The sequence below is a fragment of the Streptomyces sp. NPDC079020 genome, from assembly GCF_044542225.1.
In the GTDB taxonomy this organism is placed as follows: Bacteria; Actinomycetota; Actinomycetes; order Streptomycetales; family Streptomycetaceae; genus Streptomyces.
In genome coordinates, this window is record NZ_JBITUB010000013.1 from 168,336 (window position 1) to 224,484 (window position 56,149).

Annotated in this window: 51 protein-coding genes (2 of these 51 only partly in view); 29 read left to right on the top strand and 22 right to left on the bottom strand. The window is 71.6% G+C overall.

Annotation, left to right across the window (positions count from 1 at the left end; all coding sequences use genetic code 11):
* From dacB to folE, 6 genes are all read left to right on the top strand, one after another.
* On the top strand, positions 1-432 hold the end of the coding sequence (dacB, locus tag ACIGJO_RS26150; protein WP_399961964.1) for a D-alanyl-D-alanine carboxypeptidase/D-alanyl-D-alanine-endopeptidase. Its footprint begins 1,077 nt before the window's first position; the window shows 432 of its 1,509 coding nt (coding positions 1,078-1,509); its start codon lies beyond the left edge, outside the window; it ends in the stop codon at positions 430-432.
* Positions 433-481: 49 nt separating this feature from the next.
* Positions 482-1,618, top strand: a complete 1,137-nt coding sequence (locus ACIGJO_RS26155) for a zinc-dependent metalloprotease (RefSeq protein ID WP_399961966.1) — start codon at positions 482-484, stop codon at positions 1,616-1,618.
* A gap of 184 nt (positions 1,619-1,802) precedes the next feature.
* Complete coding sequence (gene tilS, locus ACIGJO_RS26160) at positions 1,803-2,912, top strand: tRNA lysidine(34) synthetase TilS (protein WP_399961969.1); 1,110 nt, start codon at positions 1,803-1,805, stop codon at positions 2,910-2,912.
* A gap of 99 nt (positions 2,913-3,011) precedes the next feature.
* On the top strand, positions 3,012-3,551 hold the full coding sequence (gene hpt / locus ACIGJO_RS26165) for a hypoxanthine phosphoribosyltransferase (protein WP_399962104.1): 540 nt from the start codon (positions 3,012-3,014) through the stop codon (positions 3,549-3,551).
* Positions 3,552-3,772: 221 nt separating this feature from the next.
* Positions 3,773-5,830 carry an ATP-dependent zinc metalloprotease FtsH gene (ftsH, locus tag ACIGJO_RS26170; RefSeq protein WP_399961971.1) on the top strand — a complete coding sequence of 686 codons (2,058 nt, stop codon included), beginning with the start codon at positions 3,773-3,775 and terminating at the stop codon, positions 5,828-5,830.
* Between the two features lie 161 nt (positions 5,831-5,991).
* Positions 5,992-6,597 carry a GTP cyclohydrolase I FolE gene (gene folE / locus ACIGJO_RS26175; RefSeq protein WP_399961973.1) on the top strand — a complete coding sequence of 202 codons (606 nt, stop codon included), beginning with the start codon at positions 5,992-5,994 and terminating at the stop codon, positions 6,595-6,597.
* Positions 6,598-6,665: 68 nt separating this feature from the next.
* On the opposite strand, the gene ACIGJO_RS26180 is transcribed toward folE, so the two are convergent.
* The 6 genes from ACIGJO_RS26180 to ACIGJO_RS26205 all read right to left on the bottom strand — a co-directional run bounded on the left by ACIGJO_RS26180 (position 6,666) and on the right by ACIGJO_RS26205 (position 11,575).
* A complete protein-coding gene (locus ACIGJO_RS26180; RefSeq protein WP_399961975.1) occupies positions 6,666-7,148 on the bottom strand; it encodes a DUF3180 domain-containing protein in 483 nt (160 codons plus the stop codon).
* A gap of 74 nt (positions 7,149-7,222) precedes the next feature.
* A complete protein-coding gene (gene folK / locus ACIGJO_RS26185; protein ID WP_399961977.1) occupies positions 7,223-7,834 on the bottom strand; it encodes a 2-amino-4-hydroxy-6-hydroxymethyldihydropteridine diphosphokinase in 612 nt (203 codons plus the stop codon).
* Positions 7,831-8,190 (bottom strand): dihydroneopterin aldolase, encoded by a 360-nt coding sequence (folB, locus tag ACIGJO_RS26190; protein ID WP_399961979.1) that lies wholly within the window; start codon positions 8,188-8,190, stop codon positions 7,831-7,833. The genes folK and folB overlap by 4 nt, the downstream gene beginning before the upstream one ends.
* 191 nt (positions 8,191-8,381) lie before the next feature.
* The gene (locus ACIGJO_RS26195) at positions 8,382-8,855 is read right to left on the bottom strand and encodes a nuclear transport factor 2 family protein (protein WP_399961981.1); all 474 of its coding nucleotides are present in this window, start codon (positions 8,853-8,855) and stop codon (positions 8,382-8,384) included.
* Positions 8,852-9,649, bottom strand: coding sequence for a dihydropteroate synthase (folP, locus tag ACIGJO_RS26200; RefSeq protein WP_399962106.1), 798 nt, complete (start codon positions 9,647-9,649; stop codon positions 8,852-8,854). The genes ACIGJO_RS26195 and folP overlap by 4 nt, the downstream gene beginning before the upstream one ends.
* Before the next feature lie 93 nt (positions 9,650-9,742).
* Entirely contained in the window at positions 9,743-11,575 is a 1,833-nt protein-coding gene (locus ACIGJO_RS26205) for a phosphatidylglycerol lysyltransferase domain-containing protein (protein WP_399961983.1), read from the bottom strand.
* Positions 11,576-11,718: 143 nt separating this feature from the next.
* Between ACIGJO_RS26205 and ACIGJO_RS26210 the strand changes: the two genes are divergently transcribed.
* Positions 11,719-12,840 carry an alpha/beta hydrolase gene (locus ACIGJO_RS26210; protein ID WP_399961985.1) on the top strand — a complete coding sequence of 374 codons (1,122 nt, stop codon included), beginning with the start codon at positions 11,719-11,721 and terminating at the stop codon, positions 12,838-12,840.
* A gap of 28 nt (positions 12,841-12,868) precedes the next feature.
* Here ACIGJO_RS26210 and ACIGJO_RS26215 read toward each other — a convergent pair whose 3' ends face one another.
* Positions 12,869-14,071 carry an ABC transporter ATP-binding protein gene (locus tag ACIGJO_RS26215; RefSeq protein ID WP_399961987.1) on the bottom strand — a complete coding sequence of 401 codons (1,203 nt, stop codon included), beginning with the start codon at positions 14,069-14,071 and terminating at the stop codon, positions 12,869-12,871.
* Positions 14,072-14,212: 141 nt separating this feature from the next.
* Between ACIGJO_RS26215 and ACIGJO_RS26220 the strand changes: the two genes are divergently transcribed.
* From ACIGJO_RS26220 to ACIGJO_RS26235, 4 genes are all read left to right on the top strand, one after another.
* On the top strand, positions 14,213-15,001 hold the full coding sequence (locus tag ACIGJO_RS26220; RefSeq protein ID WP_399961989.1) for an ABC transporter permease: 789 nt from the start codon (positions 14,213-14,215) through the stop codon (positions 14,999-15,001).
* A gap of 3 nt (positions 15,002-15,004) precedes the next feature.
* Positions 15,005-15,679: an ABC transporter permease gene (locus ACIGJO_RS26225; RefSeq protein ID WP_399961991.1), complete on the top strand. Its 675-nt coding sequence runs from the start codon at positions 15,005-15,007 to the stop codon at positions 15,677-15,679.
* 117 nt (positions 15,680-15,796) lie between these two features.
* Positions 15,797-16,771 carry an ABC transporter substrate-binding protein gene (locus ACIGJO_RS26230; RefSeq protein WP_399961993.1) on the top strand — a complete coding sequence of 325 codons (975 nt, stop codon included), beginning with the start codon at positions 15,797-15,799 and terminating at the stop codon, positions 16,769-16,771.
* A 265-nt stretch (positions 16,772-17,036) separates the two neighbouring features.
* Positions 17,037-18,101 carry a hypothetical protein gene (locus ACIGJO_RS26235; RefSeq protein WP_399961996.1) on the top strand — a complete coding sequence of 355 codons (1,065 nt, stop codon included), beginning with the start codon at positions 17,037-17,039 and terminating at the stop codon, positions 18,099-18,101.
* Positions 18,102-18,255: 154 nt separating this feature from the next.
* On the opposite strand, the gene ACIGJO_RS26240 is transcribed toward ACIGJO_RS26235, so the two are convergent.
* Positions 18,256-19,398 carry an NADH-quinone oxidoreductase subunit D gene (locus ACIGJO_RS26240; RefSeq protein ID WP_399961998.1) on the bottom strand — a complete coding sequence of 381 codons (1,143 nt, stop codon included), beginning with the start codon at positions 19,396-19,398 and terminating at the stop codon, positions 18,256-18,258.
* A gap of 189 nt (positions 19,399-19,587) precedes the next feature.
* A complete protein-coding gene (locus ACIGJO_RS26245; protein WP_399962000.1) occupies positions 19,588-20,610 on the bottom strand; it encodes an SAM-dependent methyltransferase in 1,023 nt (340 codons plus the stop codon).
* 95 nt (positions 20,611-20,705) lie between these two features.
* Between ACIGJO_RS26245 and ACIGJO_RS26250 the strand changes: the two genes are divergently transcribed.
* Positions 20,706-21,908 carry a sensor histidine kinase gene (locus ACIGJO_RS26250; RefSeq protein WP_399962002.1) on the top strand — a complete coding sequence of 401 codons (1,203 nt, stop codon included), beginning with the start codon at positions 20,706-20,708 and terminating at the stop codon, positions 21,906-21,908.
* 214 nt (positions 21,909-22,122) lie between these two features.
* Complete coding sequence (locus ACIGJO_RS26255; protein ID WP_399962004.1) at positions 22,123-22,797, top strand: response regulator; 675 nt, start codon at positions 22,123-22,125, stop codon at positions 22,795-22,797.
* 98 nt (positions 22,798-22,895) lie between these two features.
* Here ACIGJO_RS26255 and ACIGJO_RS26260 read toward each other — a convergent pair whose 3' ends face one another.
* A complete protein-coding gene (locus tag ACIGJO_RS26260; RefSeq protein WP_399962006.1) occupies positions 22,896-24,008 on the bottom strand; it encodes a DUF5937 family protein in 1,113 nt (370 codons plus the stop codon).
* Between the two features lie 103 nt (positions 24,009-24,111).
* Between ACIGJO_RS26260 and ACIGJO_RS26265 the strand changes: the two genes are divergently transcribed.
* Positions 24,112-24,279, top strand: coding sequence for a hypothetical protein (locus ACIGJO_RS26265; protein WP_399962008.1), 168 nt, complete (start codon positions 24,112-24,114; stop codon positions 24,277-24,279).
* Between the two features lie 206 nt (positions 24,280-24,485).
* On the opposite strand, the gene ACIGJO_RS26270 is transcribed toward ACIGJO_RS26265, so the two are convergent.
* A complete protein-coding gene (locus ACIGJO_RS26270; RefSeq protein WP_399962010.1) occupies positions 24,486-25,652 on the bottom strand; it encodes a threonine aldolase family protein in 1,167 nt (388 codons plus the stop codon).
* Positions 25,653-25,886: 234 nt separating this feature from the next.
* Between ACIGJO_RS26270 and ACIGJO_RS26275 the strand changes: the two genes are divergently transcribed.
* From ACIGJO_RS26275 to ACIGJO_RS26320, 10 genes are all read left to right on the top strand, one after another.
* Entirely contained in the window at positions 25,887-26,825 is a 939-nt protein-coding gene (locus ACIGJO_RS26275) for a Rossmann-like and DUF2520 domain-containing protein (RefSeq protein WP_399962012.1), read from the top strand.
* Positions 26,822-27,958, top strand: a complete 1,137-nt coding sequence (gene panC, locus ACIGJO_RS26280; protein ID WP_399962014.1) for a pantoate--beta-alanine ligase — start codon at positions 26,822-26,824, stop codon at positions 27,956-27,958. Before ACIGJO_RS26275 ends, panC begins: the two co-directional genes overlap by 4 nt.
* Positions 27,955-29,664, top strand: coding sequence for an L-aspartate oxidase (locus tag ACIGJO_RS26285; protein WP_399962016.1), 1,710 nt, complete (start codon positions 27,955-27,957; stop codon positions 29,662-29,664). The genes panC and ACIGJO_RS26285 overlap by 4 nt, the downstream gene beginning before the upstream one ends.
* Before the next feature lie 119 nt (positions 29,665-29,783).
* Positions 29,784-30,833, top strand: a complete 1,050-nt coding sequence (nadC, locus tag ACIGJO_RS26290; RefSeq protein WP_399962019.1) for a carboxylating nicotinate-nucleotide diphosphorylase — start codon at positions 29,784-29,786, stop codon at positions 30,831-30,833.
* The gene (locus ACIGJO_RS26295; RefSeq protein WP_399962021.1) at positions 30,833-31,630 is read left to right on the top strand and encodes a type III pantothenate kinase; all 798 of its coding nucleotides are present in this window, start codon (positions 30,833-30,835) and stop codon (positions 31,628-31,630) included. Before nadC ends, ACIGJO_RS26295 begins: the two co-directional genes overlap by 1 nt.
* 298 nt (positions 31,631-31,928) lie before the next feature.
* Complete coding sequence (locus ACIGJO_RS26300; RefSeq protein ID WP_399962109.1) at positions 31,929-32,510, top strand: hypothetical protein; 582 nt, start codon at positions 31,929-31,931, stop codon at positions 32,508-32,510.
* 80 nt (positions 32,511-32,590) lie between these two features.
* Positions 32,591-32,770: a hypothetical protein gene (locus tag ACIGJO_RS26305; RefSeq protein WP_399962023.1), complete on the top strand. Its 180-nt coding sequence runs from the start codon at positions 32,591-32,593 to the stop codon at positions 32,768-32,770.
* Positions 32,771-32,940: 170 nt separating this feature from the next.
* Positions 32,941-33,396: a BlaI/MecI/CopY family transcriptional regulator gene (locus ACIGJO_RS26310; RefSeq protein ID WP_399962025.1), complete on the top strand. Its 456-nt coding sequence runs from the start codon at positions 32,941-32,943 to the stop codon at positions 33,394-33,396.
* A gap of 9 nt (positions 33,397-33,405) precedes the next feature.
* Positions 33,406-34,011, top strand: coding sequence for an amino-acid N-acetyltransferase (locus ACIGJO_RS26315; protein WP_399962027.1), 606 nt, complete (start codon positions 33,406-33,408; stop codon positions 34,009-34,011).
* Between the two features lie 144 nt (positions 34,012-34,155).
* A complete protein-coding gene (locus ACIGJO_RS26320; RefSeq protein ID WP_399962029.1) occupies positions 34,156-34,491 on the top strand; it encodes an Lsr2 family protein in 336 nt (111 codons plus the stop codon).
* On the opposite strand, the gene ACIGJO_RS26325 is transcribed toward ACIGJO_RS26320, so the two are convergent.
* Complete coding sequence (locus ACIGJO_RS26325; RefSeq protein WP_399962031.1) at positions 34,470-35,135, bottom strand: SCO3374 family protein; 666 nt, start codon at positions 35,133-35,135, stop codon at positions 34,470-34,472. The two genes, ACIGJO_RS26320 and ACIGJO_RS26325, sit on opposite strands and share 22 nt — an antisense overlap.
* Positions 35,136-35,585: 450 nt before the next feature.
* Here ACIGJO_RS26325 and ACIGJO_RS26330 point away from each other — a divergent pair, with 450 nt between their 5' ends.
* Positions 35,586-38,114 (top strand): ATP-dependent Clp protease ATP-binding subunit, encoded by a 2,529-nt coding sequence (locus ACIGJO_RS26330; RefSeq protein WP_266922646.1) that lies wholly within the window; start codon positions 35,586-35,588, stop codon positions 38,112-38,114.
* Between the two features lie 89 nt (positions 38,115-38,203).
* On the opposite strand, the gene ACIGJO_RS26335 is transcribed toward ACIGJO_RS26330, so the two are convergent.
* Entirely contained in the window at positions 38,204-41,503 is a 3,300-nt protein-coding gene (locus ACIGJO_RS26335) for an NACHT domain-containing protein (RefSeq protein ID WP_399962034.1), read from the bottom strand.
* A complete protein-coding gene (locus ACIGJO_RS26340; protein WP_399962036.1) occupies positions 41,500-41,856 on the bottom strand; it encodes a trypco2 family protein in 357 nt (118 codons plus the stop codon). Before ACIGJO_RS26340 ends, ACIGJO_RS26335 begins: the two co-directional genes overlap by 4 nt.
* A 461-nt stretch (positions 41,857-42,317) precedes the next feature.
* Between ACIGJO_RS26340 and ACIGJO_RS26345 the strand changes: the two genes are divergently transcribed.
* The gene (locus ACIGJO_RS26345) at positions 42,318-43,073 is read left to right on the top strand and encodes a M23 family metallopeptidase (protein WP_399962038.1); all 756 of its coding nucleotides are present in this window, start codon (positions 42,318-42,320) and stop codon (positions 43,071-43,073) included.
* 183 nt (positions 43,074-43,256) lie between these two features.
* Here ACIGJO_RS26345 and ACIGJO_RS26350 read toward each other — a convergent pair whose 3' ends face one another.
* Complete coding sequence (locus ACIGJO_RS26350; protein ID WP_399962111.1) at positions 43,257-43,847, bottom strand: TetR/AcrR family transcriptional regulator; 591 nt, start codon at positions 43,845-43,847, stop codon at positions 43,257-43,259.
* 128 nt (positions 43,848-43,975) lie between these two features.
* On the opposite strand from ACIGJO_RS26350, the gene ACIGJO_RS26355 reads away from it, so the two are divergent.
* Positions 43,976-45,598, top strand: coding sequence for an MDR family MFS transporter (locus ACIGJO_RS26355; RefSeq protein WP_399962040.1), 1,623 nt, complete (start codon positions 43,976-43,978; stop codon positions 45,596-45,598).
* A gap of 159 nt (positions 45,599-45,757) precedes the next feature.
* Here ACIGJO_RS26355 and cseC read toward each other — a convergent pair whose 3' ends face one another.
* The 5 genes from cseC to ACIGJO_RS26380 form a co-directional block, all read right to left on the bottom strand.
* Positions 45,758-47,095, bottom strand: a complete 1,338-nt coding sequence (cseC, locus tag ACIGJO_RS26360; RefSeq protein ID WP_399962042.1) for a two-component system sensor histidine kinase CseC — start codon at positions 47,093-47,095, stop codon at positions 45,758-45,760.
* Complete coding sequence (gene cseB / locus ACIGJO_RS26365; RefSeq protein ID WP_399962044.1) at positions 47,092-47,802, bottom strand: two-component system response regulator CseB; 711 nt, start codon at positions 47,800-47,802, stop codon at positions 47,092-47,094. The genes cseC and cseB overlap by 4 nt, the downstream gene beginning before the upstream one ends.
* Positions 47,803-47,868: 66 nt before the next feature.
* The gene (locus tag ACIGJO_RS26370; RefSeq protein ID WP_399962046.1) at positions 47,869-48,606 is read right to left on the bottom strand and encodes a hypothetical protein; all 738 of its coding nucleotides are present in this window, start codon (positions 48,604-48,606) and stop codon (positions 47,869-47,871) included.
* Complete coding sequence (locus ACIGJO_RS26375; RefSeq protein WP_399962048.1) at positions 48,594-49,241, bottom strand: SigE family RNA polymerase sigma factor; 648 nt, start codon at positions 49,239-49,241, stop codon at positions 48,594-48,596. Before ACIGJO_RS26375 ends, ACIGJO_RS26370 begins: the two co-directional genes overlap by 13 nt.
* 203 nt (positions 49,242-49,444) lie before the next feature.
* A complete protein-coding gene (locus ACIGJO_RS26380) occupies positions 49,445-50,347 on the bottom strand; it encodes an A/G-specific adenine glycosylase (RefSeq protein WP_399962050.1) in 903 nt (300 codons plus the stop codon).
* Positions 50,348-50,660: 313 nt separating this feature from the next.
* Here ACIGJO_RS26380 and ACIGJO_RS26385 point away from each other — a divergent pair, with 313 nt between their 5' ends.
* Positions 50,661-51,374 carry a hypothetical protein gene (locus tag ACIGJO_RS26385; RefSeq protein ID WP_399962052.1) on the top strand — a complete coding sequence of 238 codons (714 nt, stop codon included), beginning with the start codon at positions 50,661-50,663 and terminating at the stop codon, positions 51,372-51,374.
* A gap of 199 nt (positions 51,375-51,573) precedes the next feature.
* On the opposite strand, the gene disA is transcribed toward ACIGJO_RS26385, so the two are convergent.
* Together disA and radA are read right to left on the bottom strand one after the other, a co-directional pair.
* Entirely contained in the window at positions 51,574-52,698 is a 1,125-nt protein-coding gene (gene disA / locus ACIGJO_RS26390; protein WP_399962055.1) for a DNA integrity scanning diadenylate cyclase DisA, read from the bottom strand.
* Between the two features lie 80 nt (positions 52,699-52,778).
* The gene (radA, locus tag ACIGJO_RS26395; RefSeq protein ID WP_399962057.1) at positions 52,779-54,191 is read right to left on the bottom strand and encodes a DNA repair protein RadA; all 1,413 of its coding nucleotides are present in this window, start codon (positions 54,189-54,191) and stop codon (positions 52,779-52,781) included.
* A 240-nt stretch (positions 54,192-54,431) separates the two neighbouring features.
* Here radA and ACIGJO_RS26400 point away from each other — a divergent pair, with 240 nt between their 5' ends.
* A protein-coding gene (locus tag ACIGJO_RS26400) for a hypothetical protein (protein WP_399962059.1) crosses the window boundary here: on the top strand, positions 54,432-56,149 show its 5' portion. 445 nt of this gene lie beyond the right edge of the window; 1,718 of the gene's 2,163 nt are visible here — the first part of the coding sequence; its start codon is at positions 54,432-54,434; its stop codon lies beyond the right edge, outside the window.

A 56,149-nucleotide genomic window follows, 5' to 3' on the forward strand; every position in this document is an offset into this window, starting at 1 on the left:
GACTTCGAGGGCTCCCGGCGTGCCGTCACCGCGCAGCTCAAGAAGCTGAAGGTGCCGATCGCCGGCGCCCGCCTCGCCGACGGCAGCGGCCTCGACCGCGACGACCGGGTCTCCGCGGCGACGCTCGCCGCGCTGCTGGCCCGCGCCGCCGACCCGGACCACCCCGAACTCCGCCCGGTCCTCACCGGCCTCCCGGTGGCGGGCTTCAGCGGCACCCTCGGCAACCGCTACACCGGGACCTCCGACGGCACCGGCCTGGTCCGCGCCAAGACCGGCACCCTCACGGGCGTCAACGCCCTCGCCGGAACGGTCGTCGACCATCGGGGCCGGCTGCTCGCCTTCGCCTTCCTCGCGTCCGGCACCCCGTCGGCGGCCGAGGCCGAATCCGCCCTCGACGCCCTGGCCACCGCCCTCACGGGGAACACCCGATGAGCGGCGCAACACCCCACCACCGGGCGACACCCTCACGTACGGTTGACGCATGACGAGCATCGGTGGTGCCGAGATGGTCGACTGGAAGCTCGCGGTTGCGACCGCGACCCGACTGGTCCGGCCGGGCCCCGACATCAGCCGCGAGGAGGCCCGCGCCGTCGTCGCGGAGCTCCGCAGGCATGCCAAGGCCTCGGAGGAGCACGTCCGTCACTTCACCCGGATGATCCCGGAGGGGACCGAACCGGAGGACACCCCGGTCCTGGTCGTCGACCGGGCGGGCTGGATCCGCGCCAACGTCGCGGGCTTCCGGGAACTGCTCCGTCCGCTCCTGGAGAAGATGCAGGACCGTCGCGCGGGCGGCACGGGCGGCGCCGTCCTGGGCGCGGTCGGCGGCAAGGTCACCGGCGTCGAACTGGGCATGCTGCTGTCGTTCCTGGCCTCCCGGATCCTCGGCCAGTACGAGACGTTCGCCCCCGCCACCCGTGAGCTGCCCGGCTCCGCCGACGGCGGCGGCCGGCTGCTGCTCGTGGCCCCCAACATCGTCCACGTCGAGCGCGAACTCGACGTCGACCCGCACGACTTCAGGCTCTGGGTGGCCCTCCACGAGGAGACCCACCGCACCCAGTTCACCGGGGTGCCCTGGCTCCGCGACCACCTCCAGGGCGAGATCCAGTCCTTCCTCGACGAGACCGACGTCGACCCGGTCACCGTCCTGGAGCGGCTGCGCGAGGCCGCGCAGTCCCTCTCCGGCGGCAGCCGCCCCGAGGGCGAGCGGGGCGAGGACGGCGGGCGCAGCCTGGTCGAGGTCGTCCAGACGCCCGGTCAGCGCGAGATCCTCGGCCGTCTGACCGCCGTGATGTCGCTGCTCGAAGGGCACGCGGACTTCGTGATGGACGGGGTGGGCCCCGACGTGGTCGCCTCCGTCGGCGAGATCCGGGAGAAGTTCCAGCAGCGCAGGGCGCGCGGGGCGAGCCGTCTCGACCTGGCGCTGCGCAAGCTCCTGGGCCTGGACGCCAAGCTGCGGCAGTACCGCGACGGCGAGAAGTTCGTCCGGACCGTGGTCGGCGAGGTCGGCATGGACGGCTTCAACCGGGTCTGGACCTCGCCGAACACCCTGCCGACCAAGGCGGAGATCGCCAGCCCGGCGGACTGGGTCGCGAGGGTGCACCGTAAGGCAGAGTCATGACCCGGCCCGGCCCGACGGCCGGAGAATGCCCCTCCAATCACCCATCCGAGGGACCATAAGGGCATGGGTAGGCGTGCAATGCTCGATGAGCAGCTTGGCTCTGTCACCATCGACGCACTCTGAGTGACGGGACGCACCTGTTCCGGCACCCGACGCACCCCGAACTTCATGAAGGGCACCGGACATGGGTCCCCATCCTGCGGTCGCGGCGATACGCCTGGCGGTCCGCCGCGTACTCCACGACGTACTCACCGACTACAGCCGGCACTTCGACCACGACCGGCATCCGGAACAGGCGCAGCACTCTCCGCGCGCCGAACACGTCCGGTTCGCCCGCGCCGGTGCGGCCGCCGGCCGCACCGCGCTCCCCGAACGGCCCGCCACCCCCCTCGTGCTCGTCGCGTGCTCCGGCGGCGCCGATTCCATGGCGCTCGCCTCAGCCCTCGCCTTCGAGTCCCGCAAACTCGCCGTCCGGGCCGGTGGCATCACCGTCGACCACAACCTCCAGGCGGGATCCGGCCTGCGCGCCGCCGAGGTCGTCGCCCGGCTCACCGCCATGGATCTCGACCCCGTCGAGTCCGTCGCCGTGGATGTCGGGCGGGACGGCGGCCCCGAGGCGGCCGCCCGCGATGCCCGCTACGCCGCGCTGGACGCCGCCGCCGAGCGCCACGGCGCCGCCGCCGTCCTCCTCGGCCACACCCGCGACGACCAGGCGGAGACGGTTCTGCTCGGCCTCGCCCGCGGCTCCGGCATCCGCTCGCTCTCCGGCATGGCCGCCGCGTCCGGACCGGCCGGCCGCTACCGCCGCCCCTTCCTCCAGCTCGACCGGCAGACCGCCCGCAAGGCCTGTCTGGTCCAGTCGCTCCCCGTCTGGGACGACCCGCACAACATCGACCCCGCCTACACCCGCTCCCGGCTCCGCCACGAGGGCCTGCCGGCCCTGGAGAAGGCGCTCGGCAAAGGAGTCGTCGAGGCCCTCGCCCGTACGGCCCAGCTCTCCCGCGACGATGCCGACGCCCTCGACACCTGGGCCGCCGAGGCCGAGGCCTCCGTACGCGACGACGACGGCCGGCTGGAGTGCGCCAAGCTCTACGTCCTGCCGCCCGCGGTACGCCGCCGGGTGCTGCGCCGGGCCGTGATCGACGCCGGTGCGCCGGCCGGATCGCTCTTCGCCCGGCACATCGAGGAAGTCGACCGTCTGATCACCGGCTGGCGCGGCCAGCGGGCCCTCAACCTGCCGGGCCGCGTCGAAGCCCGGCGGCAGGGTGGCAGACTGGTGATTCGGCAGAGCTGAAGCGCAAGCGGCTGAAATGCAGGCGAAACAGCCGGCCGGGCCCGGGGTCAGCCCCGGGTCCGACGGGCGAAGAAAGAGACGCGGGTGAACGAGAAGGACATGGGCACCGACCTTCAGTCGGTGCTCCTCACCAAGGAAGAGATCGACGCGAAGCTCGTCGAGCTGGCCGCGAAGATCGACGCGGAGTACGCGGGCAGGGACCTGCTCATCGTCGGAGTCCTCAAGGGCGCGGTGATGGTCATGGCGGACCTGGCGCGCGCGCTGTCCACCCCCGTCACGATGGACTGGATGGCCGTCTCCTCGTACGGCGCGGGCACCCAGTCCTCCGGCGTCGTCCGGATCCTCAAGGACCTGGACACCGACATCAAGGGCAAGCACGTCCTGATCGTCGAGGACATCATCGACTCCGGTCTGACCCTGTCCTGGCTGCTGTCCAACCTGGGCTCCCGGGAGCCGGCCACGCTCGAGGTCTGCACCCTGCTGCGCAAGCCGGACGCCGCGAAGGTCGCGATCGACGTGAAGTGGATCGGCTTCGACATCCCCAACGAGTTCGTCGTGGGCTACGGGCTGGACTACGCGGAGAAGTACCGCAACCTTCCCTTCGTCGGCACACTCGCCCCGCACGTCTACGGCGGCTGACGCCCCGAAGGGTCCGAACCACCCCGAACCGGCCCCGAAGCCGGGCGAACTCTGGGGAACCCTCACTGTTTTCCCGCCGTTGAAGGCTTCGAAAGCGGGATTCCCGGACGTTCCCGGCCGTCGCAGGCGACAATGCTGGGGTACCGTCCGAAGAACAGTCTTTATCTCACAGCAGCATTTACCTACGGGCAGGAGGGACGGGGCGACTTCGCTCCGTATGGATGGACGTGAAGCGATACTTCCGTGGGCCGGTCATGTGGATCGTGCTGGCCGTCCTCGCCGTGGTCGTGTTGATGCAGGTCGTCGGCTCGTCTGGCGGCTATAAGACGGTGGACACCGGCAAGGTGATCCAGGCGATCAGCAAGGACCAGGTGGAGCAGGCCAAGCTGACCACCGGTGACGAACAGAATCTCAAGATTGAGCTGAAGGACGGCCAGAAGCTCGACGGCGAGTCCGGCAGCAAGTTCCAGGCGAGCTACATCGGCAACCAGGGTGTCGAGCTCGCCGACACACTGCAGAAGAAGTTCGAGAGCGGTGACATCGAGAAGGGTTACACCGTCTCGCCGTCGAAGCAGTCCCCGTTCGTCTCGATCCTCCTCTCGCTGCTGCCCTTCGTCCTGATCGTGGTCGTCTTCCTGTTTCTGATGAATCAGATGCAGGGCGGCGGATCCAAGGTCATGCAGTTCGGCAAGTCCAAGGCCAAGCTGATCACCAAGGACACCCCCAAGACGACGTTCGCCGATGTGGCGGGGTCCGACGAGGCTGTCGAGGAGCTCCACGAGATCAAGGAGTTCCTCCAGGAGCCGGCGAAGTTCCAGGCCGTCGGTGCCAAGATCCCCAAGGGCGTCCTGCTGTACGGGCCGCCCGGTACGGGCAAGACGCTGCTCGCCCGCGCTGTCGCGGGTGAGGCGGGCGTGCCGTTCTACTCGATCTCCGGTTCCGACTTCGTCGAGATGTTCGTCGGTGTCGGTGCCTCCCGGGTCCGTGACCTCTTCGAGCAGGCCAAGGCGAACGCCCCGGCGATCGTCTTCGTCGACGAGATCGACGCTGTCGGCCGGCACCGCGGTGCCGGTATGGGCGGCGGTCACGACGAGCGCGAGCAGACCCTCAACCAGCTGCTCGTCGAGATGGACGGCTTCGACGTGAAGGGCGGCGTCATCCTGATCGCCGCCACGAACCGGCCGGACATCCTCGACCCGGCACTGCTGCGCCCGGGACGTTTCGACCGGCAGATCGCGGTCGACCGCCCGGACATGCTGGGCCGGCTCGAAATCCTCAAGGTGCACCAGAAGGGCAAGCCGGTCGCGAAGGACGTCGATCTCGGCGCCGTCGCCCGCCGTACGCCCGGCTTCACCGGTGCCGACCTGTCGAACGTGCTCAACGAGGCCGCGCTCCTCACGGCGCGCAGCAACAAGACGCTGATCGACAACAGCATGCTCGACGAGGCCATCGACCGCGTCGTGGCGGGCCCGCAGAAGCGGACCCGGATCATGTCCGAGAAGGAAAAGAAGATCACCGCGTACCACGAGGGCGGCCACGCCCTGGTCGCGGCGGCTTCTCCCCAGTCGGACCCGGTCCACAAGATCACGATTCTCTCCCGCGGCCGCGCCCTCGGTTACACGATGGTGCTCCCGGAGGAGGACAAGTACTCCACGACGCGCAACGAGATGCTCGACCAGCTGGCTTACATGCTGGGCGGGCGCGCGGCCGAGGAGCTGGTCTTCCACGACCCGACCACCGGCGCCGCGAACGACATCGAGAAGGCCAGTGCCACGGCCCGCGCGATGGTCACGCAGTACGGCATGACGGAGCGGCTCGGCGCGATCAAGTTCGGCGGCGACAACACCGAGCCCTTCCTGGGCCGGGAGCTGGGTCACCAGCGCGACTACTCGGAAGAGGTCGCGGCGCTCGTCGACGAAGAGGTCAAGAAGCTCATCGAGACCGCGCACAACGAGGCCTGGGAGATCCTCGTCGAGAACCGCGACATCCTCGACGCCCTCGTCCTCGAACTCCTTGAGAAGGAGACGCTCGGCAAGGAGCAGATCGCCGAGATCTTCGCCCCGATCGTGAAGCGTCCGGCCCGCCCGGCGTGGACCGGCTCCGCCCGGCGCACCCCGTCGACGCGGCCGCCGGTGCTCTCGCCCAAGGAGCTGGCCCTCACCAATGGCGCCTCCACCGCCAATGGTTCGGCGGCTCCGGCGGAGATCGCCCCGAAGGACCTGACGAAGGACATCGCCCCGTCCACCGAGGCGATTCCGGAGGACCGTCCGGAGAGTTAGCCCCGTACCGACTCCGGTGTGACCCCTGTCATGGGGGTCCCGCCGGGCCCGGAATGGATGCCGCGCCCCCCAGGTTTTAGCCTGTGGGGGCGCGGCTTTTCCGTATGCCTGCGGGGTTTGCGCGGCCCGCGCTTGTGACAGCACAGAGGAACGAGGCACAGATGACCGACCCGGTGACGCTGGACGGCGAGGGTTCGATCGGCGAGTTCGACGAGAAGCGGGCCGAGGCGGCGGTGCGCGAGCTGCTCATCGCGGTCGGAGAGGACCCGGACCGTGAGGGCCTGCGGGAGACGCCGGGGCGGGTGGCACGGGCGTACAAGGAGATATTCGCGGGCCTGTACCAGGAGCCCGAGGACGTGCTGACGACCACGTTCGACCTGGGCCACGACGAGATGGTGCTGGTGAAGGACATCGAGGTGTTCAGCACATGTGAACACCACCTGGTGCCGTTCCGGGGCGTCGCGCACGTCGGCTACATCCCGGCGACCACCGGGAAGATCACCGGCCTGTCGAAGCTGGCCCGGCTGGTCGACGTCTACGCCCGCCGCCCGCAGGTCCAGGAGCGCCTCACCACGCAGATCGCCGAGTCGCTGATGCAGATACTGGAGCCGCGCGGTGTGATCGTCGTCGTCGAGTGCGAGCACATGTGCATGTCGATGCGGGGCATCCGCAAGCCCGGCGCGAAGACGATCACCTCGGCCGTACGGGGTCAGCTCCGCGATGCCGCGACGCGCGCCGAGGCCATGAGCCTCATCATGGCGCACTGACGCGGTACGGCTCCGGGCCGCGGCCGGGGCGGTTCAGCCGGGAAGGGGACAGGGGCACGGCGCGCCGCTCACGCGGCGGCCGTGCTCTTGTCGTCGTCGTGGTCCTCCGGGAGCCGGCAGACCCGCTCCAGGAACATCGCGGCCGCGATCACGGCGATGCCCGCCACCACCGCGAGGCCCGCGTAGATGGCCTGGTCGCGACGGGGAGGGATGTCGAGGGAGCCGAGCAGATGGACGCCCACGCCGCCGTACAACCCGGCGACCAGGGCGGCGACCAGGGCGCTCGCCTGGCCGAAGACGACCGCGCGGGCGGCCATCAGCGGCTCGACGCCCTTCGCTCCCGGCCGGCGCTCGCGCTGGGCGCGCAGCCGGGCGCGGAGGGAGATGGCCGTGGCGAGCAGGACCACCGCGATCACCGCGAGCACGACCGGGGCGGCCAGCGGCACGCTCGGCAGGCTGTCCAGCGAGTCCCAGAGCCTGGCCACGCCCCAGGACAGCACCCCGGCGCCGGCGAAAAGGCCCGCCAGCACCCTGAGCCGTAGCTGCTTCACCGCGTGAGCCACCCTTCGCCGCCGTTTGCCGGTCCGGCCGCCTCGGGGCGGCCCGTGTCCTCGAAGCCTAACGACTACTCGGGCAGCCGGAGTTCCAGATCGGCACGGGGCAGTACGCCCTCGCGCCCCACCCCGGCCAGCAGGTCGGCGACCGCTCCGGTGCCGGGCAGCCGGGCCTCGGGGTCCACGTCGTGCCACGGGGCGAGCACGAAGGCCCGCTCGTGGGCGCGGGGGTGGGGAAGCGTGAGCGTCGGATCGTCGGAGACCACATCGGCGTACGACACGATGTCGACGTCGATCGTGCGCGGTGCCCAGCGCTCGTCGCGGACCCGGTCGAAGGCCTCCTCGATGGCCTGACCGCGCTCCAGCAGGGAGGACGGGGGCAGGGTCGTCTTCACGACGACCACCGCGTTGAAGTACGAGGGCTGGGAGCCGGGCTCGACGCCCCAGGGCTCCGTCTCGTAGACCGGGGAGACCGCTTTGACCCGCAGGCCGGGGGTGTCCTCCAGCGCGTCGATGGCACCCTGGAGAGTTTCCATGCGGTTGCCCAGATTCGAGCCGAGCGAGAGCACCGCCCGCTTGGGGTTGGAGAGGGTGATGTCCGCGGCGTCCACCTGCTCGACCACGGCGGCGGGGACCGGCTGTACGGTCGGGTCGCTCTGCCCCTCGGTGGAAAACGCGGTCATGCTCGGCTCCGGGTGATGGTGATGGTCACGTCGTCGAAGGGGACGGTGATCGGGGCGTCCGGCTTGTGCACGATCACCTCCACTTCCTGGACTCCTTCGTGCGTGAGGCACTGCTGGGCGATGCGCTCGGCGAGCGTCTCGATCAGATCGACCGGTTCGCCCTGGACGACGCCGACGACCTCCTCCGCGACCACGCCGTAGTGCACGGTGCGCGACAGGTCGTCGGCCGCCGCGGCGGGGCGGGTGTCGAGGCCGAGCACCAGATCCACGATGAAGGTCTGGCCCTCTTCCCGTTCCCGGGGAAAGACGCCATGGTGCCCACGGGCCTTGAGGCCGCGCAGCGCGACACGATCCACGCGAATCACTCCTGCTGTCGTTGGTCGTCGAGGCACATGGCCGCGTGCGGGCGGCGGTGTGCCTTCCTTCGAATCTACCTGCGAGCACCGACAGTGCTCGCCCGTGGGGGCTGTGGTCAGGACCTCACGGGACTGGTAGCCGCCCCTACCCCGTGGCTCCGGAGCCCAACCCCCACCGGGCGGGTACCCGCTCAGGAGGGGTTCTCCCCGTCCTCGTCCTCACCGTTTTCGGTCAGTACGGGAGAGCCGTGGTGCGACCAGAGCTTCCAGCCGTCGGATGTGCGGCGGAACACATTGGTGGCGACGACGAGCTGTCCGACGAGGGGGCCCAGGGAGTTGCCCTCCTCGGCCGGGCCGCCGCTCAGGATGTTCTCCGTGCAGGTGACCAGCGCGGTGTCGCCGGTCATGGCGACGGAGACATCGGTGAGGAAGAACTGGATGTACTCGGTGTTCGCCATGATCAGCGCGTAACTGCGCAGTACCTCCCCGCGGCCCGCGAGTACCGGCCAGCCGGGGTGCACACAGGAGACGGTGAGGTCCTCGCCCGGCAGCCAGAGGCCGGAGAGCTCCTCGAAGTCCCCGCGCTCCATCGCCTCGTAGAAGGCCCTGTTGGCCTGCTCGACCTCCGCGATGTCCTCGGCGGCCTGTGCCCGGTCGTCGTTCACGCGGCTCCTTCCACGGCACGGGCGACCCGCACGGCGTCGGCGGTGGCCCGGACCTCGTGGACCCGGACGGCCCAGGCGCCCGCCCGGGCGGAGAGGGCGGAGACCGCGGCCGTCGCGGCGTCGCGCTCCCGGGCCGGCGGCGGGGCGGAGCCCGGCCCGGCCAGGACATGGCCGAGGAACCGCTTGCGGGAGGCGGCGACGAGCAGCGGGCGGCCCAGGGTGCGCAGCTCGCCCAGGTGCGCGACGAGCGAGAGGTCGTGGGTGGCGTCCTTGGCGAAGCCGAGGCCCGGGTCGATCACCAGGCGTTCGGGGGCCACCCCGCCGGCGATCACGGCGTCCATCCGCTCCCGCAGCTCCGCGACGACCTCGGCGACGACGTCCTCGTACACCGCCCGGCTGTTCATGGACTCGCTGAAGCCGCGCCAGTGCATGACGACGAACGGCACACCGGCGGCGGCGACGACCGGGACCATGTCCGGGTCGGCGAGGCCGCCGCTGACGTCGTTGACCAGGGCCGCACCTGCGGCGACGGCCTGTTCGGCGACGCGGGCCCGCATGGTGTCCACGGAGACGGTGACGCCCTCGGCGGCCAGCTCCCGCACGACGGGGACCACCCGCCGCAGCTCCTCCGACTCGTCGACCCGGCTGGCGCCCGGCCGGGTCGACTCACCGCCGACGTCGACCAGGTCCGCGCCCTCGGCCACCAGGTCGAGGCCGTGCTTGACCGCGGCCCTGGTGTCGAACCAGCGGCCCCCGTCGGAGAAGGAATCGGGGGTCACGTTGACGACCCCCATGACCGCACAGCGGTCCCACTCCGGCAGGCCTCGCACCGTGCCCCGTCCGCGCAACGTACTCATACGACCAGCGTAGGCCCGTACGGCGGCCGGTCACGCAGCGCGTACCCCGGGCTCCTGGCCGCGCTGGGCCTGATGGGGGCACGGGCGGGGGCGGCGGGCCCGGAACGGGCGGGGCAGCGAGAGGTTCACGAAGCCCTCGGCCTGCATCGCCGCGAAGCCGATGCGGGGCAGGTCACGGCCGGTGCGGAAGACGACGAAGCGGGGTTCCCAGCGCGGCCGGAACTTGGCGTTGAACTTGTACAGCGACTCGATCTGGAACCAGCGCGAGAGGAAGATCAGCAGCCCGCGCCAGCAGCGCAGCACCGGTCCCGCTCCCAGCCGCTCGCCCCGGGCCAGTGCCGAGCGGAACATCGCGAAGTTCAGCGACACCCGGGTGACGCCCAGCTTGGGGGCGGCCTGGAGGGAGGCGACGATCAGCAGCTCGTTCATGCCGGGGTCGGCGGAGCGGTCGCGGCGCATCAGTTCGAGGGACATTCCGTCGCGCCCCCAGGGCACGAAGTGGAGCACGGCCTTCAGGTCCCCGTACGGGGACTCCTCCCCGGGGCCGGAGCCGGCGAGGTGGGCGGTGGCGATGACGCAGTCGCCGTCGCCGGGGTCGCCGATCCGGCCGAGCGCCATGGAGAAGCCGCGCTCGGTGTCGGTGCCGCGCCAGTCGGCGGCGGCCGCCCGGATGCGTTCCAGTTCGGTGTCACCGATGTCCCGTACGCGCCGGACCCGGGTCTCGTAACCGTTACGTTCGATGCGCTTGACCATCTGGCGCACGTTCCGCATAGCCCGCCCGGCGAGGGAGAAATCCGCGACGTCCACCACCGCCTCGTCGCCCAGTTCCAGGGCGGAGAGCCCGGTCTCGCGGGTCCAGACCTCGCCGCCGGTCTCACTGCACCCCATCACGGCGGGGGTCCAGGAGTGGGCCTTCGCCTCGTCCATGAAGCGCTCGATGGCGCCGGGCCAGGCCTCCACGTCGCCGATCGGGTCGCCGCTGGCGAGCATCACCCCGGACACCACCCGGTAGCAGACGGCGGCCTTGCCGCTGGGGGAGAAGACGACGCCCTTGTCGCGGCGGAGCGCGAAGTGGCCGAGCGAGTCGCGGCCGCCGTGCCGCTCCAGCAGCGCCCGCAGCCGGGCCTCGTCGTCCTCGGTGAGGCGGGCGGCCGGGTGCTCGGGGCGGAAGGCGAGGTACACGGTGGTGACGGCGGTCAGCAGGCCGAGGGCGCCGAGCGAGTACGCCACGGTCCAGGAGGTCCGCCCGGCGTAGTAGACGGGGCCCTCGAAGCCGAACAGTCCGTACATCACGTGCTGGAGGCGGTCGGCGATGGACGGGGTCCCGACGACCCGGCCGGGGTGGACGCTGACGATGACCAGACCGAGCACGAGCGAACCCGCACCGAGCAGTACGAAGTTGGCCAGTGCCCTCCAACGGCTCCGTGGGTCGGGAAGCGCGCGGAATTCACTCCGGTGGCGCACCAGCAGGTAACACAGCGTCAGGGAGACGAGGACGCCGACGACCGAGTGACGGTACGCGAACTGCGCGGCGGCCCCGGCCGGGAGCAGCACGACGGCGGCCCGCCAGGCCCTCCGCTTGTGCCGCTTCAGCCCGTGCGCCAGCAGGAGCAGCAGCAGCCCCGCGCTCAGCGAGAGCGCTGCGGCGAACGGGCCGAGGGCGCCGGGGAGCACCTCGGCGACGGTGTGCATCCGGCTGTGCCGGAATCGGGGGAAGATACCTGCGGCGACATCGATCAGACCGACGACGGCGCAGGCGCTGCCGACCAGGGCAGGTATGGATTCGGGTCGCGGCCCGCGTACGAACTTGCGTACGCGTTGCGGAACCGACCCTGATTTATCCCCATCTAGCGTGACAGACATCGCTTCCCGTGGCTCCGCGAGAGATTGTTAGGTCCGTCGGCCGAAGCCCCTACGGACGATGTGCGCCCTCTAGGACGAGGCTTCCGGGGAGTGGGTTCCTCCGCATTCCGGAAAATTCCTGCACAGAAAGCTCGACTTCACTCATGGGTCTCACCAGCAACGCTGTTCTGGCGCTGGCGGCATCACTGGCCGTCCTGCTGTTCGCCGCCACGATCTGGCTCTGGCCGCGGCTGGCACGCCACGGTGTCCGCGCGGTCGCGGGCCGGATCGGGCTGCTGCTGGCGACCCAGGTGGCGGTGTTCGTCTCGGTCGGCCTGCTGGCGAACAACTCGTTCCTCTTCTACGGCTCCTGGGCCGACCTCTTCGGGCAGCAGCAGGACCTGGGCGTGGTCACCGATCACGCGGGCGGTTCGCCCGCCTCCGGGAACATGGTCCGGGTGGGCACCCAGACGCCGGACGTGCCGGGCGGCAGCCGGCCCACGAAGGGCGGGCGGATCGACAAGGTCGTCGTCTCCGGGCGGGCCTCGGACATCGAGAGCCCGGCGTACGTCTATCTGCCGCCGGAGTACTTCCAGCCGGCCTACGCCGGGCGGAAGTTCCCGGCCGTCGTCGTGCTCACGGGCTACCCGGGCACGGCCGAGAACCTGCTCAAGGGGCTCCGCTACCCGCAGACGGCACTGGAGCGGGTGAAGGCGGGCAAGGCGCAGCCGATGATCCTGGTGATGCTGCGGCCCACGGTGGCGCCCCCCAGGGACACCGAGTGCGTGGACATCGCCGACGGGCCGCAGACGGAGACGTTCTTCGCGAAGGATCTGCCCCGGGCGATCTCGGAGTCGTACCGGGTCGGGAAGAAGGCCCGTAACTGGGGCATCATCGGCAACTCGACCGGCGGCTACTGCGCGCTCAAGATCGGGCTGCACCACCCGGACCGGTTCTCGGTGAGCGTCGGGCTGTCCGCGTACTACAAGGCGGCCGAGGACCCGACGACGGGCGATCTGTTCCACGGCGACGAGGCGGCGCGCAACCGGGCCGACCTGCTGTGGACCCTGGAGAACCGGCCCCCGGCCGGCGGGTCCTTCCTGGTCACGACGTCACGTCAGGGCGAGGGGAACCTCAGGGGGACCAAGGACTTCATCAAGCGGGTGAAGGCTCCCGCGCGGGTGTCCTCGATCGTGCTCGACAGCGGCGGGCACAACTTCAACACCTGGCGGCGGGAGATCCCTTCGGCCCTGGACTGGATGAGCGGCAGGCTGAGCGAGAACTGAGCGCGGCGGCGGGAGGGCGGCCGCCCCGTCAGGAGGCGCTGACCCTCGCCACGGTCTCCACGGCGACCTCGGCGCGCGGCAGGTGCTGGGCGTCCGCGTCGATCGAGCGGCGCAGGGCCTCGTGCAGCCGGGCCGGGGTGAGGACACCGAGGAAGCGGCCGGTGCTCTCCTCGTCGATGACCGCGATCCAGCCCGCGTCGTGCTGGAGCATGGTGGCGAAGGCCTGTTTGAGCGGGGCGCCGAGCGGGAGCCACGCCTCCATGCGGCGGGCGTGTTCGCGGACCGTGCCCCCGTCGCCGGAGGCGGTGCCGGTGGCGGTGGCGGTGCCGGTGCCGGTGGCGGAGATCCAGCCGTGCAGATTGTCCTGTCCGTCCAGGACGACCGCCCAGCGCGCGCCCTCGGCCCGGAGCCGTTCGGTGGCCGTGGTGAGCGGGTCGTCGAGGTGGACGACGGGCGGCTGGTCGAGGTCGCTCTCCTCGATCGGTGTCACCGACAGCCGCTTCAGGCCGCGGTCGGCGCCGACGAAGTCCGCGACGTACGGCGTGGCGGGCGCGCCGAGCACGGTGGCGGGGGAGTCGAACTGCTCGATGCGGCCCTGTCCGTAGACGGCGATGCGGTCCCCGAGCCGGACGGCCTCCTCGATGTCGTGGGTGACGAACAGCACGGTTTTCCTGACCTGCGCCTGGAGTTTCAGGAATTCGTTCTGGAGCCGTTCACGGACGACGGGGTCGACCGCCCCGAAAGGTTCATCCATCAGCAGTACGGGCGGGTCGGCGGCCAATGCGCGGGCCACACCGACACGTTGGCGCTGTCCGCCGGAGAGCTGTTCCGGATAACGGCCGCCATAAACGGAAGGATCGAGTCCGACCAGGTCGAGGAGTTCGGCGGCGCGCGCGCGGCCCTTTCCGCGGTTCCAGCCGAGGAGATGGGGCACGGTCGCGGTGTTCTCCAGGACCGTTTTGTGCGGGAAGAGGCCGACCTGCTGGATCACATAGCCGATCCGGCGCCGGAGCCGGACGGGGTCGATGGCGGATATGTCGTCCCCGTCGAGGAATATCCGTCCCTCGGTCGGTTCGATCAGCCGGTTCACCATCTTCATGGTGGTCGTCTTGCCGCAGCCGGAAGGCCCGACGAGCGTGACCAGTTCCCCCTCGGCGACCTCGAAGGAAAGGTCGTCGACGGCGGTGGTGCCGTCCGTGTACCGCTTGGTGACGTGCTCGAAACGGATCATGATTCCCCATGGTGACGGGCGTTCTGTGAAGGACATGCTGCCGGAATGCGACAGCCTCGGCGATTGTCAGTGGTCGAGGATAGGCTCGCCAGACATGTGTTCGGGGCGGCATCGTGAAGGAAAGCAGGGGGTGGGGGACGGATGGCCGGAGAGAACTGCCTGGTGGCGAACGACTGGATCTGCGGGGAGTATCTGCGCTCCCGCAGCCAGGAGTTGACCGACGCGACCGTGCAGCACATCTGGATCACGGTGGTTTCGGTGCTGATCGGCCTCGCGGTCGCCTTTCCGCTGGCGCTGCTCGCGCGCCGCGGACGGCACTTCGCCGGGCCGGTGCTGGGGCTGACCACCGTGCTCTACACCGTGCCGTCGCTGGCGATGTTCTCGCTGCTGCTGCCGCTGTTCGGACTCTCCGCGGCGCTTGTCGTCACGGGACTGGTGCTTTATTCGCTGACCATTCTCGTGCGGAACATCCTGGCCGGACTCGAAGCCGTTCCGCAGGAGGCGAAGGACGCCGCCCGGGGCATGGGGTACGGCCCCGCCCGGCTGCTCTGGGAGGTGGAGCTGCCCCTCGCGCTGCCCGCGCTGATGGCGGGACTGCGCATCGCCACCGTGTCGACGGTCGCGCTGACGACCGTCGGTTCGCTCGTCGGCAAGGGCGGGCTCGGCAATCTCATCGAGGACGCGCTGCCGAGCTTCTTCAAGGCCCAGGTGCTGACCGCGTCGGTGCTCTGTGTGCTGCTCGCGGTGGTGGCCGATCTGCTGCTGCTCGGGCTCCAGCGGCTGCTGACGCCCTGGACCCGCATACGGACGACGGCGGGCCCGGCGGACGGGGCGGGCGGCCCGGAGGATCCGGTGGGCGGCCGGGCGGGTGCGGTGGGACCGAGGAGTGCGGCGGCGACGTCCGCCGTCGCGAAGGTGGAGGCGGGCTGACCCGTGGGAGTCGTCGCAGACGCCTGGACCTGGCTCGTCACCGGGTCCAACTGGTCGGGGGAGAACGGGGCCGCGCACCGGCTCGGTGAGCATCTGTACGTCAGTGGGGTGGCGCTCGCGGTGGCCTGCGCCATCGCCCTGCCCCTCGCCCTGTATCTGGGCCACATCGGCAAGGGGGGCGCGCTCGCGGTCAACATCTCCAACGTGGGCCGGGCGATACCCGTCTTCGCGGTCCTGGCCCTCTTCATGGTCACGCCCCTGCGTAACTCCGGCTATCTCCCCACGGTCATCGCCCTGGTGCTGTTCGCCGTGCCGCCGCTGCTGACCAACGCCTACGTCGGGATGACGGAGGTGGACCGGTCGGTGGTGGAGGCCGCCCGCGGCATGGGGATGTCCGGCGGACAGCTCTTCGTACGGGTCGAACTGCCGCTGGCCTACCCGATGATCATGACCGGGCTGCGGTCCGCCGCCGTCCAGGTGGTGGCCACCGCCTCGATCGCGGCGATGGTCGGCCTCGGTGGCCTGGGCCGGATCATCACCGCCGGATTCAACACGTACGACACCGCGCAGGTCTTCGCCGGTGCGGTGCTGGTGGCCCTGCTGGCCCTGGTGGTGGAAGGGGTGCTGGTCGCCCTGGACCGGCTGCTGTCCCCGCTGCGCCGCCGCCGGAGCGCCTGACCGCCGTGCGGCGCCGTGCCCGCACCGGCGCGGCCGGGTGCCCGGCACGACCGCCTTCTGACGGCCGGTCACTCACACTTCACCCTCTTCCCCTCTTCTGTCTGGACGGAGAACAACATGAGCAGGACCTCGCGCATAGCGGGTGCGGTCATCGGCATGGTGGCACTGGCCGGGTCGCTCGCGGCCTGCGGCGGCGACAGCCTGGAAGAGGAGAAGGGCGGCTCCGGCAACGCGGCCGGCTCGGGTGACAAGAAGGGCTCGCTCGTCGTGGGCTCCGCCTCGTTCACCGAGTCCAAGGTGCTCGCCGAGCTGTACGCGCAGATCCTGGCCGACGCCGGTTACAGCACCTCGATCACTACAGTGAAGAACCGTGAGCTGTACGAACCCTCGCTGGAGAAGGGCGAGATCGATGTCGTGCCGGAATATGCCGCCACGATCGCCGAATTCCTCAACGCCAAGGTGAACGGGTCCAAGGAGGCCGAGAAGAAGCCGGTGGCCTCCGGCGATGCCACGGCCACGGTCGCCGCGCTGGAGAAGCTCGCCACCCCGCTCGGGCTGAAGGTGCTTCCGGCCGGTGTGGCCGTCGACCAGAACGCCTTCGCGGTCTCCGAGGAATTCGCCGCGAAGAACAAGCTCAAGACGCTTTCCGATCTCGGTGCGTCGAAGATCAAGGTGAAGATCGCGGCGGGCGACGAGTGCGAGGTGCGGCCCTTCTGCGCACCCGGTCTGAAGAAGACCTACGGCATTGATGTCACCGGTATCGACCCCAAGGGCGTCGGGACTCCGCAGTCCAAGCAGGCCGTCAAGGACGGCAAGGACCAGTTGGTCCTGACGACCACCACGGACGCGGTGCTCGACGGGCTGGTGTTCCTGGAGGACGACAAGAAGCTCCAGAACGCCGACAACATCCTTCCAGTGCTCAATGCCAAGGACGCGGGCGCCCAGGACATCGCCGACGCTCTCGGGAAGCTCACCGGCACACTCACCACACAGGATCTGGCGGAACTGAACCGCAAGGTCGACGCCGAGCGTGCCAAGCCCGAGGACGCGGCCAAGGAGTATCTGCGGGCGAAGGGCCTGATCAAGAAGTGACGAGGTGACGGACGGGCGCCCGGATGAACCGGAATCGGGCGCCCGTCCGAACGCGATACGGGGCGCCCGTCCGAACGCGATACGGGATGCCCGGACGAACTCCACACCGGGCGCCCGGACAAACTCCACACGGGACGCCCGTTCCGTGCTTTTAGGGCCTCTCGGGGCGTCGCGGAAGTGCTTTGGCGGGGCGTGAGGTAACCGGCGGGGAACAGATTCCCGGGTGGCCCCCCAAGGCGCCCGTACACACGGTAAATTTCAGGCCATGCCACGTGGACGCCACCGCCATTCGCCACCCCTTCACAGAATCCTGCCGCCCTCGGCGGTGGCCGGAGTGTCGGTCGTCGGTGCCGCCGGCGCCTGGCTGCTGACCGAACCCCTGGTCCTGCGTGGACTGGTGGCGGCCGTGGCCGCCACCGCCGTCACCGGCGCGTATCTGATGCGCAGCTGGGACCGGGCCGCCGGACTGCGTGTCGCCGAGCTGACGCGGGCGCGCGCCGGCGACGAGTGGCGCGCCGAGGAGCGGGCGGCCGAGCTGGAGCAGGACCTGGAGGAGGCGCGCGAGCTGCGCGCCCGGCTGGAGACGAAGCTGCGCCGCAAGCGCGTGGAGCTCGCCGGACTGCGCGGGGAGCACGCCGCGCTGCTGCGCCGGTACGCGAACGCCGAGACGGAGCGCGCCAGCGCACTGGAGGGGCGCAGGCAGCTCGCGATCGAGGCGGCAGCCACCCCGCGCGCGCTTCCCGCCGCCCGGTCCACGCCGACCCCCGGCGCGTATCTGCGCGCCGCCCAGGCCCTCGCGGACCTCCCGCGCAACGCCGCGCTCCAGGAGGCCCGTCGCACCGCCGAGCAGGCCAGGAAGCGGGAGCTCCCGGCAGGCGCGGGGACGGCGCCCGGCGCGCCCGGCCCGGCCACGGCGCCCGGAAACGGTACGGGCGCCGGTCCGGCAGTCGCTGCGGCCGCCGGTACGGGCGGCCCTCAGCACCGCCGTCCGCCGGCCGCCCTGCCCGCGCCGCAGCTCCCCCCGGCGTCCACGGCGCCCGTCCATGTGCCGCGCAGCGCCCCGGGGGCCTCGGCCGTCGTTCCGTACGCCGCAGCGCGCCGGCACCTGGTCCCGCAGGGCAGTTTCGACTTCTTCGGTACGCAGAAGGCCGGCACCGCGATCGAGGCCGTGCAGGACGAGGACCTCGCGGACGTGGTCGGCGAGGAGGCACTGGCCGTCCACCGCACGGGCACCGGCGAGAACCGCGCCGTGGGCAAGGTCATCGACCTCACCGTGCACGACGAGACCGAGCAGCTGGACGTGGTGGAGCTGCGCACCGCCATCTCGTAGGGGCCGCTCACCGCCTCGTAGGGCCGCTCACCGCGATCTCGTAGGGGAGCCGCGCGCCGCCGTCCGCGCGCCGCCGTCCCGTGGCGCGTCAGCGGGACACGTCTGTGGGGCGCGTCAGCGGGGGCTTGTCCGTGGGGGTGTTTCGTCCGCCGTACTACTTGTCGATGTCCCCGACGACGAAGAACAGCGAGCCCAGGATCGCGACCATGTCCGCGACCAGCGTGCCCGGCAGCAGTTCGGTGAGCGCCTGGATGTTGTTGAACGACGCGGACCGGAGCTTCAGCCGGTACGGGGTCTTCTCGCCCTTGGACACCAGGTAGTAGCCGTTGATGCCGAGCGGGTTCTCGGTCCAGGCGTAGGTGTGGCCCTCCGGGGCCTTGAGCACCTTGGGCAGCCGCTGGTTGACGGGTCCGGGCGACAGGTCCGCCATCCGGTCCAGGCACGCGTCCGCCAGGTCCAGGGCGTTGACCGTCTGCTCCAGCAGGCACTCGAAGCGGGCCAGGCAGTCGCCCTCGGCGCGGGTGACGACCTTCAGGGTGTCCTGGAGTTCGCCGTACGCGAGATACGGCTCGTCGCGCCGCAGATCGAAGTCGACCCCCGAGGCGCGGGCGATCGGCCCGGAGACCCCGTAGGCGTGCACCGCCCCGGCGGAGAGCACCCCCACACCACGGGTGCGGCCCCGGAAGATCTCGTTGCCGAGCACCAGGTCCTCGTAGACGTCCATCCGGGACCGGACCGAGGCCACGGCCTCCCGGGCCCGGCCCGTCCAGCCCGCCGGAAGGTCCTCCTTGAGCCCGCCGACCCGGTTGAACATGTAGTGCATCCGGCCCCCGGAGACCTCCTCCATCACGGCCTGGAGCTCCTCGCGCTCCCGGAACGCGTAGAACACCGGGGTGATCCCGCCGAGTTCGAGGGGGTAGGAGCCGAGGAACATCAGGTGGTTCAGGACCCGGTTCAGTTCGGCGAGGAGCGTGCGCGTCCAGACGGCGCGCTCCGGGACCTCCATGCCGAGCATGCGCTCGACGGCCATGACGACGCCCAGCTCGTTCGAGAACGCGGAGAGCCAGTCGTGGCGGTTGGCGAGCATCACGATCTGCCGGTAGTCCCGGGCCTCGAAGAGTTTCTCCGCGCCGCGGTGCATATAGCCGATGACGGGCTCGGCGTGCTGGATCCGCTCGCCGTCGAGGACGAGCCGCAGACGGAGGACGCCGTGCGTGGAGGGGTGCTGCGGCCCGATGTTGAGCACCATGTCGGTGCTCTCCGCCGCGCCGCCGATGCCGACTGTCGTCTCCGTCATGCGGGACAGTATTCCCTGACCGCCGGGGCGCGGGGCCTTGTGGGCGCGATCCGGGGACCGGCGGAGCGGGTCCGGTGCGGGCCACGCGACGGTCCGGCGCGGGTCCGACGACTGTTCCGCGACGGCCCGGTGCCGGTCCGGGGGCCGGTCCGGGGCCCGCAGCCGTCCCGGCCGTCCCCGCCGCACCGGTCACCCCGGCGGGCGCGGCCGTGAGCGGGCGGCATCCGGGGCCCGGTCCACCCGGTGCGTGAGCCACCCGAAGTCACCCAGACCGCCCCGGGCGGTCAGCTCCGCCGCTTCGCCCGCCGCGGAGAGCGCCCGGACGTAACCGGCCGGATCTGCCGAGGCCATCGCCAGCGGCGGACGGTCCCCGCTGATGCCCAGCTCGCGCAGGGCCGAGCGCTGGTCGGTGAGCTCCGGCGGTACGACGCCCCTGTCTGCCTCCGCCTCCACCGCGGCCGCGCACGCGTCCAGCGCCACGTGCGAGGTGAGGTCGCAGGAGCCGTCCGGCACCGGCCGGACCTCCCGCCCCGCCCGGAAGCCGGTCAGCGTCCCGTACGGCGGTCTCGCCCCCCGTACATGCGCGTAGTCCACCGCCACCGCGCGTCCGGCCGACAGCGACCGGACCGCCCGCGCCCAGGCCTCGTCGCGCGGCAGGCCGATCTCCGCCCGCTCGCCCGGCCGGGACAGCGGCCACCAGCTCCGCAGCCACCGCGCGTCGGCCCCGTCCACCGGATCGCCCAGCCGCTCCGCACCGTCCGAGGGGCGGACGAGGACATAGCGGGCGATGCCGTCGGCATCCGCCTCCGCGATCCGGGTGGGCACGTTGTCCAGCCACTCATTGGCGAACAGCACCCCGCTGACCCCCCGCGGCAGCTCGGCGCACCACTCGATCCGGGGATCCAGACCGGGCGGGCGCCCGGCGAGCTCCACGGCGTACGCCCGTACCGTCAGCCACTTCGGGACGGCGCCCAGCACCCCGGTCAGCAGCTCGCCCCGGCCCGACCCCACGTCCACCAGATCGACCGTTTCCGTCCCCAGCTCACGCGCGGTTCCGGTCAGCAGCCGGGCGACGGCGACGGCGAACAGCGGTGAGACATGGACCGACGTGCGGAAATGGCCCGCCGGTCCCTCCGGGCTCCGGTAGAAGCCCCCTTCTCCGTACAAAGCGGTCTCGGCCGCCTCCTGCCACCCACGCCACTCATCCGTCACGTGGGAAAGTCTCCACCTTGGGGAGTACGTGCCGGGACCCGGATCGGCCCTCCGGTTGACCCGGGCACCGATCCTCTGTCCCTACGCTGGGTTACGTGCAGCGCCTCTACGATTTCATCCGCAGACACCCGACGGGCGTCGACTGCTTCTGGGCCGTCTTCCTCCTCGGGGTCTCCGGCGTGTCGATCGTGGTGGACGACTTCGGTCCGGTCCGGGAGCGCGTGCTGCTGGTACCGGTCGCGATCGGCCTCTGCCTCGTCGTGGCCCTGCGCCGCCGCATGCCCGAGAAGATGCTGCTCCTCGCCATCCTGGTGGGGGTTCTGCAGCTGATCTTCGACATTCCGCCCAACTTCGCCAACTTCGCCATGCTCGTGATCACCTTCACCGTGGCGACGGTCGGCGAACGCTGGGCGTCCCGGCTCGCCCTGGTCTGCAGCCTGATCGCGGCCGGACTGGCGCAGCTGCGCTGGCCGGAGGGTGCCTCGGACACCTGGGTCCAGTCGGCCTTCGTGGCGATCATCATGACGGTGCCGTTCGTGCTCGCCTGGGTGCTCGGCGACTCGATGCGGACCCGGCGGGCCTACTTCAGCCAGCTGGAGGAGCGCGCCGCCCGCCTGGAGCGGGAGCGCGAGGCGCAGTCCAAGGTCGCCGTCGCCGCCGAACGGGCCCGGATCGCCCGTGAGCTGCACGATGTCGTCGCGCACAACGTGTCCGTGATGGTGGTGCAGGCCGACGGTGCCGCCTACGTCATGGACGCCGCGCCCGACCAGGCCAGGCAGGCACTGGAGACCATCTCCAGCACCGGCCGTCAGGCGCTCGCCGAGATGCGCCGGCTGCTCGGGGTGCTGCGGACGGGGGACACGCGGGAGAGCGGCGAGTACGTTCCGCAGCCCGATGTCGAGCAGATCGAGGACCTGATCGAGCAGGTCAGGCAGACCGGTCTGGTGGTGGACTTCAAGATCGAGGGCACCCCGCGCCCGCTGCCCAGCGGCGTGGAGCTGACCGCGTACCGCATCGTGCAGGAAGCCCTCACCAACACCCGCAAGCACGGCGGTCCGGACGCCGGGGCCAGCGTGCGGCTGGTCTACTTCGACGACGGCCTCGGGCTGCTGGTCGAGGACGACGGCCGGGGCGCGGCGCACGAGCTGTACGAGGACGGCGGCGCCGACGGTGCCGGGCACGGGATGATCGGTATGCGGGAGCGGGTCGGCATGGTCGGAGGCACGCTGGACGCGGGGCCCCGGCCGGGCGGCGGCTTCCGGATCAGCGCCCTGCTGCCGCTCAAGCCCGCCGGCTGAGCCGCCGGGACACGCGCCCGGCCGGGGACCGCCGGACCACCGGACCACCGCCCCGTCCTTCCCGAACCGGACCGCGCACTTCCCGGCCCCCGCCCCTTCCCGAACTCCGCTCCCGGACCCACCCCCTCCCGGACCCGCCCCCTCCCGGACCCGCCCCCTCCCGAACCCGCTCCTCCCGAACCCGCCGAACCTCGATCAGAAGACAGGGACCCTCATGGCCATCCGCGTGATGCTCGTCGACGACCAGGTGCTGCTGCGCACCGGCTTCCGGATGGTGCTCGCCGCCCAGCCGGACATGGAGGTCGTGGCCGAGGCCGGTGACGGTGCCGAGGCGATCGAGGTCCTGCGCTCCACGAACGTCGACGTGGTGCTGATGGACGTCCGGATGCCGAGGCTGGACGGGGTCGAGGCGACCCGGCGCATCTGCGCCCAGCAGGACCCGCCCAAGGTGCTCATCCTGACCACGTTCGACCTGGACGAGTACGCCTTCTCGGGGCTGAAGGCCGGGGCCAGCGGCTTCATGCTCAAGGACGTTCCGCCGGGTGAGCTGCTGGCGGCGATCCGTTCCGTGCACAGCGGCGACGCCGTCGTCGCCCCGTCCACCACCCGCCGGCTGCTCGACCGGTTCTCGCCGATGCTGCCGAGCAGTTCCAAGGAGCCGCGGAACAAGCACATCGAGAAGCTCACCGAGCGCGAGCGCGAGGTGATGCTGCTGGTCGCCCAGGGCCTGTCGAACGGGGAGATCGCGGCGCGGCTCGTGCTCTCGGAGGCGACCGTGAAGACCCATGTCGGCCGCATCCTGACCAAGCTGAGCCTGCGCGACCGGGTCCAGGTCGTCGTCCTCGCGTACGAGACCGGGCTGGTCCGGGCGGGCGGCGGCGCGGGCTGACCGGAGGCCTGCGGGGCTTACGGCGGCCGTGGGGCGTACGGCGGCCGCGGGACGCGCGGACACGGCCCGCCCGGCGCGGACACCGTCCGCGCGGACGCTCAGCGCAGGATGCCCTCCAGGAAGTCGCTGCCGAGCCGGGCGACGACGGTCAGGTCCAGCTGGTGCAGCACATAGCGGCCGCGCCGCCGCGTCGTCACGAGACCGGCCTTCTTGAGCAGCGACAGATGCCGGGAGACCTCGGGCGGTGTGATGCCGTGCGAGTCGGCGAGTTCGCCCGTGGTGTACGGGGAGCGGGCGAGGTTGCGGCACAGCCGCATGCGCATCGGGTGGGCCAGCGCCTCCATCCGGAGCCGGAGCAGCTCGACGGAGGCGGGGGAGGGCAGATCGGGCAGGTGCACCGGGTAGTGGATCACCGGCCGCCAGCCCGGGGCGTGCAGCACCATCAGATGCGGCCAGCCGAAGCTGCTCGGGATCAGGGTGAGCCCGGGGCCGACCGCCGGGTCGGCGGCGTTGGTCCGGCCCTCGGTCAGCTTGTCGATGCTGATGCGGCCGGCGTCCGTGTCCACCGACAGGGCGGCGGAGACGGCGCCCAGCGCCTCGCCGAGCCCCTTGCGCCTCAGCAGTTCCGTCTTGTACCGGGCGTCGGCGACCAGCTGGACCCGCACCCGCATCCAGGTGTCCGAGAAGAACGCCTGGTCGCAGTCCTCGAAGAGGCGCCTGATCCAGGTCCGTACGGTGACGGGGTCGGCCAGCAGCCGCTGGGTGAACTCCACCTGCTGCGGGCCGCGGGCCGCCGCCAGGTCCAGCGCCCGGATCCGCATGGCGTCGCTCACCAGCGGGGACGGCGCCCCGGACCCGTACAGACCGGCACAGGTGAACTCCAGCGCGGCGGCCACGAACCGCTCGTCGTCCAGCCGGTCGAGGATGTCCAGGTCCTCGGCGAGGGTCGCCCCGGCCCTGCCGTCGCCGCCGCGGACCCCGGCGAACGGCATGAAGATGTCGGAGAACGTGTTGCGCCAGAGGAACTCCGCCTCCAGCAGCCGGTCCGCGAGGTCGGGTTCCAGCGCGGCGGCGGTCGCGGTCGCCCAGCCGTGCAGGCCCGGGTGGTGGCCCGGCTCGGAGAGCGCGTGCAGGGCCAGCCCCAGCTCCGCGAGGGGCGAGGTTTCGAAAACGATGCGGTCCGGGCGCAGGCCCGCGATGTCGATGGTCACGCTCACCCCTCCATAGTGCGGGTACGCGAACGGGGCGAAGCGTCACTTGGCGGTCATCGTCAATCGGCGGGCGCGCGGCCCCTGACCTGCGCAGGCTGAGGTCATGGACGCCATTCAGCAGCAGATGCTCGACAGCTACCGCGCGGCCCGGCTGGGCGAGGACCCGCCCCCGCCGCCCGGCCGCCACGACTGGGACACGCTGCGCACGATCCGCGACCACTGGCGGGCCCGCCGGGCCGCGCGGCCATCGGGCCCGTCCGCCGTGAAGTAACGCACGGAAGTAACGCACCGGCCGGGTGCCCCCGGGCCTCCTGCCCCCCGGACCCCGGACCTCCTGGCCTCCGGACCTCCTGGCCTCCGGACCTCCTGGCCTCCGGACCTCCCGGTCCCGGCCCACCAGCCCCCGGACCTCGGGACCTCCTGCCACCCCAGACCTCGGGACCGCCCGCCCCCGCTCCGCCCCCGGTCAGGCCCCGGTCAGGCCCCCGCCCCCTCCAGCCGTGCCACGAACTCCCCCACCGCTTCGCGGACGTCCTGTGCCGTCCACTCCAGGCCGGCCGAGGACACCGTCACCTCGGTGAACGACACCCCGGGCGGCAGGCCCGTCCCCTGCGCACCGTCGGACCACCGGTGGAACAGGGTCACCCCGGTCTCCTCCGCCTGCCGCACCGCCGCCTCGGTCAGCGCCTCGCTCCCGTACGGCAGCCACACCACGAACTGGTGCGTGTGCGGCGGCTCCGGATGCACCCGGAACCACGGCACGCCGGACGCCGCGAGGCCTTCCGCCAGGGCCCCGGCCACCACCTTCGCCTGCGCCACGTACTCCGGCAGCCGCGGCAGCTCCCGCTCCAGCCCCAGCAGCGCGGACAGCGCCGCCGGATACTGCTGGAAGACGTTTCCGCCGTAGCGGTGGCGCCAGGTCCGCGCCTCCTCGACCAGCACCTCGGAACCGGCCAGTACCGCCCCGGACAGCCCGTCGAGCGACTTGTAGAACGAGACGTACACGCTGTCCGCGAGCCCCGCGATCTCCCGCAGTTCCTTCCCGAAGTGCGGCGCGCACTCCCACAGCCGCGCCCCGTCCAGGTGCACCACCGCGTCCCGCTCGCGGGCGGCGGCCACGACGGCCTCCAGCTCGTCCCAGGTGGGCAGCACGAACCCGGCGTCCCGCAGCGGCAGCTCCAGCATCAGCGTGCCGAACGGCTCGGGGAAGCCGCGGATCTCGTCCGCCGTGGGCAGCCGGGGCGCGGACGTCGGGTGTACGGTGCGCAGCCCGCTCACCGCCCCGAGCGCGCCCCGCTCGTGCAGCTCGGGGTGGGCGAGCGGATGCAGCGCCACGGTCGCGTCGCCCGTGCGCCCGGCCCAGCACCGCACCGCGACCTGCTGGGCCATCGTCCCCGTCGGGAAGAACGCCGCGGCCTCCGTGCCGAGCAGCTCCGCGACCCGTCGTTCGACCTCGGCGACGACCCCGTCCCCGTAGAGGTCCGTCCACTCGTCGAGGTCGTGCACGGACCCCGCGCCGGCCGCCAGCGCGGCCAGCCGTTCGCCGAGCGTGCCCTCCGCCGACACCCGGGCCAGCGTTCGGCGGGACCCCCGCCAAGCCGTCAGTCTGCGGTGTCGCTGCTTCTGCTCTTCGGTGAGTGACATGGGACGATCATCACCCGGACGGCTCACCCGGCCCAGCCTTTTCCCCGTGGGCGTAGCCGTTTTCCACCGGTCCGTTTCGCCCCGGATCCCTCTCGGGCGAGGCCTCGGATCCCCCTCGGGCGGCAGAGTTACCCACAGGCTGTGGACGGACGGAAGGTCTCCCGAAACGCTGGCGTAGCATGCAGAGAAGTCGTCCGGTACCCCCCGCGGACTGGAACGGAAGGCCATCGCCGCGTGAATACAACAGCTTCTGAGCACCCCCTCGACGCGAGGGACCGCCCCGCCCGTCTCACCGTCGGTGTCGTCGGCGCCGGCCGGGTCGGCCCCGCGCTCGCCGCCGCGCTCCAGCTCGCCGGGCACCGCCCGGTGGCCGTGTCGGGCGTCTCCGACGCCTCGGTGCGACGGGCGGCGGCCCTGCTCCCCGACGTGCCGCTGGTGCCGCCGGGCGAGGTGCTCGCACGCGCCGAGCTGGTGCTGCTGACCGTCCCCGACGACGCCCTTCCCGGCCTGGTCGAGGGCCTGGCCGAGACCGGTGCCGTACGGCCGGGACAGCTGATCGTCCACACGTCGGGGCGGTACGGGACCAAGGTGCTCGACCCCGCGCTGCGGGCCGGTGCCCTGCCCCTCGCCCTGCACCCGGCGATGACGTTCACCGGCAGCTCCGTCGACGTCCAGCGGCTGGCCGGCTGCTCGTTCGGGGTCACCGCCCCCGGGGAGCTGAGGCTGGCCGCCGAGGCGCTGGTCATCGAGATGGGCGGTGAGCCCGAGTGGATCGCCGAGGAGGCCCGCCCGCTCTATCACGCGGCCCTGGCCCTCGGTGCGAACCACCTGGTCACCCTGGTCGCGGAGGCCATGGAGCTGCTGACGAAGGCCGGGGTCGGCGCCCCCGACCGGATGCTCGGCCCGCTCCTCGGGGCCGCGCTGGACAACGCCCTGCGCTCCGGCGACGCGGCGCTGACCGGACCGGTCGCCCGCGGTGACGCGGGCACGGTCGCCGCCCATGTCGGTGAGCTGCGCAGGCATGCTCCGCAGACGGTGGCCGGCTATCTCGCGATGGCCCGTGCCACGGCGGACCGGGCGCTCGCCCACGGCATGCTCAAGCCGGAGCTGGCCGAGGACCTGCTCGGCGTGCTGGCCGACGGCGAGCGCGCGTCGGGGGAGGAGAACCGATGAGCACCGCCCCGGCCCCGGCCCCCGGGCCCAACCCGAAACCCGGTTCCGCGCCGGCGTCCGGTCCCACGGCCACTTCTGCCTCTGCGCACACCCCCGCGTCCGCACACGCCCCCGCCTCCGCTTCTCCGGGCGGTGCGGCCCTCCTGCGTACGGCCGCCGAGCTGGACGCCCTCCGCCGCCCGGCCGGTGCCCGGCGCGCGGTCGTCATGACGATGGGCGCTCTCCACGAAGGTCATGCCACCCTGATCCGGGCCGCCCGCGCCGCCGCGGGTCCGGCCGGCCAGGTCGTGGTCACCGTCTTCGTGAACCCGCTCCAGTTCGGTGAGGCGGCCGACCTCGACCGCTACCCACGCACCCTCGACGCCGACCTCGCGCTCGCCGGGCTGTCGGGCGCCGACGCGGTCTTCGCCCCCTCCGTCGACGAGGTCTACCCCGGCGGCGAACCCCAGGTCCGGATCACCGCGGGCCCCATGGGCGAGCGCCTCGAAGGGGCCGCCCGCCCCGGGCACTTCGACGGCATGCTCACCGTCGTCGCCAAGCTCCTCCACCTCACCCGCCCCGACGAGGCGTTCTTCGGGCAGAAGGACGCCCAGCAGCTGGCGCTGATCCGCCGCATGGTGCGCGACCTGAATTTCGGCGTCGGGATCACCGGCGTACCCACCGTGCGCGACCCGGACGGCCTGGCGCTCTCCAGCCGCAACCGCTTCCTCTCCCCGGAGGAACGGCACACCGCGCTCGCCCTGCCGCGCGCCCTGTTCGCGGCCCGGGACAGACTGGCCGCCCAGCAGGCCCTGCACGAGCGCGCACAGGCCACGGCGGCCAGTGCGGACCGGGCCGCCGGACTCACCGCGCTCGGCGAGTCCCGGGCGGCGGCCGACGCCCAGGCGGTGGCGCTGGCCCGGCCCGGCGGCGGACCCGCCGCCGTGCGCGCCGCCGCACAGCTGGTGCTCGCGGACGCCGCCCGCGAACGGCAGCCGCTCGTCCTGGACTACCTGGCCCTCGTGGACCCGTCGGACTTCACCGAGATCCCCGACGACCGCGAGAGCGGGGAGGCGATCCTCGCCATCGCGGCACGGGTCGGCGCCACCCGCCTGATCGACAACATCCCCCTGACCTTCGGAGCCCTCACGTGACCGGAATACGGCTGACCGCCCCCGCCCCCGGCTGGGCCATCGACGCGGACGTCGTGGTGGTCGGCTCCGGCGTGGCCGGTCTCACCACCGCCCTGCGCTGCGCCGCCGCGGGCCTCGCCACCGTCGTCGTCACCAAGGCCCGCCTCGACGACGGCTCCACGCGCTGGGCCCAGGGCGGCATAGCGGCCGCGCTCGGCGAGGGCGACACCCCCGAGCAGCACCTCGACGACACCCTCGTCGCCGGCGCCGGACTGTGCGACGAGACGGCCGTGCGGACCCTGGTCACCGAGGGCCCCGACGCCGTGCGCCGGCTCATCGGGACGGGCGCCCACTTCGACACCACGGACAGCGGTGACATCGCGCTGACCCGGGAGGGCGGCCACCACCGCCGCCGCATCGCCCACGCGGGCGGCGACGCGACGGGTGCCGAGATCTCCCGCGCCCTGGTCGAGGCGGTCCGCGAGGCCGCCCTGCACACCGTTGAGAACGCCCTGGTCCTGGACCTGCTCACCGACGCCGAAGGCCGTACGGCGGGCGTCACCCTGCATGTCATGGGCGAGGGCCAGCACGACGGCGTCGGCGCGGTCCGTGCCCCCGCCGTCGTCCTGGCCACCGGCGGCATGGGCCAGGTCTTCTCCGCCACCACCAACCCCTCGGTCTCCACCGGCGACGGGGTGGCGCTCGCGCTGCGGGCCGGAGCGGAGGTCTCCGACCTCGAATTCGTCCAGTTCCACCCGACCGTGCTCTTCCTCGGCGCCGACTCCGAGGGGCAGCAGCCGCTGGTGTCCGAAGCGGTCCGGGGCGAGGGCGCCCATCTCGTCGACGCGTCCGGTACGCGCTTCATGCTCGGGCAGCACGAGCTGGCCGAGCTGGCCCCGCGCGACATCGTCGCCAAGGCCATCACCCGCCAGATGCAGCTGCACGGCACCGAGCACATGTATCTGGACGCCCGGCACTTCGGCGCCGAGATGTGGGAGCGGCGCTTCCCCACGATCCTGGCGGCCTGCCGTGCCCACGGCATCGACCCCGTCACCGAACCGGTCCCGGTCGCGCCCGCCGCGCACTACGCCTCCGGAGGCATCCGTACCGACCTGCGGGGACGGACGACCGTGCCCGGCCTGTACGCCTGCGGAGAGGTCGCCTGCACCGGCGTGCACGGCGCCAACCGGCTGGCGTCCAACTCCCTGCTGGAGGGGCTGGTCTTCGCCGAGCGCATCGCCGAGGACATCGCGGCGACCACGGCCGGGGACACCGCCGGGGACCGCCCGCGGCGGACGGAACCGGTGGCGTCCGGCGACGGTGAGCCCGCGCCGCTCCTCGCCCCCGAATCCCGTACCGCGATCCAGCGGATCATGACCCGGGGCGCCGGAGTCCTGCGCTCCGCCGACAGCCTCGCCGCGGCCGCCGGGGAGCTGGAGGCCCTGCACGACCAGGTGACCGCGGACGCCGGTACGGCCGAGTCCAAGGCCACCGTGCCCGGGGTGGAGGCCTGGGAGGTCACCAACCTGCTTCTCGTCTCCCGGGTCCTGGTCGCCGCCGCCCGCGCCCGCGAGGAGACCCGCGGCTGCCACTGGCGCGAGGACCGGCCCGACCGCGACGACGAGCACTGGCGCCGCCACCTCGTCGTCCGGATCACCCCGGACCGGAGCCTGGAGCTTCACCGGACGCGGACCGCCGCGTTCCCGCCCGTACGTCCCGTGGATTGAGCAGACTGCTCACCACAGCACCGACACCCGCAGCAGCCCCAGCAGAACCGACACCCGCAGCAGCCCCGGCAAGCAGCACCACCCGCACCCCCCGCCGACGCCCCCGAGGAGCCGTAACCGTGAGCACGCCCGAAGAGAATCCGCGCCCCACACCCGTGGACGTCCCGCTGATCCAGATCGGCGCGCCCGCACCGTCCGCGGGCGGCTGCGGCGACGACTGCGGCTGTGGCGACGGCTATGACCCGGACGGCCTGGAGTGCGGGCTCGACCCCGCGCTCGCCCGGCTCCTCGCCGAGGCGGGCCTGGACCCCGTCCAGGTCGAGGACGTCGCCCATGTCGCGATCGAGGAGGACCTCGACGGCGGCGTGGACGTGACCACCGTGGCGACCGTCGGCGAGGAATCCGTCGCCACCGGTGACTTCACCGCCCGCGAGGCGGGCGTCGTCGCCGGGCTGCGGGTCGCCGAGGCGGTGCTGTCCATCGTCTGCACCAGCGAGTTCGAGGTGGAGCGCCATGTCGAGGACGGCGACCGCGTCGCCCCCGGCCAGAAGCTCCTGACCGTCACCACCCGCACCCGCGATCTGCTCACCGGCGAGCGCAGCGCGCTCAACCTGCTGTGCCGTCTCTCCGGCATCGCGACCGCGACCCGCGCCTGGGCCGACGTGCTCGAAGGGACCGGGGCCGAGGTCCGCGACACCCGCAAGACCACCCCGGGGCTCCGTGCCCTGGAGAAGTACGCGGTGCGCTGCGGCGGCGGCGTCAACCACCGTATGTCGCTCTCCGACGCGGCTCTGGTCAAGGACAACCACGTCATCGCGGCGGGCGGTGTGGCCGAGGCGTTCAAGCGGGTGCGGGAGGAGTTCCCCGACGTACCGATCGAGGTCGAGGTCGACACGATGCAGCAGGTCCGCGAGGTGATCGACGCGGGCGCCGACCTGATCCTGCTGGACAACTTCACACCGGGCGAGACCGCCGAGGCCGTCGCCCTGGTCGGCGGCCGCGCCGTGCTGGAGTCCTCCGGCCGGCTCACCCTCGACTCCGCCCGCGCCTACGCCGAGGCGGGCGTCGACTACCTGGCCGTCGGCGCGCTCACCCACTCCTCGCCGATCCTCGACATCGGCCTGGACTTCCGGGACACCGCCCCGGCCACCGGTGAGGCCCAGGCCTGATGCTGCTCACCATCGACGTCGGCAACACGCACACCGTCCTCGGCCTGTTCGACGGCGAGGAGATCGTCGAGCACTGGCGGATCTCCACCGATGCCCGTCGTACCGCCGATGAGCTCGCCGTGCTGCTCCAGGGCCTGATGGGCATGCATCCGCTGCTCGGTGTGGAGCTGGGCGACGGCATCGAGGGCATCGCGATCTGCGCGACCGTTCCGTCCGTCCTGCACGAGCTGCGCGAGGTCACCCGCCGCTACTACGGCGACGTGCCCGCCGTCCTGGTGGAGCCGGGCGTCAAGACCGGTGTGCCGGTCCTGATGGACAACCCCAAGGAGGTCGGCGCGGACCGCATCATCAACGCGGTCGCCGCGGTCGAGCTGTACGGCGGACCGGCGATCGTCGTCGACTTCGGTACGGCCACCACGTTCGACGCGGTCTCCGCCCGGGGCGAGTACGTGGGCGGGGTCATCGCCCCCGGGATCGAGATCTCTGTCGAGGCGCTCGGGGTCAAGGGCGCCCAGCTCCGCAAGATCGAGCTGGCCAGGCCGCGCAGTGTGATCGGCAAGAACACCGTCGAGGCCATGCAGTCCGGCATCGTGTTCGGGTTCGCGGGCCAGGTCGACGGGGTCGTGGCCCGGATGAAGAAGGAACTGGCGGCCGACCCCGAGGACGTCACGGTCATCGCGACGGGCGGCCTTGCTCCGATGGTGTTGGGGGAGTCGTCCGCCATCGACGAGCACGAGCCCTGGCTGACGCTCATCGGGCTGCGCCTGGTCTACGAGCGCAACATCGCACGGATGTAGGCGCGAGGGCGCACGGAGGAGTACGGAGGCGTCCGCGGGGCGGGGCGGAGTCGTACGGGGGGCGGGCGGGCATCCGGCGCCGTGCGGGCCCGCTGCCTGCGACAACGTCCGCCGGGATGGTGGCGGGGGGCCACCGGCGGGGGCGTCGGCAGGACCGTCCGGGAAGGTCCCCCGGGCTCTGCCCGGCCCGCCGCGGGCGCCCGGCGGACGCCGCGCCGCCGACGACCAGTTAAGCGGATTTTGTCTATTTAGCACGTATTGTCGCGTCATGCCCACGCCCTACGGTTCACGAGGCGGCATGGCGTTCAGCGCGGACGAGCTGCGGGTGCTCCGACGTGCCCTCGCCATCGCCCTCCACCCGACGCCCCTGCCCGACGAGGATGTCCAGGACTGCCTGCGCCTCGCGGGCGCGGTGGACGAGGCGGTCAGTGAGGCGGGGCGGCTGCGCGCGTTCCTCCTCGCCGACCTCGCCCGCTACCGCGAAGCGCTCCCCGGCTCCGTCAACGGCTATCTGGAGCTCCTCCAGGACGCCGTCGCCGCCGGGTACGACCCCCGCCCGGACGACCTGGCGGCGCTGCGCGCGCTGCGCGGCAAACCGGTCGCGGCGGCGCTCCTGGCGCGCTGCCAGGTGCTCGCGGAGCGTTCGGTACGGGCCAGGCTGGCCGGCCGCGCCGTCGCGGTGACGGCCCCGGCGCCCCGCGGCCGGCTGCTCGCCCTGCCCGGCGGGCGCGCCGCGGACCGGGAACCCGAACGCCCCAAGGCGCCGGCCTCCCCCGGCCGTCCGCAGAACCCCGGGGAGCGGCCGATGCCCAAGCCCTCCGAGGTCTTCCCGCCCCGCCGCCGCCCCGCCCCGCCGCCCGGCGAGCGCGCCGCCGGCTGAGCCGGGTGTCCGGCGGGACGCGGCACTCTCCCCGGGAGGGCGCCGCGTCCCGCCGCGCGGGGCTCGCTACTCTGGACGGCATGGACTACGTATCCGCGCTCGTGCCCCCCGTGGTGATGGCCATCTTCTTCGTCGGCCTCGTCGTGACGATCGTCAAGAGTCAGGGCGGTCCGAACAAGACCAAGGAAGACGCCGCGGTGGACGCGACACTCGCCCGCGCGGAGCCGGTGAAGCAGACCGCGCATCCGGAGAGTGTCTGACCCGGACCCCCGGACCCCCGGATTCCGGGCCCCGGACCCCCGGTCGCGCGCCCGGAGGACCGTCCGGCGCACCCCGTGCACCGTCAAGGGCGTACGGCTCATTGGAGCCGTACGCCCTTTCGCTGTGTAAATAACGTCCTATTCCAGACATCTGGCACTAAGGTGACGCTGTGCCCCGCCAATTGGGAGAGCTGGAAGACGCCGTGATGACACGTGTCTGGCAATGGAACCGTCCGGTCACGGTGCGGGAAGTTCTTGAGGACCTACAGCAGGAACGGTCCATCGCCTACACGACGGTCATGACCGTAATGGACAATCTCCATCAGAAGGGCTGGGTGCGCAGGGAAGTCGACGGCAGGGCATATCGATATACGGCCGTCTCCACCCGTGCCGCCTACTCGGCCGCACTCATGAACGAAGCGTGGTCGCGCAGTGACAACCCCGCGGCCGCCCTTGTGGCGTTCTTCGGCATGATGTCCGCCGAGCAGCGCGAAGCCCTCCAGGACGCGGTACGCATCGTTTCCCCGGGCCTCACCGATCAGCCCTCCACGAGCCCCTCCGGTGACGTGCCCGCGGACGATGACGGGGCCCCGGCCGATGGCGCGGCACCGGAGAGCGGGCGATAGCGTCGGGGCATGTCCTCAGAGCTGTCGCATGCCGAAGAGCCGCCGTATACCGAAGAGCCTCCGCATACCGGGCCGGATACCGATTTTGATACCGACCCGTCGGTAAAAAGGCCCGCCATCACCGTCCGGCGCGCCCGGACGAGCGATGTGGCGTCGGTCCGCCGTCTCCTCGACGGGTACGTGACGGAAGGGATCCTGCTCGACAAAGCGACGGTGACGCTTTACGAGGACATCCAGGAGTTCTGGGTCGCGGAACGCGACGAGGACGCCAGGGTCATCGGCTGCGGCGCACTCCATGTGATGTGGGAAGACCTCGCTGAAGTGCGCACCCTTGCCGTCGATCACAGCATCAAGGGCGCCGGAGTGGGCCACCAGGTACTGGACAAGCTCTTGCAGACCGCGCGCTGGCTCGGTGTGCGGCGGGTTTTCTGTCTCACCTTCGAAGTCGACTTCTTCGCGAAGCACGGCTTCGTGGAGATCGGAGAGACACCGGTCGACACAGATGTCTACAGCGAGCTGCTGCGTTCCTATGACGAGGGTGTCGCGGAGTTCCTCGGTCTCGAACGAGTGAAGCCGAACACCTTGGGCAACAGCCGGATGCTTCTGCACCTGTGAACCGCAGAAGACACCGGAACCCTATGTCCGAATCGCACATGTTTCCCGCGTCCTTGTGCTCCTCAACCTCTCCCGGGGGTTTGTGTTTTCCGGGGAAAAGCGGTTTCCTTTCCGCGTACTCCATTTTCGATGAAAGGAAATCCGGTGGCACAGAAGGTTCAGGTCCTTCTTGTCGATGACCTCGACGGTGTCGAGGCGGACGAGACCGTGACGTTCGCACTTGATGGCAAGACGTACGAGATCGACCTCACCACGGGCAACGCGGACAAGCTCCGTGGTCTTCTTGAGCCGTACACCAAGGGCGGCCGTCGTACCGGTGGCCGTGCCGCGACCGGCCGTGGCAAGGGCCGCGCCGTCGCCGGTGGCAACAAGGACACCGCGGAGATCCGTAAGTGGGCGCGGGAGAACGGCCACAATGTGAATGACCGCGGCCGTGTTCCCGCCGAGATCCGTGAAGCCTACGAGAAGGCCAACGGCTGAGCTGCCGGCCCATCGGTCAGCAGCCCCGCACGGGCACGCAGCAGCCGGACCCGGTGGCATTCCGTTGCCGCCGTGTCCACCAGCCGTACGAGATCGGGGGCACCCCCACCGCTGCTCCCGAAGCCCGCGAGAGCCGGCAGTGCCGGCTCCACCTCATGGCGCGGCCCGGGGGGCCGCAGCCAGAGCGCGGCCCCCGGCGAGCCGGCCCGGAACGCGGCCGGCGCCGGGGCGGTGATGCGCCCACCGGCACCCAGAGCCGTCAGGCCGAGGGTGATTCCCCCCCACTCCAGCCAGTCGAGCAGCCCCGGCAGCTCCTCCGCGCTCCCCGAGGCCACCAGCAGCTGCATCCGCGCTCCGGACAGCGCCACGGGGCCTGTGCGGCCCACCCGCCGCAGGACCGCGCGGCCGGCCTCGGCGGGCAGCTCCAGCACATCGAAGCGCAGCCCGGTCGGCAGCCGCACCGGGGCCCTTCCGGCGGTGGTCCAGCCGAGCTCGTGCTCGTACCACCGGGCGAGGGCTTCGCCGGGTTCGACCGCCGCGGCGATCACGGCGGCCTCTCGGGCGGCTCGGGCACCTCGCGTACCTTGCGTATCGCGGGTACCGAATTCGGGGGACGAACGGGGCGGCGGGACGGGGAAGGCCATGTCCGATGAACCGCTGAGCGGCCTCCAGGGTTACGCAGAGTTCGCGATCGATCGCTTTGGGTGCTCGTCGCGGGGGCGTGCGGGGGTATTCGGGGGCGCCAGGTTGTTCGCCCGTAGCGGAGGGAACCAGGGCGCGCCGCATGGACTGTCAGTGATTGCGGGTAAGACTTTCCTAGTGGGAAGGGGCGACACGCGGGCCGAGGCGTCTCACGTTCGCCATCGGCGTACTGGCGATAGGGGTATCTGCCTGGCCTGCGGGAACATCGTCTCGCACCATCGGGTTGGAGCAGTTGTCAGCTGTTCGGCAGTAAGTTTCCCCGCCGGTGCGGGGGTGATCCGGACGGATGTCGGCAGTTGGAATGAGCTGTCCCGTCCTGCGGGACTAGCATGCGGAAGGACTGGGAGGGGACCGACCCCTCACTGACCGACCGCTCTGAGGAGCGATTAACGATGTTCGAGAGGTTCACCGACCGCGCGCGGCGGGTTGTCGTCCTGGCTCAGGAAGAAGCCCGGATGCTCAACCACAACTACATCGGCACCGAGCACATTCTCCTGGGCCTTATCCACGAGGGTGAGGGTGTCGCCGCTAAGGCCCTGGAGAGCCTCGGGATTTCGCTCGAGGCGGTCCGCCAGCAGGTGGAGGAGATCATCGGTCAGGGGCAGCAGGCCCCGTCCGGCCACATCCCCTTCACTCCCCGTGCCAAGAAGGTCCTGGAGCTGTCGCTCCGCGAGGCCCTTCAGCTGGGTCACAACTACATCGGCACCGAGCACATCCTGCTCGGCCTGATCCGCGAGGGCGAGGGCGTCGCCGCCCAGGTCCTCGTGAAGCTGGGTGCCGACCTGAACCGGGTCCGGCAGCAGGTCATCCAGCTGCTCTCCGGGTATTCGGGAGGCAAGGAGGCGGCCACCGCCGGCGGCCCCGCGGAGGGCACCCCCTCCACTTCCCTGGTGCTCGACCAGTTCGGCCGGAATCTCACCCAGGCCGCTCGTGAGTCCAAGCTCGACCCGGTCATCGGGCGCGAGAAGGAGATCGAGCGGGTCATGCAGGTGCTGTCCCGCCGTACCAAGAACAACCCGGTCCTCATCGGCGAGCCCGGCGTCGGCAAGACGGCGGTCGTCGAGGGCCTGGCCCAGGCCATCGTCAAGGGCGAGGTGCCCGAGACCCTCAAGGACAAGCACCTCTACACCCTGGACCTCGGCGCGCTGGTCGCGGGCTCCCGCTACCGCGGTGACTTCGAGGAGCGCCTGAAGAAGGTCCTCAAGGAGATCCGCACCCGCGGCGACATCATCCTGTTCATCGACGAGCTCCACACCCTGGTGGGTGCGGGCGCCGCCGAGGGCGCGATCGACGCGGCGAGCATCCTCAAGCCCATGCTGGCGCGAGGCGAGCTCCAGACCATCGGCGCCACCACGCTCGACGAGTACCGCAAGCACCTGGAGAAGGACGCCGCTCTCGAGCGCCGCTTCCAGCCCATCCAGGTCGCGGAGCCGTCGCTGCCGCACACCATCGAGATCCTCAAGGGCCTGCGCGACCGTTACGAGGCCCATCACCGGGTCTCCATCACGGACGAGGCGCTGGTCCAGGCCGCGACCCTGGCGGACCGGTACATCTCGGACCGCTTCCTGCCGGACAAGGCGATCGACCTGATCGACGAGGCCGGTTCCCGGATGCGCATCCGCCGGATGACCGCGCCGCCGGACCTCCGTGAGTTCGACGAGAAGATCGCGGGCGTCCGCCGCGACAAGGAGTCGGCCATCGACTCCCAGGACTTCGAGAAGGCAGCGTCCCTCCGCGACAAGGAGAAGCAGCTGCTGGCGGCGAAGGCCAAGCGGGAGAAGGAGTGGAAGGCCGGCGACATGGACGTCGTCGCCGAGGTCGACGGCGAGCTGATCGCCGAAGTCCTGGCCACCGCCACCGGTATCCCGGTCTTCAAGCTGACGGAGGAGGAATCCTCCCGTCTGCTGCGCATGGAGGACGAGCTCCACAAGCGCGTCATCGGGCAGAAGGACGCCATCAAGGCCCTCTCGCAGGCGATCCGCCGTACGCGAGCCGGTCTGAAGGACCCCAAGCGCCCCGGTGGCTCGTTCATCTTCGCCGGCCCGTCCGGTGTCGGTAAGACGGAGCTGTCCAAGACGCTCGCCGAATTCCTCTTCGGTGACGAGGACGCGCTGATCTCCCTCGACATGTCGGAGTTCAGCGAGAAGCACACGGTTTCCCGCCTCTTCGGTTCGCCCCCCGGTTACGTGGGTTACGAGGAGGGCGGCCAGCTCACCGAGAAGGTGCGCCGCAAGCCGTTCTCCGTCGTCCTCTTCGACGAGGTCGAGAAGGCCCACCCCGATATCTTCAATTCCCTGCTCCAGATTCTGGAGGACGGTCGTCTGACCGACTCCCAGGGCCGGGTCGTGGACTTCAAGAACACGGTCATCATCATGACGACCAACCTCGGGACCCGGGACATCTCCAAGGGCTTCAACCTGGGCTTCGCCGCCCAGGGCGACGTCAAGACGAACTACGAGCGCATGAAGACCAAGGTCAACGAAGAGCTCAAGCAGCACTTCCGGCCCGAGTTCCTCAACCGTGTCGACGACACGGTGGTCTTCCACCAGCTGACCGAGGAAGACATCATCCAGATCGTCGACCTCATGGTCGCCAAGGTGGACGAGCGTCTCAAGGACCGCGACATGGGCATCGAGCTCAGTGCCGAGGCCAAGTCGCTGCTGGCGAAGAAGGGCTACGACCCCGTGATGGGCGCCCGGCCGCTGCGCCGGACGATCCAGCGCGAGATCGAGGACATCCTCTCGGAGAAGATCCTCTTCGGCGAGCTGCGTCCCGGTCACATCGTGGTCGTGGGCACCGAGGGCGAGGGCGAGGAGAAGAAGTTCTCGTTCCGCGGCGAGGAGAAGTCGGCACTGCCCGACGTCCCGCCGATCGAGCAGGCGGCAGGCGGCGCCGGCCCGAACCTGACGAAGGAAGCGTAGGGGCGCGTAGCGCCTGAGCGTGAAGGGACTGCCCCGGACCGGTTTCGACCGGTCCGGGGCAGTCCCTTTTCGGGGTGGTGGGGTGTGGCTCAGTAGGCCCCGACCGTGAGCCGGTCGCCCAGTTCCTCGCTTCCGAGCAGTGACAGCCGCCACGGGACCACCACCTGCAGGCCGGGCCAGGCCAGCAGCGGTGAGAGGTCCAGCTCCGGTGCGCGGTCCGGCTCCGGTGCGTCCACGGGCGCTGTCAGGCGGAGGGTGGTGAGTCCGGGGAAGAGCCCACGCAGAAGCGATACGTCCTCGCCGTTCTCCGGAGCCGGAACCGCCAGGTCCTTGAGTGACGGGACCGGTCCGGCGGAGGCCGACGGAGCGTCCCACGGGAATTCCCTGAGCCACAACCGGGTGATACGGGGGCTCGCCCGCAGCTCGGCCGACCCCTCGTCCAGCGAGTCCAGCGCGAAGATGTCCAGCGAGGTGAGTGACTCCCACGCACCGAGACCGTCCAGGGGCAGTGGGTGGCGGCCGCCCACCCCGAGGTGCCGCACCGTCGGGTGGGCGGGCACTTCGCCCAGCCGGCCCGGACCGGCGTTGTCGAGGACCAGGTGCCGCAGACTGCGGATGGGGGAGGTCGCGGGCAGCAGACCGAGAGGCCGGCCCATCGCGTCCATCGACAGATCGGTCAGCGCGGTCAGCGAGGAGAGCGGGGTGAGGTCCTCGGCCGAGGGGCATCCGTGGAGGTACAGATACGTCAATGTCCCGGCCTGGGAGCTCAGTGAGGTCAGGTCCGGTGCGGTGCCGATGACGAAGAGCCCCTTCAGCCGCATCCGGGCCAGTGCGGTGCGGATCTCCGCGGCCCCGATGTCTCCGAGCAGCTGGAGGTGCTGGACGGAGGGCAGATGCCGCAGGGCATTCACCTGGCCCCGGCCGGCCGAGACGAACGCGTTCGTCAGGTCACAGTGGGCCAGCACGCCGGAGGCGTACTCGTCCGCCGGGAAGCTGTTCCAGCCGCGGGCGAAGAGGTCGCTGTGGACGGGGTGGGCGAGGGCCCAGGCGCGGGCGTGAGGGATGGCCTCCCGGCCGCCGATCCGGCAGAGAAGCTCGATCACATGCGCGGTGGAGCGGGCATCCGAGGGCAGGCTCTCCGCCGCGGGAAGGAACGGCAGGGCGGACGAACCGAGCCGGGCCAGCGAGGCGAGGTGCTCGGAGCCGGCGGGCGGGAACAGTGCCGCCGTGCTGAGCCGGACCCGTTCCCGTACCGCGCCGTCGAGCCAGGTGGCGTGCTGCTCGCACAGCGCGGCCAGCACATGGATGCCGGTGCGTTCCTCGGACCGCTCCTCGTGCTTCTCCCCGGCGTTCAGCAGCCCGTCGATCAGCAGCGGGAGCTGATGGCGGCTGCAATGCCCCGCCGCCAGCAGGATCACGTCCTGCCAGGCCTCCTCGTCCGCGTGACGCAGCAGCTCGTTGAGATGGTCGTCCTCGATGAGCTCCTTCGCGGCGAGGAAGTCCTGGAAGGTGCGGTGGACGAACTGGTAGGTGTCGTCGTGGTGTTCCTGGAGAAGGCCGCTGCGGTTGAGGAGATGGGTGAGGATCTTCTCGGGCCGCCCCTGTGCGCTCACCCGCTCCATTCCGGTCAGGCCGCGGGCCAGCTGGCGCAGGGCCTGCTCGCGGGTGAACTGCGACTGGCCCTCGCGGACCAGCCAGACGGCCAGGCGCTGGAGGAGCTGGGTGTGCTCCTCGACGTCCATCTCGATGCCCTCGGGGTCCTCGATGCGGCGGCGCCGGTCGCGGTGGCCGAGCAGCATCTCCAGGGAGGAGCGGTAGAGCTTCCAGCGGGTCTCGGGCAGGAAGCCCTCCCGGCGGCGGTGCAGGGCGCAGATCACCGCGCAGAGGAGCGGTGTGCGGGCCAGATCGCGCAGACCGGGGTTCTGGGTGAACTGCCGTGACAGATCGCCCTCCAGCTCGTCCAGCCGCTCCCGGTCGTCCTCCTCGGTCAGCCGGGCCGCCCGGTGCCAGGAGGCCACGAAGGCCTGGATGTCCTCGTCCCGCATGGTCAGCAGGCTCAGCTCCTCGAACCCCTCCGAGCGCAGCCAGTCCGGCTCGACCGCGAGCGGCCGCACCGTCGCCACGCAGCGGGTCTCCGGGTAGCGGCGCAGCAGCTGGGACAGCCAGGTGTGCGCCTGCTCACGGTCCTCCGGCGGGACCTCGTCCAGCCCGTCGACCAGCAGCAGTGCCCGGCCCGACTCCAGGACCCGGCCGGTCCACCCGCCGGGAGCCCGGTCGACCACCAGGCCCGACGCGTCGGCGAGCTGCGCGGGCCCCGGGAACGTACCGCCCCGGGCCCGCAGGGTGCGCAGCGGGACGACGAAGGGCACCAGGCCGTTCAGCGGGGCCAGCGCTCCGTCCAGGGTGCGTGCCGAGGCGTGGGCGGCCAGCCACCACAGCAGGGTGGTCTTGCCCGCGCCCGCCTCGCCCCGCAGCAGGACCCGGGGGCGGTCGGTGAGCAGGGCGTCGATCCGCTGGGGCGGGGCCGGCGCGTGCTTCGCCGTCCGGCCCGCCGGTGCCTGCGCCTCCAGGCTGAGGTAGGCGGTGTCCAGGTCCCACTCGGAGTCGTGGCGGCCCAGCTCGTCGAGCCCGAAGACCTTGGTGCGCCGGTAGGCGGCTCCGACGGCTGACGCGTACTCCTCCTCGTACCGCAGGTCCCGGGGGTAGTGGCCGTGCACCTGCTCGCACCGCAGCGGGGTGCCGGACTGCTCGTAGACGAGCGAGAAGGGCCGGGAGGCGATGAGCGGGGCGACGGGGACGCACTCGACCCGGAGGCCGACGCGCCGGCGCGGGATGTGGCGGGCGATCCCCAGCAGGACGTTCCCGGCGAACACCGGGCCGCCGGAGAGTCCCCGCAGTGTGGGGAGCCCGTGTTCGTTGACGGCCGGGGGAGGGCCGTCGAGCTCGCAGACCAGGAGGTTGCGCACCCGCCCGGCGAGCGGCAGCACCGTGGCGGTGTACTGGTCCGCCTCCAGGTGGTTGCCGCCGTGCCGCTGGATGTCGGGGAAGCCGGTGATCTCGCAGTTGAACAGGGCCTGGTCGGTCGCCAGTGTCCCCAGCCTGACCGGGCCGGCCGGCAGGACCGGTTCCTCGGTGCGCAGCAGGGCCGCGTCGGTGACGTGGTCGATCCAGGCGACCGTCGCCGCCGTCCGCCGGGGCACGTCCGGGTGGGAGACGCCGCTGCGGCTGCCGCCCTTGACGACATGGGCGCAGGTCAGCACCAGGCTGTCGGTGAGGAGCACCCCGCTGCCCTGGACGGATCCGGCGCCGTGGACGACGACCGTACGGGCCGTCGGGTTCAGCGGGGACGCGCTCACGGGGCCTGCCGCGCTCACGGGGGGCGCGCTCATGCGCCGTCCCGCCCCCGGCCGAAGTCCGCCGTACTGCCGTCGTCCTCGTGGCCGATCTCCCAGGCCTCGCCGGTGACGGCGTTGCGGGGGGTCAGGGTGAGCGAGACCTTGTGCGTACGTCCGGTGGCGCGGGACGCGTCGGCGCCCGCCTCCACCACCCACGCCTTCACCCTGCCGCCCGCCTTGGCCTCCTTGCGGAGTTCGAGGGTGAACTCCATCTGGATGTCGCCGACCGCGAAGGCGAGGGGCAGCCCGGTGGCCCGGGTCGCGGCCTCGACGAGCTGGTTGCGGATGGATTCGACGGCATCGGCCAGTTCGATGCCGTCGAAGTCGTGCTTGCTGTCGCTGGCCATGCTGCGGTGTCCCCCCGAAGTGCTCGACCGGTGCCCCGTCAGCGTAGTGAAGTTGCCCGCCGAAGGTCCCGAATCGGAAGGACCTTTGTCCCACCGGCGGTGACAAGGCGCACAGCCCGATCGAGGCCTACTAGGGAGGGTAGGAGGAGCGCCCTTGGTCGCGGGAAGGACTTTGGGCCCGCGGCGGACGGGGGCTTTCGAGGTTTGGGGTGATTGCCCCTTATCGCTAGCAGATGTCCGAATCGCGACGTATCGAACTGGGGTTAAACCTGTTCCTCGATATGGATTCCGAAGATCGTCGACGCTCTCCCGCAGGGTCTTCCGCGAGGAATTCCCCGGGGGTCATCTACGGCTTTTGATCGTAGATGGGGTGTTTGAGTACCGGCCGGGGTGCGGGTTACCAAGGTTGAGCAAGCCCGGACAGCACGCCGGGTCCACTCACCTCCGGAGGACTTCCCCGTATGTCGAAGCGCGCAACGATCCAGCACTCCACCCGCCCGTCCGTGTCCCGTGTCCGTGGCGCCGTCCTGGCCGCCGGCCTTGGTGCATCGATGGTGCTCGGTGCGGGCGCCGCGTTCGCGTCCGGCACCACGAGCGCCCCCGGCACCGCCACGCTCGCGGCCGGTGCGACGGCCGACTCGGTCGCCCAGCAGGCCGCGGCCCAGAGCAAGGCGGCCACCACCGCCAAGCAGGCGGCGGCGAAGAAGGCTGCCGACGCGAAGAAGACGGCGGAGGCGAAGAAGGCGGCGGCCAAGAAGGCCGCGGAGGCGAAGAAGGCCTCGGCCAAGAAGAAGGCCGCCGCGTGGAAGGCCCCGGTCGACCACTACGAGCTGAGCGCCAGCTACGGCACCGGCGGCGCCCGCTGGGCCGCCAAGCACTCCGGCCAGGACTTCGCCGTGCCGATCGGCACCAAGGTCAACGCCACCCACGCCGGTACGGTCGTGAAGGCCGGCCCGAACGGCGGCGGCGACGGCCCCGCGTACGGCAACGCCGTCGTGATCAAGCACGCCAACGGCAAGTACTCGCAGTACGCGCACCTCTCGAAGATCAACGTGCACATCGGCCAGCACGTGAACACCGGCCAGAAGATCGCGCTGTCCGGCAACACCGGAAACTCCAGCGGCCCGCACCTGCACTTCGAGATCCGCACCACGCCGAACTACGGCTCCGCGCTGAACCCGGTCTCGTTCCTGCGCTCCGTGCACGTGTCGGTCTGATCCGGCCTCCCGGCCCGACGTGACCTGACCTGACCTGATCCGGCCTCCAGGGGCCGATCCGGCAGGGGCGCGGGCCGGCGCCGCGCTCCGGCGCGTTGCCCGGTCCGCACTCCGGTGCCACCGGTCGGCTCACGCCCCGGCGCTGCGCCCCGCCCGCGCCCCTCGCGCCGTACCCCCCCCAGGTCAGGCCCCGGTTCCGGCGCCCGGGTCGTGGGCCCGCGTCACCAGCTCGACGGCGACTTCGAGGACAGCCTTGCGCTTGTCCTCGGGGTCGCCGTCGACGTCGTTCATGGCGAACATCCCGGCGTGCAGCGTGAACAGCGCGCTGAAGCAGCGCACCTGGTCGGTGAGCGGTGCGTCGTCGTCCCGGATCAGATTCACCAGGGTCACGACCCGGTTCTTGATCGTGTGGCCGATGCTCAGGTCGCGCACGGTCGCCTGGTTCTCCTGCATGAAGCGGAAGAGCGGGGCGGCGCCGGCCAGCGCCTCGCTGTAGCGGGTCAGGATCTCCTTCTTCGTCTCCAGGGTGCGCGGCTGCGACTCGCCCCAGACGATGAGTTCCTCGACCGGACGGTTGAGATCGTCGAAGATGCTCTTGAGGATGTCTTCCTTGGTCTTGAAGTGGTAGTACAGCGCGGCCTTGGTGACATCCAGCTGCTCGGCGATCTCGCGCAGCGAGGTCTTCTCGTACCCCTGCTCGGCGAAGAGCCTCAGCGCGACGTCCTGAATGCGCTGGCGCGTGTTGCCCCGGCGCGTGTGCGGCGCGCTGCCCATGTCCATCGTGCTCTCCCAAGAACTTACTTGACGCCCGGCTAGTTACGGGTCTACGTTCCCCAGTGTAGTCAACTAGCCGGGCGGCAAGTAAGTGCTCGGGTACCGGGGAAACAGGGGGAGTGGGGACGATGGCGGAGCTGAAGAAGGCGTCTGCGGGGCGGACGGCCGGAAAACCGGAGCCGGAGCCGCGCAGCGTACGGGTGGTGATTCTCGCCCTGATGATCGCGATGCTGCTGGCCATGCTCGACAACCTGATCGTCGGCACCGCCATGCCGACGATCGTCGGTGACCTCGGAGGGATGGAACATCTTTCCTGGGTGGTCACCGCCTACACCCTGACCACCGCGGTCTCCACCCCCATCTGGGGCAAGCTCGGCGACCTGTACGGCCGCAAGAGCATCTTCCTCACGTCCATCGTGATCTTCCTGATCGGCTCAGTGCTGAGCGGCATGGCCCAGGACATGGGCCAGCTCATCGGCTTCCGCGCGGTGCAGGGCCTCGGCGCGGGCGGCCTCATGGTCGGCGTCATGGCGATCATCGGCGATCTGGTGCCGCCCCGGGAGCGCGGCAAGTACCAGGGGATGATGGCCGGGGTGATGGCCATCGCCATGATCGGCGGCCCGCTCGTCGGCGGCACCATCACCGACCACCTCGGCTGGCGCTGGAGCTTCTACATCAACCTGCCGCTCGGCGCGGTCGCCCTCGCCATGGTCACCGCCGTGCTGCACCTGCCGAAGAAGGAGCGGTCGACCGCGAAGATCGACTACCTGGGCGCGGCCCTGCTCACCGTCGGCATCACCGCGATCGTCCTGGTCACCACCTGGGGCGGTACGGAGTACGCCTGGGACTCGGCCGTGATCATGGAGCTCATCGCGCTCGGCGTGGCCTCGCTCGTCGGCTTCCTCTTCGTCGAGCGCAAGGCGGCGGAGCCGATCATTCCGCTGCATATCTTCCGCAACACCAACTTCACCCTCATGTCGGTCATCGGCTTCATGGCGGGCTTCGTGATGTTCGGCGCGGTGCTCTTCCTGCCGCTGTTCCAGCAGTCGGTGCAGGGCGCCTCCGCGACCAACTCCGGACTGCTGCTCCTGCCGCTGCTCCTGGCGATGATGACCGTCTCGCTGGTCTCCGGACGGATCACCACCAACACCGGCAAGTACAAGATCTTCCCCATCGTGGGCAGCGCCCTGATGGTGACCGGTCTCTTCCTGCTCGCCCAGATGGACACCGGCACCTCGCGCTTCACCTCGGGCATCTACATGGCGGTGCTCGGCGCGGGCATGGGCTTCCTGATGCAGGTCACCATGCTCGTCGCACAGAACAGCGTCGAGATGAGGGACATGGGGGTCGCCTCGTCGGCGACCACCCTCTTCCGTACCCTCGGCAGCTCCTTCGGTGTCGCCATCATGGGCGCGCTGTTCACCGGCCGGGTGCGGGACGAGATGGCGGCGCGCGGCGGCGGGGCCGTCACCGAGCACTCCGCCCAGCTGGACGCGGCCAGTCTGGCCAAGCTGCCGGTCCCGGTGCGCGAGGCGTACGAGTTCGCGGTGGCCTCGGGCACCCATATCGCCTTCCTGGTCGGCGGCTCGACCGCGGTGGTGGCCCTGGTGGCCTCGCTGTTCGTCAAGGAGGTCCCGCTGCGGGGCGCGGGCCCGGCGGCCACCTCCGACGACCAGCCCCCGGCACCCGACGCGAAGGCCGACGCGAAGGCCGGGACGAAGACCGACGCGAAGGCGTCGCAGACCGTCTGAGCGGGCACGGACGCGGGCACGATCCACGGACACGGGCACGGACGCGGGCACGATCCACGGACACGGCCGTAACGGAAACGCTGACGTGGCGAGAACGCTGACGGGCCCCGGAGACACCCACGTCTCCGGGGCCCGTCCCCGTATCCCCGCCCGGCCCGCTCACCCAGCGGGCTGCCGCTCGTCCTCCGGCCGGAGAATCGGGAAGCTCCCGGTGTTCGTCGGGGCGTGCTCCGGCAGCCACAGCACCGCGATCGCCCCGCCGGCCCCCTCCGCCGCACCCATCGGCGCCGCGTTGCGGAACGTCAGCCGGGCCCCCAGCACCCGGGCCTGCCCGGCCGCGATCGTCAGCCCCAGCCCGTGCCCGTTCCCGGCCCGGTCGACGCTTCCCGTACGGAACCGGCTCGGCCCCTCCCGCAGCAGCGCCTCCGGGAAACCCGGCCCATGGTCGCGGACCCGTACCACCCGGCCCTCGACCGTGACCTCCACCGGGGTGGACCCGTGCTTGGCCGCGTTGCCCAGCAGATTGCCGAGGATGCGCTCCAGACGCCGCGGATCGGTGGAGACCCACGACTCGTGCACCACCCGCACCGCGATGTCCGGGTCCAGCACGGCGATCCGCCGGCTGACGAACTCGCCCAGCTGCAGATGCTGGAGCTCGGCCCGCTCCGAAGCACTGTCCAGCCGCGCCACTTCGAGCACGTCCTCGACGAGGGTGCGCATCGCCTGCGCCCGGTTGCGTACGAGTTCGGTGGGGCGGCCAGGCGGCAGCAGCTCGGCCGCCGTGAGCAGCCCGGTCACCGGCGTACGCAGCTCATGGGCGATGTCCGCGGTGACCCGGCGCTCCGCCTCGATCCGCTCGTTCAGCGCGTCGGTCAGCGCGTCGACCGCCCGTGCCAGCTCATCGGTCTCGTCGCGGACGACCCCGCCGACGGCCTCCCTGACCCTGACCTCCGTGTGTCCCTGCGCGACCTTCCCGGCCGCGGCCGCCGCCTTGCGCAGCCTGCGGGAGAGCTGGCCGCCGATCAGGACGCCCAGGGCGCTGCCGCCGAAGACCACCGAGACCGAGCCGATGATCAGTGCCCGGTCCAGGTCCTTCATGATCGTGGCGCTGCGGTCGGCGAACCGGGTGTGCAGCGAGAGGACGTCACCGTTGGCCAGCGGTACGGCCGCCCAGACGTCGGGCACCCCGTCCTTGTACTCCTCGACATGGGTGGCCCGCCGGTTGTTGCGGACCTCCTCGCGCAGGCTCGGCGGCAGCGTGGGGTCGTTGAGCTTGGCGCCGAACTTGGGCGCCGGGCTCTTCGCGTTCATCGCCTCGTAGAAGCGCTGGGCGCCCAGCAGCCGCTCCAGCTGCACCTCACGGGCGTTCTCGATCATCGAGACCTGGGCGGCGTTGTGGACGACAAGGCTCAGCGCCACCGCGATGAGCGCGCCGACCGCCGCGATCGCGATGCTGATCTTCCAGCGGACACCGGTCCGCAGGGCCAGCCTCTTCATGCCCGGAGCTTGTAGCCGAAGCCGCGGACGGTCTCGATCCGGTCCTGTCCGATCTTGGTGCGCAGCCGCTGCACATGCACGTCCACGACCCGGGTGTCACCGCCCCAGCCGTAGTCCCAGACCCGCTCCAGGAGCCGGTCGCGGGAGAGCACGGTGCCGGGCGCGGACGAGAACTCCAGCAGCAGCCGCATCTCGGTCGGCGTCAGCGCCACCTGCTCGCCCCCGCGCCGTACCTCCATGCCCTCGGTGTCGACCTCCAGATCACCGAAGGCCAGTACCCCGCCCTCGGCCGGCGTCTCCGCATCCGTACCGCCCTGCTGCCCGCCCGCGCCGGCCGCGTGGCCGAAGCGCCGCAGCACCGCCCGGATACGGGCGACGAGCACGGCGCCGTCGAAGGGCTTGGTGACATAGTCGTCCGCCCCGGCCTCCAGGCCGAGTACGACATCGATGGAGTCGGCCCGCGCCGACAGCATGATCACGGGAACGGTCGACTCGTCCCGGATGCGGCGGCACAGGCTCACCCCGTCGAGCCCCGGCACCATCACGTCGAGCAGGGCGATGTCCGGCCGGTCGGCCCGGAAGGCCTCCAGACCGGAAAGCCCGTCGGGCATCGCGGTGACCGCGAAGCCGACCCGCTCCAGGGCGAGCTGGGTGGCCTCACGGATGACGTCGTCGTCCTCGACGAAGAGGACATGGGTCTCGGCCATGCGACTGCTTTCGGCTGCTTTCGGTAGCTCTTGGCTGCTGTTGCTGTGGTGTTCCCGCCGCTGCTTTCAGCTCCCGGGCGACACCGGCGGCTCCGGGAGGGGGACCTCCCCGCTCCCGACGGCCCGGTTGAAGTCGTTGTGCACGCGGTCGTGCTCGCCGAAGCGGTCGTTCGCCCAGCGATAGGTGACCACCTCCGAGCCGGAGGGGTAGGCGAGCGGGTCCTTCGACCCGTACACCTGCGTCGTCACCACCAGGTCGCCCCGGTCGATGGTGCCGTAGACCGCGGGTGTCTCGGCGGTGAAGACGTTCTGGTACGAGCCGTCGTCGCTCTTGCGGTAGACGTACGTCCCGACGCCCACCGAGTCGGCGCAGGACATCACGTTGACCACGACATCGGTCACCGGGCCGTCGGTCAGCGAACCGTAGGAGGTGTCCACCGGGTAGGCGTCCCCGGCACACGGCCTGAGGCCCTCCTTGACCCGCTCGCTCACCTTCGCGTCGCTCCGCAGCAGTGCCACGGCATCGACCCGGGTGGCGGGCTTCGCCGTGCCGGAGGGGGTTCCCGTGGCGGGGGTCGTGACCTGGGCCACGGGCTGGGTGCCGGCCGGGCCCTCGTCGCGGGTGCCGGTGCCGCCCGTGGAGCAGCCGACGCAGAACAGCCCGAAGGCGGCGAGTCCGGCCAGAGCCGTACCACTCGCCGCCATGCCCGCCCGGAGCCGTGTGCTCCGGCCGGTGCCCCCGCCCCCGTCGCCGCGCGCCGGGCCGCCGCCCGCGCCGTCGGCGCTGTCCGTCAGGCCGCGCACCGCTCCCGCCCCCGCTCGTCGTGGCGCCGGTCCCGCGGCGCCGATGTGTGTACCCGGGCCGCCACGACCGTGGTGGGGCCGGAGGGACGGGCTGCCGTCGTACGGCGGTCCCCGGCCTCACGGCCGGCCGCCTCACGACTCATGATCTCGCGGCTCTCCAGCTCCTGGCGCAGTCGCGCCAGTGCCCGGTGCAGCGTGCTCTTCACCGTACCGGCCGACATGCCCAGCGCGGCAGCCGTCTCCTCCGTGCTCATCTGTTCCCAGTGTCGCAGCACGACCACGCTGCGCTGCTTGGGAGCCAGGACGCCCAGGATGTCCATCAGCAGGGCGCGGTCGGCGCGCTGCTCGGTGCCGTCCTCGACGCTCGCGTCCGGCAGCTGCTCGGTGGGGATCTCCTCCAGCTTGCGGGCCCGCCACCACTCGGTACGCGTGTTGATCATGACGCGGCGCAGATAGGCGTCGGCGAGGGACTTGTCGGCGATGCCGTCCCAGCGGCCGTACGTACGTACCAGAGCGGTCTGCAGCAGGTCCTGCGCGTCCACCGGGTCGGGGACCAGACGGCGGGCGCTGCGGAGCAGGGCCTCCTGCCGGGTGCGTACGTAGTCCTCGAATTCGAGCACCTCGCCCTGCGCCATTCCAACCGCCTCCGTCCCCGTAGATCCCCGTGTGCACTGCTGACGGAGACGCTACGGAGGCGTTGTCACGAGGGTGTGCGCAGCAGCCATACGCGGACGCACGGCTGTCCATCGGTTGTGTAACAGCGCACTCCGGGCCCGGCCGACCGCCCAGGTCAGGCCCGTACGGGCCCCGGCCGGCCAGGTCCCGTACGGTTACCCGCTCAGGTCAGCGGCAGCCGGTACAGACCGTCGGGCAGCGGCTCGACCAGCCCGTCGGACACCAGCCCGTCCAGCGCCCTGGCCCGCTGTACCGGCTCGTCCCACACCGCGTCGAGCGCGGCCTGCGGAACGGGATTCACCGCGTCGCGCAGGACCGCGAGCAGCCGGCCGCGTACCTGCCGGTCCGTACCGGCGTACGTCTGCCCGCGGCGGGCAGGCCCCTGGTGCGGGGGCTTCCCGGCCAGCAGCCAGGCGCACTGCGAGGCGATCGGGCACTTGGAGCAGTCCTCGTTCCTGGCGGTGCACACCAGTGCGCCGAGCTCCATCGTCGCGGCCGCCCAGCGTGCCGCGCGTTCGTCCTCCTCGGGGAGCAGTGTCCTGGCGAGCTTGCGTTCAGCGGCGGTCGTCGCGTTCGGCGGGTACTGAATGCCGGACGCGGCGCGGGCGAACACACGGCGGACGTTCGTATCGAGCACCGCGTGCCGCTGCCCGTACGCGAACGAGGCCACGGCCGCCGCCGTGTACTCGCCGATCCCGGGCAGGGCCAGCAGCTGGTTGTGCTCGCTCGGTACGTCGCCGCCGTGCCGTTCCGTTATCGCCTGCGCGGCGCCGTGCAGGCGCAGCGCCCGGCGGGGGTAGCCGAGCCGGCCCCAGGCGCGGACCGCTTCACCGGGCGCCTCGGCGGCCAGGTCGGCGGGGCGCGGCCAGCGGGCCAGCCACTGTTCGTAGACCGGGAGGACCCGGCTCACCGGGGTCTGCTGCAGCATGAACTCGCTCACCATCACGCCCCAGGCGCCCGCTTCGGGGCGGCGCCAGGGCAGATCGCGGGCGTGCTGCTCGAACCACCCGATGACGGGGGTGTGGAGGGACGTGGGGGGCATGTGTGTCGAAGTCATGGCAGTCATCGCACTTCCGATCCTGGCACGGAAGACGGGACGACGGTCCCGGGGACGGGGGTGTCGGCCTTCCCGGCGGCTCAGGGAGTGATAACGCCACCCGTTCTGTCCCCTGTGCCCGTGTCCGGAGGCCGTAACCGGGGGTTCCATGATGATGATCCGCAAAACTTGACGATCAGAGAGGCGGGTGGGGCGGGAGTTGGCCCGGATCTCTCGTAGAGTTTGGGCCGTGGGATCTATGCGCAATCCGGTCGGGCCGCTTCCCTCCACCATTTACTGGCGACGGAGGGCAGTAGCGGCGACGCTGGTTGCGCTGCTCGCGTTGCTGATCGTATGGGTCGTCACCTCCGGTGGCGGCAAGGAGAACACCGGCGACGCGAAACCGAGTGGATCGGATCCGGTGGAGTCGATCACCCCGGGTCCCTCGGGATCCGGGCCGGCGATCAGTCAACAGCCGGGCGGCCGCGAGGAGTCGGGCGACGACGCGGGAAGCGACGGCAGCAACGGCGACACCGGGGCCGCCGACAGCGCGGGCTCCGGCACGGGCGGTACGACGGGATCCGACGGTGCGTCATCGGGCGGCGCGGGCGCGGGCGGAACGGCGGGCCAGCAGGTCCCGGCCGGTTCCCCGCTCCCCGACTGCACCCCTGACGCGCTCCAGTTGAGCCTGCGTACGAAGGTGAGTTACGGCCCCGAGGACCGGCCGAAGTTCGAACTGATCGCCAAGAACAGCTCGGCCACCGCCTGCAAGGCCGACTTCGGCCCGAAGAACGCGGTCCTCACCATCACCGAGGCCGGTGACGACGACTCCCGGGTCTGGTCGTCGAAGGACTGCCCGGCCACCCCGGGAAGTCTGCTCCTGAAGCTCCCGGCGGGCGCGACCGTGATCCACACCGTGGCCTGGGACCGCACGCAGAGCGCCCCCCGGTGCGCCACGCCCCCCGCGGCGAAGGCGGGCCCGGGAACGTATCTCCTGGAGGCCACGGCCCCGGGGGAGCCGCTGCAACGAGCCTCGTTCGTCCTGGCGAAGGACTGACGGCAGGGCCGGAAGGACTGCCCCGGCGGCCGGAAGGACTGCCCCGGCGGCCGGGACGGTCGGGAGGGCAGCCGGGACGACGGTCGGGACGACGGTTGAAGGGCAGCCGGGTCATCCGGGCGCCCCATCCGGCCCGTCCTGCGCTTGAGGAAAAAAGAAAGCCCTGCCCGGCCCCCGCCGCCCCGGCCCCCGCGCCGGTCTAGACGTACCGCTCCAGGATCGACGACTCCGCCAGCCGCGACAAGCCCTCCCGTACGCTCCGGGCCCTCGCCTCCCCGACCCCGTCCACGGTCTGGAGATCGTCCACGCTCGCGGCGAGCAGCTTCTGCAGACCGCCGAAGTGCTCCACCAGCCGCTCGATGATCGCGCCCGGGAGCCGCGGCACCTTCGCCAGCAGCCGGAATCCCCGCGGGGACACCGCGGAGTCCAGCGTCTCCGGCGAACCGCTGTACCCCAGGGCCCGCGCCACCGCGGCGAGTTCCAGCAGCTCCGTGTGGGTCAGGGCGTCCAGCTCGGTCAGCGCCTCGGTGACCGTGCGGGACCGCTTGGCCGTCGGCTCCGGCACATAGTCGCGCACGACCAGCTCGCGCTCCGGCTCGACGCCCGCGATCAGCTCGTCCAGCTGGAGTGCGAGCAACCGCCCGTCGGTGCCGAGCTCGACCACGTACTCCGCGATCTCGGTCGCGATCCGCCGCACCATCTCCAGGCGCTGGGCGACGGCCGTGACGTCCCGCACCGTCACCAGGTCCTCGATCTCCAGCGCGGAGAGCGTGCCCGCGACCTCGTCGAGGCGCAGTTTGTACCGCTCCAGCGTCGCGAGCGCCTGGTTGGCCCGGGACAGGATCGCGGAGGACTCCTCCAGGACCCGCCGTTCCCCGTCCACGTACAGCGCGATCAGACGCATCGACTGCGAGACCGAGACGACCGGGAAGACACACGCCTTGGAGACCCGGTCCGCCGTGCGGTGGCGCGTGCCGGTCTCCTCGGTGGGGATGGAGGCGTCCGGGACCAGCTGCACACCGGCCCGCAGGATCTTGGTCATGTCTTTGTCGAGGATCAGCGCGCCGTCGAGCTTGCACAGCTCGCGCAGCCGCGTCGCCGTGAACTCCACGTCCAGGACGAATCCGCCGGTGCACATCGATTCGACGGTCTTGTCCATACCGAGGACGATCAGTCCGCCGGTGTTGCCCCGGAGGATGCGCTCCAGGCCGTCGCGCAAGGCCATTCCGGGCGCGACCGCGCTCAACGAGGCGCGCATGAGCGCTTCGTTGCCGGTGCCTTGGCCGGACTTTCCGGGCGATGCGGCCCGGTCGTTGGCTGCCACTGCACTCCTCCGGTCACAGGTTTGCGATGCCCTTGCGTCCCTCATACCGTTCGTACGGGCGGGCGAGACCAGGGCAAAGTCTACCGGCGCGCGTTGTCCTCCCGTGGTGCCTCCGTACGAGACCGGCGCGGGAGTGCTCTCAGAGCGTCGCCCATGTCGGCGACTTCCGTGACCTTCATACCGGCCGGGACCTTCCCCGGGTCGGTCGGGACCAGGGCGTGGGTGAAGCCGAGACGGTGTGCCTCGGCCAGCCTGCGCTGGACTCCGGTGACCCTTCTGACCTCGCCCGCGAGGCCCACCTCACCGATCGCCACCAGGTTCTTCGGGAGCGGGGTGTCACTGGCGGCGCTGGCCAGGGCGAGCGCGATCGCCAGGTCCGCCGCCGGTTCGGTGAGCTTCACACCGCCGACCGTCGCGCTGTAGATGTCCCGCTTGCCGAGCGAGCTGATCCGGCCGCGCTGCTCCAGCACGGCCAGCATCATCGAGACCCGGGAGGTCTCCAGGCCGGAGGTCGTGCGCCGGGGTGAAGGGATCTGGGAGTCGACGGTGAGCGCCTGCACCTCGGCGACGAGCGGCCGCTTGCCCTCCAGGGTGACGGTCAGACAGGTGCCGGGCACCGGTGCGTCGCGGCGGGTGAGGAAGAGACCCGACGGGTCCGCGAGTCCGGTGATGCCCTCGTCGTGGAGCTCGAAGCAGCCGACCTCGTCGGTCGCCCCGTAACGGTTCTTGACGCCGCGCACCAGACGGAGCCGGGCATGGCGGTCGCCCTCGAAGGAGAGCACCACGTCGACGAGGTGCTCCAGCAGCCGGGGACCGGCGATCGCGCCGTCCTTGGTGACATGGCCGACCAGGAGCGTGGCCATCCCGCGCTCCTTGGACGCTCTGATGAGCGCCCCGGCGACCTCGCGGACCTGGGCCATGCCCCCGGGGGCGCCGTCGATCTCGGGCGAGGCGACGGTCTGGACGGAGTCGAGGACGAGCAGCGAGGGCTTGACCGCGTCCAGATGGCCGAGCACCGCGGACAGATCGGTCTCCGCCGCGAGGTAGAGATGGTCGTCGATCGCCCGGATCCGGTCGGCGCGCAACCGGACCTGACTCGCGGACTCCTCGGCGGTGACGTAGAGCGTGCGGTGGTCGCCGCTCGCCGCCTTGGCGGCCACGTCCAGCAGCAGCGTCGACTTGCCGACGCCCGGCTCGCCCGCCAGCAGCACGACGGCGCCGGGCACGAGCCCCCCGCCCAGCACCCGGTCCAGTTCGCTCACGCCGGTCGAGCGCGCGGTGGCCTGGCGGCTGTCGACCTGACCGATCGGGACGGCGGCGGTGGAGACCCGGCCGGCCGCGGTGGTCCGCACGGCGGGGGCACCGCCGAACTCCTCGACCGTCCCCCAGGCCTGGCACTCGGGGCAGCGGCCGAGCCACTTGGCAGTGGTCCAGCCGCACTCGGTGCAGCGGTAGGACGGCCGGTCCTTCGCGGTTTTCGTACGGGCAGCCATGGCGTCACCGTATAGGGGAGGTACGACAGCCCGGTCCGGGGCCGGTGCGGAAGTCCGCCGGCGCGGGTACGGCAGCCCGGCCGCGGCGGGTGCGGCCGGGCTGCCAGGGCCGGGGGCGCGAGGGGGCGCTCAGAGCGGAATCTGTGATTCCTGTCCCCTTTCGAGGGATACGTTCACCCGTAAGGGTTAAAAGTGCTGAAGGGGTACTAAGGCCTCCCCTCCACTGCCTACGGTCGCCGGGTGACGAGCAGCAGGCTGGAGACCCCCACGCACACCACCGGCGCACACCGGGCGCACCGCCGTGCGCCCCACTCGTCGGCACAGCGAACGCCCGCATGGTACGAGCAGTACCTCGACGGCCTTTTCACCTACTGCCTCTCCGTACTCTGTGACCACGAAGCGGCCGCCGACGCGCTCGGCGCGGTCCTGGCGATCGCGGAGCGGGAGGACAGCCGGTGCCCGGCGGGCGAGGAGGAGCGCAAGACCTGGCTGTACGCGCTGGCCAGGTGGATGTGCCTGCGCAGGCTGGCCGAGCGGAAGCGCGGCCGCCAGGCCCATCGTCACTCGGCGAAGGAGGCGAGGGCGGAGCGCGCGAGGACCGCGTATCCGAACTCCGCGCGCCCGAAGCCCGCCCCGTCGGAGAGCGCCCCGCCGGAGGGCACGCGCCCCGGGAGCGCCCGGCCCGCGGCCGCGCGGACGGGGGCGCACACGGGTCATCGCACGCTGGGTCCCACGCCGGGCGCATCTCCCGCCAACCGCATCCTCCCCGCCGACCGCACCCTCCCCATCGATCTCACCCTTCCCGCCAACCTCCCCCTGGCCACCGTCCCCGCGATCCCCACCGCCCCCGCCATCCCCACCCATCCCGCAGCCCCCACCGACTCCGCGGTCCTCACCGGCCCCACTGCCCCCACTGCCCCCGTGGTCCTCACCGGCCCCACCGCCCCCGCGATCCCCACCCGCCCCACCGCGCCCTACGCGCCCGACACGCCTCCCACCCCCGAGGAGGCGGTCACCCCGGCCCCCGCCGAGTCCCCGGCGGCCGAGGCGCGCCGGCGCGAACTGGCCCAGCTGGCCTGGCCCGAGGCGGCGGGCACCACCCCGGAACAGCGCGAGGCGCTCGAACTCTCGGTACGCCACGGGCTCCCCCCGCGCGCCGTGGCCTCGGTGCTCGGACTGGAGCCCGCCACCGCCCGCGAGCTGCTGGCCGCCGCGGCCTGCGAGGTGGAGCGCACCCGCGCCGCCCTCGCCGTCGTGGAGACCGCGGACTGTCCCACCGTCGCCCGTCTCACCGGCGACCACCGGGTGCTGCTCTCCGCGGTGCTGCGCCGCGAGCTCGTCCGGCACGTCGACGACTGCCCCCGCTGCCGCCTCGTCGCCGAACGCGCCGGTGCGGCCGGTCCCTGGCCGGGCGCCACCGTCACCTCCACGACCGTGCTGCCCGTCGTCGAGGCGCCCCGCCCCTCCGTCCATGTCGCCATGGTCCACGCCCAGCGGTCCCGGGCGGGCACCCCGCGCTTCGACCGCGCGGGCTATCCGCTGGACCCGAAGGACCAGGCCGCGCGCCGCGACCGGCTGCGCGCCCGGGTCGTGACGACCACCGTGGTCGCGACCGTCGTCGCCGCTCCCGTGATCGCCCTGTGGGCCGCCTACCGGGGGGCGCCGCACACCGGGGAGGGGCATGACGGCTCCACGGTCACCGCGACCGAGCTGGACGACACGGGAGGCATGGAGGGAACCCCGTACGACCATTACGAGAACGCGGGCAACGCCCGGCCCGGCGACCAGGGCCGCTTCGGCGACCGGCCCAAGGACGGTTCCGGCTCCCCGGACGTGACGGCCGAGGTGATCAGCTCCGGCGGCGGACGGCACGGCCCCGGTGGCCTGGACGTCACCGCGCGGACCTCGGGCGATGTCACGACCATCGCCCTGACCGCCTCCGGCGGCGCACCCGTCAC

What these genes read in the sequence shown, in the direction of transcription:
- ACIGJO_RS26155 (WP_399961966.1), top strand. Translation starts at nt 482, where the DNA reads ATGACGAGCATCGGTGGTGCCGAGATGGTCGACTGGAAGCTCGCGGTT.
- tilS (WP_399961969.1), top strand. Translation starts at nt 1,803, where the DNA reads ATGGGTCCCCATCCTGCGGTCGCGGCGATACGCCTGGCGGTCCGCCGC.
- hpt (WP_399962104.1), top strand. Translation starts at nt 3,012, where the DNA reads ATGGGCACCGACCTTCAGTCGGTGCTCCTCACCAAGGAAGAGATCGAC.
- ftsH (WP_399961971.1), top strand. Translation starts at nt 3,773, where the DNA reads ATGGACGTGAAGCGATACTTCCGTGGGCCGGTCATGTGGATCGTGCTG.
- folE (WP_399961973.1), top strand. Translation starts at nt 5,992, where the DNA reads ATGACCGACCCGGTGACGCTGGACGGCGAGGGTTCGATCGGCGAGTTC.
- folK (WP_399961977.1), bottom strand. Translation starts at nt 7,834, where the DNA reads ATGACCGCGTTTTCCACCGAGGGGCAGAGCGACCCGACCGTACAGCCG.
- folP (WP_399962106.1), bottom strand. Translation starts at nt 9,649, where the DNA reads ATGGGGGTCGTCAACGTGACCCCCGATTCCTTCTCCGACGGGGGCCGC.
- ACIGJO_RS26205 (WP_399961983.1), bottom strand. Translation starts at nt 11,575, where the DNA reads ATGTCTGTCACGCTAGATGGGGATAAATCAGGGTCGGTTCCGCAACGC.
- ACIGJO_RS26210 (WP_399961985.1), top strand. Translation starts at nt 11,719, where the DNA reads ATGGGTCTCACCAGCAACGCTGTTCTGGCGCTGGCGGCATCACTGGCC.
- ACIGJO_RS26215 (WP_399961987.1), bottom strand. Translation starts at nt 14,071, where the DNA reads ATGATCCGTTTCGAGCACGTCACCAAGCGGTACACGGACGGCACCACC.
- ACIGJO_RS26220 (WP_399961989.1), top strand. Translation starts at nt 14,213, where the DNA reads ATGGCCGGAGAGAACTGCCTGGTGGCGAACGACTGGATCTGCGGGGAG.
- ACIGJO_RS26230 (WP_399961993.1), top strand. Translation starts at nt 15,797, where the DNA reads ATGAGCAGGACCTCGCGCATAGCGGGTGCGGTCATCGGCATGGTGGCA.
- ACIGJO_RS26235 (WP_399961996.1), top strand. Translation starts at nt 17,037, where the DNA reads ATGCCACGTGGACGCCACCGCCATTCGCCACCCCTTCACAGAATCCTG.
- ACIGJO_RS26240 (WP_399961998.1), bottom strand. Translation starts at nt 19,398, where the DNA reads ATGACGGAGACGACAGTCGGCATCGGCGGCGCGGCGGAGAGCACCGAC.
- ACIGJO_RS26255 (WP_399962004.1), top strand. Translation starts at nt 22,123, where the DNA reads ATGGCCATCCGCGTGATGCTCGTCGACGACCAGGTGCTGCTGCGCACC.
- ACIGJO_RS26265 (WP_399962008.1), top strand. Translation starts at nt 24,112, where the DNA reads ATGGACGCCATTCAGCAGCAGATGCTCGACAGCTACCGCGCGGCCCGG.
- ACIGJO_RS26270 (WP_399962010.1), bottom strand. Translation starts at nt 25,652, where the DNA reads ATGTCACTCACCGAAGAGCAGAAGCAGCGACACCGCAGACTGACGGCT.
- panC (WP_399962014.1), top strand. Translation starts at nt 26,822, where the DNA reads ATGAGCACCGCCCCGGCCCCGGCCCCCGGGCCCAACCCGAAACCCGGT.
- ACIGJO_RS26295 (WP_399962021.1), top strand. Translation starts at nt 30,833, where the DNA reads ATGCTGCTCACCATCGACGTCGGCAACACGCACACCGTCCTCGGCCTG.
- ACIGJO_RS26300 (WP_399962109.1), top strand. Translation starts at nt 31,929, where the DNA reads ATGGCGTTCAGCGCGGACGAGCTGCGGGTGCTCCGACGTGCCCTCGCC.
- ACIGJO_RS26305 (WP_399962023.1), top strand. Translation starts at nt 32,591, where the DNA reads ATGGACTACGTATCCGCGCTCGTGCCCCCCGTGGTGATGGCCATCTTC.
- ACIGJO_RS26315 (WP_399962027.1), top strand. Translation starts at nt 33,406, where the DNA reads ATGTCCTCAGAGCTGTCGCATGCCGAAGAGCCGCCGTATACCGAAGAG.
- ACIGJO_RS26325 (WP_399962031.1), bottom strand. Translation starts at nt 35,135, where the DNA reads ATGGCCTTCCCCGTCCCGCCGCCCCGTTCGTCCCCCGAATTCGGTACC.
- ACIGJO_RS26330 (WP_266922646.1), top strand. Translation starts at nt 35,586, where the DNA reads ATGTTCGAGAGGTTCACCGACCGCGCGCGGCGGGTTGTCGTCCTGGCT.
- ACIGJO_RS26335 (WP_399962034.1), bottom strand. Translation starts at nt 41,503, where the DNA reads ATGAGCGCGCCCCCCGTGAGCGCGGCAGGCCCCGTGAGCGCGTCCCCG.
- ACIGJO_RS26340 (WP_399962036.1), bottom strand. Translation starts at nt 41,856, where the DNA reads ATGGCCAGCGACAGCAAGCACGACTTCGACGGCATCGAACTGGCCGAT.
- ACIGJO_RS26345 (WP_399962038.1), top strand. Translation starts at nt 42,318, where the DNA reads ATGTCGAAGCGCGCAACGATCCAGCACTCCACCCGCCCGTCCGTGTCC.
- ACIGJO_RS26350 (WP_399962111.1), bottom strand. Translation starts at nt 43,847, where the DNA reads ATGGGCAGCGCGCCGCACACGCGCCGGGGCAACACGCGCCAGCGCATT.
- ACIGJO_RS26355 (WP_399962040.1), top strand. Translation starts at nt 43,976, where the DNA reads ATGGCGGAGCTGAAGAAGGCGTCTGCGGGGCGGACGGCCGGAAAACCG.
- cseC (WP_399962042.1), bottom strand. Translation starts at nt 47,095, where the DNA reads ATGAAGAGGCTGGCCCTGCGGACCGGTGTCCGCTGGAAGATCAGCATC.
- cseB (WP_399962044.1), bottom strand. Translation starts at nt 47,802, where the DNA reads ATGGCCGAGACCCATGTCCTCTTCGTCGAGGACGACGACGTCATCCGT.
- ACIGJO_RS26375 (WP_399962048.1), bottom strand. Translation starts at nt 49,241, where the DNA reads ATGGCGCAGGGCGAGGTGCTCGAATTCGAGGACTACGTACGCACCCGG.
- ACIGJO_RS26380 (WP_399962050.1), bottom strand. Translation starts at nt 50,347, where the DNA reads ATGACTGCCATGACTTCGACACACATGCCCCCCACGTCCCTCCACACC.
- radA (WP_399962057.1), bottom strand. Translation starts at nt 54,191, where the DNA reads ATGGCTGCCCGTACGAAAACCGCGAAGGACCGGCCGTCCTACCGCTGC.